Genomic DNA, 57,671 nt, shown 5'->3' on the forward strand with positions numbered 1-57,671 from the left:
AGGATGCGGTGCGCCAACTCAACGAGCGCGTCGGCCCACCTGCGTGTAGCGGATCGGTCGTCGTCTTTGCCGGCGGGTTTCGCCAGTGGTGACAGCGCTGCCTTGAGGACTTCGGCGCATTCGGGTGAGAGTCGTCCGCGCACGATGATGGTGCCGTCGATGTCTTCGATCATGGAGAATTCCATGCGCTTGCGGGCGGCTTGCTCGTCGAGGACGACTTGTTCGGGTTGGAGGTGGGCGCGGGTTCGGGTGGCGAGCTTGCTGAGTTTGACGGGGTCGAAGTGTTCGGCTTCCTCCACGAGGAGTTGCTCCACGTCGGCGTGGTGCTCGGCGGGGAGTGTGTCGATGGTGGTGCGCACGACCTGCACGTGGTCGCGGCTGATCGCCCCAGCGGCGAGTGCTTTCGCCGTGACGGGGAGTTGTGCTTCGATGGGTTGGCCGGTGAGTGTGGTGGAGCTGAACAGGGCGTTGGCGTCGGCTACTCGCCGTCGTGCGTCTGCGGGTGAGATTCGTACGGTGTCCCGTAGGAATGATGCTGTGGAGTAGGCGCCCATTTCTTTGGCGAGGCCTTGCTCATGGATTTTGTGGATGAGTTGAAGTCGTTCGTATTCGAGTTGTCGAATGTGGGTTTCGCGAGCCCGGAGCTCGTCGATTAGTTGTTGTCCCCTCATACTTCGATTCTACCGAATTCGACCGGCCACTATGGGGTGAATCAAAAGCAGAAAGAGTGTGGCGGTGCGGTACGGGCAAAAGGCAGGCGGAGCCTGCCCGTAGCGCCAGCCGTTAGGGCCGATCGAGGCTCACAAGTCCAGGGCGAGGCCCCCTGGGGCCGAGTCGGCGAAGCCGACGCCGAAGGCGCCCTTGACTTGTGAGTATCGGCCCGCACAATTCCGCGCCGCCACACCCCAAGTGCGCCCCAGTCAGAGCGTGTCAGCAAAAGCCAGCCGATAGTCCCGCGACAACGACTCACCTTCAGGAACAACCAGCGGCCGCCGAAAAGCCAGTGCGGCACAAACCCCCGGATACTCCGCCGTACGCACGAACCACGGCTCGTTAGCCTGCGGATCCGGCAAAAAACAGATAGTCGCCTCAGAACCGGCCAACACCAGCCAAGGCGCCCGCACCCCGTTCCGAGCCGGCCCATCCTTCGTCGACGCCGTCCCATCCGCGAACGAAGCACTAGCCCTCAGGAACAACCCGCCATACCCAGCCCCGGCCCGCCCATGCGTCGCAGGACTGCCGATCTCCAGCCGCGTCTTCGCCAGCACTCGAAACGAGAACGCCAACGTCCACGTACTCGTAGCCGTATCCACCTGATCAACCCGCATCGTGCGCCGCTCCGTCGCCAGCGTCGCGCCGTCCGGCCCGAGCCAGCTCAGATCCTCGACGATCTCACCGTCAGTCGGCGGACTCGCCCAGCCGTCGTGCCTGATCAGCCCGTGATCGTTCCGCTCGACGTAGCCTTCACCAGCGACATACGTCGGCCCGCCCCACAGGTTGACACCGGACACATCGGGCACGGCGACGCTGAGCCCGGTGTGCCACGGATGATCGATCGGCTGGAACCCGGTGACCACGTGCCCGCGCAGGGTCCGCACCTCGTGCGCGCACGGCCGCGCCAGCTCCTGGGCGTGCGAGTACCGGAGCAGCTCGAACCCCTGGTGGCGCAAGGAAATCACAGCACGTGCTCCCGGTAGCGGGCAACCATGAGCTCGAGCACCTCCCCGCCTGGCGAGTCCCACAGCTCCTGGTTGAAGATCTCCACTTCGATCGGGCCACGATACCCGGCATGGTCAACGGCCTCGCGAAGCCTGCGCAATTCCACGCATCCGTCGCCAATCATCGCCCGTCCGAGTAGTACTCCTTCGGGCAGCGGGGTGACCCAGTCGGCGACCTGGAACGAGGCGATGCGGCGGCCGGCCCGCTCGATCGCGCGGTACACGCCCGGATCCCACCACACGTGGTAGGTGTCCACGACCACGCCGACCTGTTCCGCCGGGAACTCCGACGCGATGTCCACCGCCTGGTCCAGCGTGCTCACCACGCACCGGTCCGAGCAGTACATCGGGTGCAGCGGCTCGATCGCCAGCCGGACACCGTGCTCGGCCGCCACCGGCGCCAGCGAGCCGAGCGCGTCCACCACCCGCTGCCGTGCACCGTCCACATCGGACTGCCCAGCGGGGAGCCCGCCGGACACGAGTACCAGCACGTCGGTGCCGAGCGTAGCCGCCTCGGCGATCGCCTTCTCGTTGTCCGCCAACGCCTTCGCGCGCTCGGCCGGATCCGACGCGGTGAAGAACCCGCCGCGGCACAGTGACGTGACGGTCAACCCGGCGTCGCGCACCAGCTTCGCCGACTCGGCCAGCCCCTGCGCGGCGACGTGCTCGCGCCACAGCCCGATCCCGGTGATCCCGGCGCGCGCGCAGCCGTCGACCGCCTCCGCAACGCTCCATGAGCGGGTGGTCGCCTGGTTCAAGCTGAGTCGGTTCATCCGTCCACTCCGGACAGTGCGAGGTAGGTGCGCATCCGGTGCTCGGCCGACTCCGGGTCGGGCAGCAGCCCGGCCTGGTCGGCGAGTACGAACACACGCACCAGGTGCTCCAGCGACCTGGCGCTCTCCAGCCCGCCGACCATGCGGAAGTGCGACTGATGCCCGGCGAGCCACGCCAGGAACACGATCCCGGTCTTGTAGTAGTACGTCGGCGCGGCGAACACCTGCCGGGCCAGCGGCACAGTTGGCTCCAGAATCTCCTTGTACCGCACCGAATCCCCGTCGTCGAGCGCGCGCACGGCGGCCGCGGCGGCGGGGGCAAGCGGGTCGAAGACGCCGAGCAGCGCGTCGCTGTGGCCCTGCTCGTCGCCGGCGATCAGCTCGGGGTAGTGGAAGTCGTCGCCGGTGTAGCAACGCACGCCGTCGGGCAGCCGCCGGCGCAACGCCACCTCACGGCCGGCGTCCAGCAGCGAGATCTTCACACCGTCCACAGTGGACGCGTGCGCGGTGATCAGGTCCACGAACACGTCGGTCGCCACGTCCAGGTCGGCCGAGCCCCAGTAACCCTCCAGCGCCGGGTCGAACATCGGCCCCAGCCAGTGCAGGATCACCGGCCCGGACACTTGCGACAACAGTCGGTCGTACACCCGGTGGTAGTCGTCCGGGCCGGTGGTCACCGACGCCAGCGCCCGGCTGGCCATGACGATCACCTGCGCGCCGGCCGCCTCCACGACCTCGATCTGCTCCTCGTAGGCGGCTATCACCGCGTCCAGCGAGTCCGCCGAGGTCAACTGGTCGGTGCCGGCGCCACACGCGAGCCGTCCACCGCACGCCGCCGCCTCACGGCCACTGCGCGCGATCAGCTCGGCGGTCGCCGCCCAGTCAAGACCCATGCCACGTTGCGCGGTGTCCATCGCGTCCGCCACACCCAGGCCGTGCGACCAGAGATGCCGCCGGAACGCAAGAGTCGCCTCCCAGTGCAACGTTGCGGGCGCACCCGGCGTGTTGTTCCGCAACGGATCCGCCACGACATGCGCGGCCGCGAACAGCACCCGGCCGGCCGGCGGGGCGCCCGGCGGATAGCCCGACGCGCCGGTCAGCGAATACTCCCGCAGAGCACCATCCGGCTCCGGCAGCCGGATCACAGCGTCAGCTCCGGTACCTCGAGCCGCACACCGTCCCGCGCCGAGCGCAGGCCCAGCTCGGCGAGCTGCACTCCGCGCGCGCCCGCGAGCAGGTCGTACGGCCACGGCTCGTCGCGCACCACGTGCCGCAGGAACGCCTCCCACTGCACCTTGAACCCGTTGTCGAACTCGTCGTTGTCCGGCACCGTCTGCCATTGCGCGCGGAAGTCCTCGGTCGCCGGCACGTCCGGGTTCCACACCGGCTTCGGGGTCGTCGCGCGATGTTGCACCCGGCAGTTGCGCAGTCCGGCGATCGCACTGCCCTCGGTGCCGTCGACCTGGAACTCGACCAGCTCGTCGCGGTACACGCGCACCGCCCAGGAGGAGTTGATCTGCGCGATCGCACCGCCGTCCAGCTCGAACACGCCGTAGGCGGCGTCGTCCGCGGTGCACTGATACGGCCGGCCGCGCTCGTCGTTGCGTTCCGGGATGTGCGTTGCGACCGTCGCCTGCACGGTTCGCACCGGTGCGATGATCCCGGCGAGCACGTACTGCCAGTGCGCGAACATGTCCAGCGTGATGCCGCCGCCGTCCTCGGCGCGGTAGTTCCACGACGGCCGGTTGGCGACCTGCCAGTCGCCCTCGAACACCCAGTACCCGAACTCGCCGCGCACCGACAGGATGCGGCCGAAGAACCCGCCGTCCACCAACCGCTTCAGCTTGCGCAGGCCGGGAAGGAAAAGCTTGTCCTGCACCACGCCCGATTTCACGCCGGCGTCGCGGGCGAGCCTGGCCAGCTCCAGTGCCGTCGCCGTGTCGGTGGCGGTCGGCTTCTCGCAGTAGACGTGCTTGCCGGCGGCGATCGCCTCGCGCACCGTCTTCTCCCGCTCGTTTGTGACCAGCGCGTCGAAGTACACCCGCACGTCCGGCTCGGCGAGCGCCTCGGTGAGGCTGGTGGTCCAGCGCGAAAGCCCGGTCTCGGCGGCCAGTGCGCGCAGCTTGGATTCGTTGCGCCCGACCAGGATCGGCTCCGGCCAGATGCTGTCGCCGCCGCCGAGGTCCAGGCCGCCCTGCTCCCGGATCGCCATGATCGACCGGAGCAGATGTTGCCGGTGGCCCATCCGCCCGGTCACGCCGTTCATCGCGATCCCGATCTTGGTCACGCTCACTGCACACACTCCCGTTCCTCGCGGGCCGCCCAGCCGACCCCCAGTTCGGTGAACAACTTCAGCTCGTTCGCGGCCCGCTCGACCGCCTCGTCAACGCCGTGCAGGACCCGGTGGCCGTCCACGTCGTGCCAGTCGGAATCGTTGATTCGCAACGGTTGCGGCGCGTCCCGCACCGCCTGCAACACCTCGGTGAACCCGGCGCACGACGCGAGCGGAGCGAGCAACGGATCGCCGTGCGCCCGGTGCGCGAGCAGGTTCTCCAGCAGGCCGACGCGCCCGTACTCGTGCCGCTCGAGGACCCCGTCGCGCACGATGTCCAGCCGGTCGCGCGTGTAGTACAGCTCGGCGCGCGCGTGCTCGCCGTGCACGATGATTCGCGGGTCTCGGTCCTGTGTGGCGCACAGCGTGGCCGCCACCACGACCGGCGGCCCGGACGCGGTGGTGATCCGGGCGCACGCGGTGTCGTCCGCGGCGATGTCGTTGGCGCGCAGCAACTCCAGCTCGATCCGCACCGGTTCGCCGGTCAGCGCCAACGCGGCGATCACGGCGTGCGCGAACGGGTTGGTCAGGCTGCCGTCCACCACCGGCACGCCGTCCAGCTCTCGCCGTCCGGCCCACGGCGCGCGCTGGAAGTAGGCGTGCGGGCGCACCCACGAGCACGCCGCGCCGATGCCGCGCAACGCGCCGAGCTCACCAGAGGCGATCAGCTCCCGCAAGGCCGGGATCGCCCGCGAGCCAAGGGATTGGAACCCGACCTGCACCGCGCGCCCGGTCGCCGCACGGACGTCCTCGACGGCGTGAAACTCGGCGATGCCCGTCACGGGCGGCTTCTCCAGCAACACGTCTGCCCCGGCGCGCAACGTTGCGATCGCCAGCGGTGCGTGCGTGTGTGGGGGAGCGGCGATGACGACGATGTCGGGCGAGTGGTCGCGCAGCAACGAGTCCAGGTCCGGGTACAGCAGCGTGTCACCGATGGCGGCCGGCGGATCGGGATCGCAGGCGGCCACGAGGCGCACCTCGCCGGACGCGCGCAGCCGGTCGATCTCACCCAGATGCCACTCGCCCCAGCCGCCCACGCCGGCCAGTGCGACATCCGGCACGGCCATCACTGCTCTCCAGCGGATAGAAAGCGCTTACTACGTTGCTACGCTATGGCCACCCATCAGGAGTGTCAACCGGGAGGACGGGCACGACGTGACCGCGACACTGGCCGATGTCGCGCGGCGGGCCGGAGTGTCGACCGCGACGGTGTCGCGCGTGCTGAACGGCAACTACCCGGTCGCCGGCGCCACCCGGGAGCGGGTGCTGGACGCGCTCGCCGAGCTGGACTACGTGGTCAACGGCCCGGCGAGGGCGCTGGCCGCGTCCAGTACCGACGTGATCGGCGTGATCGTCAACGACGTGTCCGACCCGTTCTTCGGCATCCAGGCCGGCGGTCTGCAACGCGAGGTCGCCGAGGAGGACCTGCTCGCGGTCATCTGCAACACCGCGGGCTCGCCTTCCGAGGAGCTGAAGTACCTCAGCCTGCTGCTGCGCCAGCGGGTGCGCGGGATCGTGCTGACCGGCGGCGCGCGCGAGGACGCCGAGCACGAGGCGGCCACCGCGAAGCTGATCAGGCAGGCGCAGGCGGTCGGCACCCGGGTCGTGCTGTGCGGGCGGCCGGCGCCGGCCGGCGTGGAGGCGCCGTGCGTCGTGTTCGACAACGAGGCCGGTGCCACCGCGCTGACCAGGCACGTCGTCGAGATGGGTCACGAGCGAATCGGGTACGTGGCCGGCCCGAGGGGCAACACCACGACCACCGCGCGGCTGGCCGGGCACCGGGCCGCGCTGCGCGAGGCGGGCATCCGCAGGGCGGCGAGCCCGATCGTGCACGGCGACTTCTCCCGCGACTCCGGCTTCGACGCCGCCATGCGACTGTCGCGCGCCGACGGTGACGTCACCGCGATCATCGCGGCCAACGACCTGATGGCGCTCGGCGTGATGGCGGCGTTGCGCAGGGCCGGGACCGAGGTGCCTCGGCAGTGTTCGGTGGCCGGCTTCGACGATCTTCCGTCGGCCTCGGACTGCGCGCCGGCGCTGACCACCGTGCGGCTGCCGCTGGAGTCGGGCGCGCGGCGCGCGGGCCGGATCGCGACCGGCCGCGACGGCGCCGAGGACGGTGACGCCTGGCTGGGCGCGGAGTTACTGGTGCGCGACTCCGTGGTGCGCCCGGGCGGTCGCGCACGGCGAGCCCGTTGACGTTTCATTGTGGACAGTTCTAGGGTGGCCGGCACAGTAAGCGCTTACCACCGCGCGACCGACTCATCGAGGAGGTAGGTCGTATGCGACGCGCAGCCGCCGTCGGATTCGCCTTGACAGCGGTCCTGCTCGCCGGATGCTCGCCCGGCAGCAGCGACGACGGGGGCGGAGGTGGTGGCGCGCCCAACAAGCTGGTGTTCGTGACCTTCACCGACGGCCCGGACAAGGCGACGACCGAGGCGCTGGTCAAGCAGTTCGAGCGGGACAACGGTGTCACGGTCGAGCTGCAGTTCCTGCCGTTCTCCGAACTGGAGCAACAACTACAGGGCCGGCTCGCCAGCAACAACGTCCCGGACGTGATTCGCACGCAGAACCTCCAGCCGTTCCGCGACGATCTGCTGGACCTCAAGTCCGCCGGCCAGGACGTGGCGAACCAGTACCTCGACGAGGCCCAGAAGGCGATCAAGAACAAGGACGGCGCCGCCGTCGCCCTGCCGAGCGACCTCACCATGAACGGCCCGATGGTGAACAAGGACGCGTTCGCCAAGGCGGGCATTCCGCTGCCGCCCGTGGACAAGCCGTGGACCTGGGACGAGTTGATCACCAACGCCAAGGCCGCGCAGAAGGCGGTCGGCAGCCCGTTCGCCATCGCCTACGACAAGTCGGGTCACCGGCTGTCCAGCATGCTCAATCAGTACGGCACCGACTTCTACGGCGCGGACGGCAAGGTCGCCCTCGATCAGGGCAAGGCGACCGCCGCGCTCGGCAAGTTCGTCGAGCTGACCCAGCAGAACGCGATCAGCAAGGACTTCTGGATCGAGTCCGGCACGAAGTACAAGGGTGCCAACGACATTTTCATCTCCGGCGACGCTCCGCTGTACATCAGCGGCAACTGGCAGGTCGGCCAGTTCGACAAGGCGATCAAGTTCAACTGGGCCGCGATCCCGAACCCGTGCGCCGCGCGGTGTGGCGGGTACCCCGGCGGAAAGTTCATGGCCGCGTTCAAGCGCAGCGCCAATCCGCCGCTGGCCGCCAAGCTCGTGGCCTTCATGAACTCCCGTGCGGCACAAGAGAAGTTCGCGATCGAGGCGCAGTTCCTGCCGACCCGCAAGGACCTGATCGCCGAGGGTGTGAAGTACGCGGTGCGCCCAGCGGACATGGCGGTCTTCCTCGCCGACGTCAAGCGCACCGACCCGGCGAGTTACGCCAGCAACTACAACCCCGGATTCAGCCCGACGGCCACCGAGCTGGTCAAGCAACTGGCTCGATCGATCGCCGGCCAGCAGTCGATCGGCGACACGGTGAACGCGGTGCGCACGGCGGCGCAGAAGAACCTGGACGCGGCGGGCAAATGACGGTCGCCCCAGCGCCCGCCGGGCGGGACCGGCGAACCCCCGACGGTCGCCGGTCCCGCCGTTCCAGCACGCCGTGGAACCAAAGACTCGCGCCGTACCTGCTGGTGCTGCCGAACATGGCGATCTTCGGCGTGTTCATCCTGTATCCGGCGGTCAACGGCTTCAACATCAGCCGGTTCGACAGCACCAACGCGCGCACGTTCACTCCGGTCGGCACGCAGAACTACGAGCGGCTGTTCAGCGACGCGGAGTTCTTCGACGCCGCCCGCGCCACCGCGATCTTCGTGTTCGCCTTCGTGGTGTTGTCCACGGTGCTGTCGATCGCGCTCGCGCTCCTGCTGACCCAGCCGATCAAGGGGCGCACGTTCTTCCGGGCCGCGTTCTTCCTGCCGGTGCTGCTGTCGCCGGTGGTCGTCGGGCTGATCTGGAGCTGGATCCTGGAGCGGCAGTCCGGCGCGTTGAACTCGCTGCTCGGCGGCATCGGGCTGCCGGAACCCGGCTGGCTCGTGGACGGGCCGCTGGCACTCGGCGTGACGATCTTCGTCGGCACCTGGATGCACGTCGGGTTCTACACCTTGATCATGATGGCCGGGCTGCAGGCGATCGACCAGTCGTACTACGAGGCCGCGCGGATGGACGGCGCGACGAGCTGGCAGCAGTTCCGGCACATCACGCTGCCTCTGTTGCGCCCCACCATGTTCGTGGTGATCATCCTGTCCATGATCGCCGGGTTCCAGGCGTTCGACTTCATCTACACGCTCACCGGCGGCGGGCCGCTCGGCGCCACCACGCTGATGGTGCAGTACATCTACGAGCACGCGTTCCGCACGCCGATCCAGTACGGGCTGGCGGCGGCCGGCTCGGTGATCCTGTTCGTCACGATCTTCGGGCTCACCGTGCTGAACTTCCTGTACGGGCGGCGCAAGGAGTCCGTATGAAGGTGACGCCGTGATCGGGCTCCGCAACAAGAAGGCCGTGGGCAGGCCGACGTGGACCGGCTCGTCCGGTGCGCGCCCGCCGAGTGTCGGGCGGGTGCTGGTGTACGTCGCGCTGATCGCGCTGACGCTGTTGTTCCTCGCGCCGGTGATCTGGGCGGTGCTCTCGTCGTTCAAGTCGCGCAACGAGTTGGCCGAGCGGCCGCCGTCGTTGCTGCCGGACAGCCTCGGGCTGGACAACTACACCGAGGCGTTGTCCCGCTTCGACTTCACGACCTACGTGTCCAACAGCGCGATCGTGACGGTCAGCGCGACGGTGCTGACCTTGGCGATCAACGCGATGGCCGCCTACGCCCTGGCGAAGTACAACTTCCGTGGTCGCAACCTGCTGTTCCTGATCACGCTCGGCACGATCATGATCCCGTTGCAGATTATCCTGATCCCGTTGCAACAGGTGGCCTCCGATCTCGGCATGACCAACTCGCTGCTCGGGATGATCATCCCGCCGGCCGCCACGCCGACCGGGGTTTTCCTGTTGCGCCAGTACATGTTGACGATTCCGGACGAGCTGATCGAGTCCGCGCGCATCGACGGCGCCGGCGAGTTCCGCATCTTCCTGCGGATCATCCTGCCGCTGTGCAAGGCGCCGCTGGCGGTGGTGACGATCTTCTCGGTGATCTGGCGGTGGAACGACTTCCTCTGGCCGCTGGTGATCGCGCAGTCGCAGGACCTCTACACACTGCCGGTGGCGTTGGCCCAGTTCAACAGCGAGGAGGTCGTGCCGTTCAACTACATCCTGGCGATGTCGGTGGTCAGTATGGTGCCGGTGATCCTGATCTTCCTGGTCATGCAGCGGCACATCGTGCGCGGCATCGCACAGACCGGCTTGAAGTAGGTCTAGCTGGTGCGCAGCAACGTCGCGATCGCCGAGGTCGGGAACACCAGCACGGGACCGGTGGGGTTCTTGGAATCACGCACGGCCGCTCGTTCGGGTGCGTGGCCGAGCTCCACGCACTCGGCGTTCGAGCCGCTCAAGCTGGACTTGCGCCAAGTGATCGAGGTCAGGTCCATCTCGTCCTCACTGCCGTTCGTATTCGCGGGCGATCGCCGCCACGAAATCCATCGACATACCGGGGCTGAGCGCGGCCTTGGTGAGCTTATCCGCTTCCCGGCGGAACAGCGCCACGTGATCGGGCTGCTCCAGGAAGAGGCCGGAGATCTTGTGGTCGAGGTAGATCACGGAATTGTGATTGGCGAACTCGATGATGTGGAACGTGCCGTCGAGCGCGGCATGACCGCCCTGTTCGAACGGCAGAACCTGAATAGTGATCTTGCGTTCCTCGGCGGCCTCCTGGATGGTGCGCAACTGGCGGGCCATGATCTTGGGCGAGCCGAGCACGCGGCGCAGCACCGTCTCGTCCATGATCGCGTGCAGCAGCGGCGGCTCCTCCTTGGACAGGATCACCTGCCGGGCCATGCGCGCGGCCACTCGCGTGTCGACGTCGTCGAACGCGACGTTGCACGAGTACATCAGCGCGCGGGCGTAGTCGGCGTTCTGCAGCAGGCCGGGGATGACCAGCGGCTGAGCGGTGAAGATCGCGGTGGCGTCGCGCTCGATGCGCAGCAGCGTCTTGGACTCGTTGGACAGCGCGGTCTGGTTCTCCCAGTAGCCGAGGTCGTCGGTGCGCTCGGCCATCTTCAGCAGCCGGTCACGGTCCTTGCCGATCACGCGGTACACGACGAGCAGCGAGGCGACGTCGGCCGGCTTGATCGCCTGCTTGCCGGTCTCCATCCTGGAGATCTTCGACGCCTGCCAACCGAGTTCCTTCGCTACTTTGGCGCAGCTGAATCCGGCGGCCTCGCGCAACGCGCGCAGTTCACCGCCGAGGCCGCGACCGGTCATGGTCGCCTGCTTGGATGCGGTCACGATTCCTCCCAGTTTTCGCAGGGAGTCCCATCCTCCTCGCTACATAGCGATTACGCATTCACTCGATCGCGTAGTTGTGCCTCGAATCGCAACGTTGCGATTCTGGTGAACTGCGAACGCAACGGAGAAGAGAGGCGCCGAGGTGACCGACCGGACCGTACATTCCTTGGACCGCAACGGTTTTGTGCGCGACTGGCTGATCGTCGGCGCGTGGTCGGAACCGGTGGCCGAGCTACCCCGGCTCCTCGACGAGGGCGGAACGCCGTGGGGTGAGGGTGGACGCTGGGTACTCACCAATGGTCCGGACGTGACACCGCTGAAGCGCCGGCTTCACGATCTGCGACCGCTTCGGGCGGATCAGCCGGTGCCCGAGGTGGTCGAGGGCGGCGAGGTCGCCTACACCGGGCCGACCGGGGTGTCCCACGTCGACTACTGGCGGCGGGCGCACACGGCGGCCGACGGTCTGGTCGACTGGAGCGAGTTCTGCTTCACGCCGTCCTACCGCACCGCGATCGCGGCCACCTGCCTCGAGGTCGACCAGGCCGAGTGGCGCACGCTGCGGGTCGCCTCGACCGGGCCGGTATTGGTGCACGTGAACGGGAAGCTGGTCGCGTCCCTGGTCGCGGTGAGCTACATGGAGCCGATCGAGCACGACGTCCGGGTGTGGCTGCCGTCCGGGACGAGCGCGGTCGCGGTGTGCTCGTGGCAGGTCGGGTTCCGCGAGTGCCGGCAGGTGCTGCGGATGGCCGTGGCCGGCCTGCCGGTGCGGGTCGTGCTGCCCAGCCCGGGCGCGGACGAGCGGATCAGCGCGGTGGCCGAGCAGCTGCTGGACGCGGTCGGCACGCCGCGGTGGGGGCTGACCGAGCCGGAGGTGGAGCTGACCGGCCCGGACGGTCTGGCCCTGCGGGTGCGGCGCGGGCCCACCGAGGACCGGGTGCTGCTGAACGGCGGTCGCGCCACGGTGAAGCTGGCCACGGCGGAGGACGACGGCGGCGCGTCGGCGTCCATGCTGAGTACCGGCGAGCTGACCGTGCGGGTCGCGATCGACCACGACGCCGCGCCGGTCTTCCGTGAGCTTCCGGTCGCCCGGCTGCCGTCGCGGCGGCGCGGTGAGGCGTCCGGCTCACCAGAACAGTGGCGTGACGAACTGCTGCGGCACGCCGAGTCCGGGCCCAACGGGGCGGCGGCTGAGCTGGCCGCGGCGGCGTTGCGCGAGGACCACGTGCTCCGCGCCGATCGGCTGGACCGTCCACTGTGGATGATCGACAACCGGGCGGACTGCGCCGACTTCGAGATCCTCGGGTTGATGCACCTGTGGCACCGGGTGCCCGCCGAGCGGTGGCCGGACGGGCTGCGCGCGCGGGTGCGGGAGTCGTTGCTCGGCATGAAGTACTGGATCGACCAGCCCGGCCTCGACGCGATGTGCTACTTCACCGAGAACCACCAGTTCGTCTGGCATGTCGCGGAATACCTTGTGGGACAGGCGTTCTCGGGCGAGGAGTTCACCAACGCCGGCCGGTCGGGGCAGCGGCACGCCGAGCACGGCGGCGCGCTCGCCCGGGAGTGGATCACCAGGAAGCTGGCCGGCGGATACAGCGAGTTCGACTCGAACGCCTATCTGGCGATCGACGTGTTCGCGCTGGTGTCGCTGGTGGAGTTCGCGCCGGAGGAGGACCTGGTCGAGCTGGCCGCCGGACTGTTGGACAAGACACTGTTCACCTTGGCGTGCAACTCCTGGCGCGGTTCGCACGTCAGCGCGCACGGCCGGTCCTACGTGCAGACCCAGCGGTCCGCGCGGTTCGAGGAGACCGCGTCGATCATGTGGGTCTGCTGGGGCAACGGTGCGTTGAACAGCGCGACGTTGCCCGCAACGGCGCTGGCCACCGCGCAACGTTACGAACTGCCCGACGCGATTCGCAACGCGGCGCGGCCACCGGAGGGGGAGTGGCTCGGGCGGCAGCACTACCGAGGTGACTACCGGCAGCACCACGACCTGCTGTCCCGGCCGTACGAGTCGGATCTGCTGGTGTACAAGACCAAGCACGTGATGCTGTCGTCGGTGCAGGACTACCGGTTCGGCCTGCCCGGCCTGCAGGAGTACATCTGGGGTGCCGCGCTCGGGCCGGAGACACAGGTCTACGTGACGCACGCGCCGAACGAGGCCACGCACTCCTCGGCTCGCCCGAACGCCTGGGCCGGCAACCGGATCCTGCCGAGAGTCCGCCAGCACCGCGACACCGTGCTGGCGCTCTACCGGATCCCGCAGGACGATCCCATGGGCTACACGCACGCCTGGTTCCCACTGTCCACAGTGGACGATTGGACCGTGAGCGGGTCGTGGATCGCCGCGCGTGTCGACGACGGGTACCTCGCACTGTCCACACAGGACGGTGTGCGGATCGTGGAGCGCGGCCCGAACGCCTACCAGGAGCTGCGCGCGGCCGGATCGGGCACCGCGTGGGTGTGCGTGGTCGGGGACGCCGATCGGGACGGCGACTTCACCGAGTTCGTCGGTGCGCTCGGCGAGCCGCAGTTCGGCGACGGCGCGGTGGGCTACCAGACCCGTGGCGGCGCCACCCTGGAACTGAGCTGGGACGGCCCGTTCACGGTGGACAGCCGGCCGGCCGATCTGGACGAACATGGCGTGCCGGTGCGGCCGCCACACCTGGAGAACCCGTTGTGTCAGGTGCCGTTCGGTGCGACTGAACTGGTACTGGGGGAGCAGCGTGTCGACCTGCGGCGCGGCCGTCCGGTGCGTCGCGGCTGACGGGCACCGGGTTTTCGTCCGGCGTCAGGATCTGCAGGCACACCACGTCCGACCGCCGACCGAACCGCTTGCGCGGGAACCCGGCGAACACCGTCCTGCCGGGCGCGGCCGCGTGCCGACCGTAGCGCATTCGATTGCGGTGGAAGGAAATCGTGCGCCGCAATGCCACCGCGTTCAGCACGGCGACGGCCGCGCCCGCGGTGTTGTTGAACAGGTCCTGCGCCTCGCAGACGCCGACGCCGGTCGCGCCCTGCAGGACCTCGATCAACGCGCTTACCCCCGTGCTGATCAGCAGCACGGGGATCCCTCTTCGGGTGGCCAGCGTGCCGAAGAACCCGAACGGCACGAGCATCGCGAAGTTCAGCAGTTGTTGCGCGCCGCTCAACGAGAAGGTGTTGGCACGGCAGCCGTCGATCATCTGGCGCGGGTGCACCGGGTTCACCCCGAACCTGGCCAGCGTCACCGAGAGGGCCAGCGCCAGGCCGACCGCGGCGATCAGCGACGGTCCGCGCGCCCAGCCGAACCGGTCGGCGGCGAACCACGCGACGGCTCCGAAGCCGACGCCACTGCCGATCAGCGTGGGCAGCACGCCCGGCTGATCGACGAGCGCATCGGTCAGCGCATCGCGAAGCATCAGGATGCCACCTCCCCGATCTCCGGCGCATCCGATGGCCGAACGTAACGGGGAAGGTCAACATCAGGTTGGCTTCTCGGCGAATACCCGGCTACACGCGCAAAGCGCCGAGCGAACTCTTGGCACGGCTGCCAGAAACACCCGATCCAGGTGTGGCGACCGTCTCATCAACCTTGACGCGAAAGGTACGCGATCTGAGGTACCGGAATCTCCGGTGCTCGCCCGATGACCCGTTGCGCGCACGGCGCCACGATGCGTCGCAACAAGGCCACCTCGATCGCAACGGAGCGACCCATTGAGCACGTTCACCACAAGCCGCATCGCAACGGTCGCCGGACTCGTCGCCGGTGCGGCCGGCATCGGCGTTCAGGCGATGGCCGGTGTCGCGATGCCCGCCATCCCGCCCGGTGCGGTGTTCCTCGTCGTCGCCGCGATCCTCGTGGCCACGGACGCGCGGCGGTGGGCGATGGTCGTCGGTGCGCTCGCCGGCCTGACCGAGGTGGGCGGCCACTTCGCCGTCGGATCCTCGGCCGCGCTCGTCGACCTGGACGCGATCGGCGTGTTCGCCGGGACCTGGGTCCGGCTGCTCGGTGTTGACCGCATCTCGGCGTCAGGGTTTGCGGCCGACCACTCCGTAGCCGGGGAAGTCCTCGTGCTCAGGCTTCGGCGGGTCCTCGGGGTGCCACAGCGGCACCTTCACCAGGCCGGGCTCCACCAGTTCGAGCCCGGCCAGCAAGGGTTCGATCGCGGCTCGGTCGCGCAGGCTGACCGGGTTCGCCGCGCCCTTGTACACCGCCTGGAACCGCTCCAGTTCCTCGGCGGGCCGGCCGATCGGGCTCATGTGCGACAGCGCGATGTAGCTTCCCGGCACGAGCGCGTCGCGGTAGCCGGCCACGATCTCCGCCGGCCGGTCGGAGTCGGGCACGAAGTGCAACACCGCGGACATCAGTACCGCGACCGGTTGATCGAGGTCGAGCAACTCGGCGGAGGCGGTCAGCACGCGGTCCACGTCGCGCATGTCGGCGCGCACGGACGACGCGTTGTCGTTGTCCGCCAACAGAAGCCGGGCGTGCTCGTAGGCCACCGGGTCCACGTCGACGTAGACCACCTTGGCCTCGGGTGCGGCCGTCTGCGCGATCTCGTGCACGTTGCCGACCGTCGGCACGCCGGACCCCAGATCGAGGAACTGGCGCATCCCGGCACCGCACAGGTACGTGACCGCCCTGCGCAGCCAGGCCCGGTTGGTGCGCGCGCCGGTGGTCGTGAACGGCATCGCGGCGATCGCCTTCTCGGCGGCCTCCCGGTCGACGGCGAAGTTGTGCCCGCCGCCGAGGTAGTAGTCGTACATGCGAGCCGCGCTCGGCTTGGACAGGTCGACCGACTCTGGCACCCACTCGGAATCCATGCCGCTCCTCCCCGATGAGGCGTCACCTTGATCAAACCGGCTCGGCGGGGGCGTGGCAAGCGTCAGCGCAGGGCTTCCACCCGCGCCGGGACGTACTTGTGCCACGGCGTTCCGGCGATGGGGTCGCGCCGGTGCAACGAGGTCAGCTCGTTGGGCGCGACGCCGACCGTGCCGTGCTCCGGATGGTCAACGCCGAGCCCGTTGGGCAGGGACACGTGGCCCGGTCGCATCATGTCGCTGATCTCCACGACCGCCTGCGCCGCGCCGCGCTCGGTGATCACGCGCGCGGTGTCGCCGTCACCGAGCCCGATGGCGTCCGCGTCGGCCCGGCTGATCCGCAGCGCGCCGTCGGTGTCGCGGCGCCGCCAGCTCGGGTCGCGGTAGATCGTGTTCGCGGTGAACGACCTGCGCTCGCCGGCCGACAGCACCAGCGGGAACTCGTCGCTGACCGGCAGCGGATCGTCGGCCGTGTCGCCGAGCGCGCGCAGTTTCTCCAGCAGCTCCGGGATCTCGACGGTGAACCGCTTGTCCGGCCGGCGCACGTAGTTCCACACGTCCGGCCACTCGTCGGTGGTGAAGGTGACTCCGGACGGTGTCGCCATGATCGTGTCGAACAGCGCGTCGCCGTCCGCGTGACCCGCGCGGCGCACCGCGTCGGGGTAGGTCATCGCGCAGATCTGGGCCAGGCCCCACACCGCGGCGGCGGCCCGCGCGCCGTCCGGCAGCACGGTGCCGAGCGACTCGTAGAGCAGGTACGGGGCGAGCCCGAGCAACGCCGGATCGGCGGTCACCGTGGCGAAGAACTCGGCGGTGAACTCGGTGCGGCCGGTGCCGGCCGCTTCGGTGAGGCGTTCGAGCAGTGTCTGATCGGTGGCGTCGAGCGCGCGCAACAGCCGGGCGTAGATCTCCGGCTCGGGCAGTGTGCCGGGCAGCGCCTCGAGCAACGGCGGGCGCAGTTGGAAGGCGTTGTGCGGGAACTCCGCGTTGAAGAACGTGGCCTCCCATTTCTCGAACTGGCTCGCCGCCGGGAGCACGTAGTCGGCGCGCCGCGCGGTCTCGGTGAACGCCACGTCCACCACGACCACGAGGTCCAGTTCGTCCAGCGCCCGGCGGAAGGTGCGCGAGTCGGCCAGCGAGTGCGCCGGGTTCACGCTGTCGATCCACATCGCGCGGAAGCGATCGGGGTGGTCGGTCAGGATCTCCTCGGCGATCGAGTTGCACGGCACCAGTCCGGAGATGATCCGCGCGCCGGTGACCGGTGTGGTGCGGATCTTGCGGCCGGTTCCGCCGCTGCCGCCCGCCGCCGCGCCGGCGATCGGGGCGAACGCGGAGTGCAGGAACATCGTGCCCGGCTTGCCGAAGTTGCCGGTAGTGATCCACAGCAGCTTGTTCAGGTACGACACGAGCGTGCTGTTCGGCGACTGTTGCACGCCGAGGTCCTCGTACGTTGTGGCACTGTCCGCCGTTGCGATGCGGCGGGCGGCGTTGCGAAGCAATTCCTCGTCCACGCCGCAACGTTGCGCGTAGTCGGCGACCGGCACCTCGGCCAGCGTGGCGAGCACCGGCTCGGCGCCGGTGGTGTGCTCGGCGAGGAACGTGTGGTCGACGAGGTCCTCCTGCACGATCACGCCGAGCATCGCCGCGACGCACCACGCGTCGGTGCCGGGCAGCACCTGGAGGTGGATGTCGGCCATGGCCGCGGTTTCGCTGCGCCGCGGATCGAGAACGATCATCGTGCGCGCCGGGTCCCTGGCGATCTCGCGCAACGTCGGGCGGGCGCGCGGAAAGCTGTGCGATTGCCACGGGTTCTTGCCGAGGAAGACCACGACCTCGGCGTGCTCGAAGTCGCCCTTCGTGTGGCCGCCGTAGAGCTTGCCGTCCACCCACATCTCGCCGGTCTTCTCCTGTGCCAGCGCGTTGGAGAAGTACTTGGCGCCGAGTGCGGACTGCAACGCGCGGTTGTACACACCGCCGAGGTGATTGCCCTGGCCGCCACCGCCGTAGAAGAAGATCTTGTCGCCGCCGTGGGTGTCCCGGACGTTGGCGAGCCGTGCGGCGATCTCGGCGATCGCGGTGTCCCAATCGATCTCCTCGTAGCCGCCGTCCTCGGTGCGCCGCAACGGGGTGGTGATCCGGTGGCCGCCGTTCTGGTAGTGGTCCAGTCGCAGCGCCTTCTCGCAGGTGTAGCCCTGTGACTCGGGGTGCTCGCGGTCGCCCCGGATGCGGGCGAACCGGCGGCCGTCGAGTGCGATCTCGATGCCGCAATTGCACTCGCAGAGGATGCACGCGGACTTGTGCCACTCGTTCTCGGTCACGATCGACCTCCCGTGTGCGGCTACCTGCCGGTAACTATGCTGTCTGACATACTCCAGAGTCAAGGAGGTGGCCGATGGCCCGGGAGCGCGGGGAGAGCAAGCAGCGGATGCTCACAAGCGCGGTGGCGCTGCTGCGGGAGCGCGGTGCCGCGGCGGTCACGGTGGACGCCGTTCTCGCGCACAGCGGAGCGCCGCGCGGCTCGGTGTACCACCACTTTCCCGGCGGCCGGCACGAGTTGATCACGAGCGCGGTGCGGCTGGCCGGTGACCACGTGGCCGCGCTGCTGGACGAGGCGGTCCGGGAGGGTGATCCCGTTCGGGTGCTGCGCGGGTTCGTGAGGTTCTGGAAGCGCACCCTCGTCGAGACCGACTACCTGTCCGGGTGCCCGGTCGTGGCGCTGGCCGTCGACGGGGGACAGGCGCCGCCCGAGACGGTCGAACTGGTGCGGGACATCTTTACCCGCTGGCAGACGAGCCTCACCGCGCTGCTGACCGGTGCCGGCGCGCCGCCGCGACGGGCGCGCCGGCTCGCCACCTTGGTGGTCGCGTCGGTGGAGGGAGCGATCATCCTCAGCCGTGCCCAGCGTGACGCCGGCCCACTCGACGACGTGCTCGCCGAGTTGACCCCGCTGCTGGCGGTTACGGATGGCGGCGGTCGGGAAAATACGTGATCTTACGGATTGTTCGCGGCTGCCAAAGGGTGAATGTTGTTGACATCTGCCAATGCCGGCAGTAGGAGCTCCGCACTCCGACACACGAAGGACGAGTCGTGTCCGATATCCGATTGGCGCCGCGCGTGTGGACGACCTGGCACACCAACGGTGCCGACGGGCGCGACCACGCGGTGACGGACGAGGCGATGGCGGCCGCCGACGACGGGATCTACGAAGGACTGTGCGGCGTCACCGTGGTGCCCGGCTCGATGACACAGCCGCCCGGCCCGCAGTGTCCGGCGTGCCGGGGAATGACACGGCGATCCGTCGAGGGGGCGGGTCAGCCGGTCTCGAGGCCGCGAGCGCGACGGCCGTTCGCACGCCTGTGGAGAAGGTGACTCGCGCGGCGGAGCGCGGAACTCGGGGTGTCTGAGCGCGGGACTCGCCGGTGCAGGGCGCGGGACTCGCCGGTGCAGGGCGCGGGACTCGCGAGGTCAGGTGGACTGGGCTTCCACCAGGGCGTCGCCCAGCTGAGTGCGCCAGTACCGCACTGATCGCCCGTCACGCTCCGAGGTGGCCAGCCGCGCTCCGGTCAACGCCGACAGGTGCGCGCTGACCGTTGCCAGGCTGTACCCCAGCTGCGCGGCGAGTTGGCTCGTCGTCGTGGGATCGCGCAGCGTCCGCAGGATCTTCGCCCGCGTCGCGCCGACCAGCCTGTCCAGCCCGTCGCCACCCGGCGCGTCGGCCACCCGCGTGGGGTACGTGATCGTGTGCGTCCCGCTCGTGTGCACTCCGTACCAGGAGACGCCGAGCCCGCACGGCACGAGCACCAGCTCCGCGTCCCGCACCTCCGCGTGCACCGGCTCGCGCTGCGCCACGTGCAGCCGGTTCTCGCCGAGCCAGCGCACGGCCGGCCCGAGCCCGGCGAGCGCCCGCGTCCAGCCGTGCGCGTCCAGCCGGCCGGCCCGCTGCGCCGTGTCGTGCGTGAACGCCGCCTCGCGCCGCTCCCAGTCGTGCCGGGTCAGCCGGTTCCACACCATGCGCAGCGCGTCCGCGATCCTCGGCACCACGTCGTCGCCCTCCAGAACGGGCGGCAACCCGATGCCGGTGGCCCGCAGCAGGTCGCGGCGGGCCCGCATCAGCGGTGTCGCCTCCACCGCGGCCAGCTCGTCGTCGAACGTGGCACCGGACATCGGCGGCACGGACAGCAGAAAGCCCGGCGGGCGGACACTCGCGGCGAGCACGCAGACCAACGCGTACGTCGTGCGGTCGGCGGTGATCTCGCCGAGCGCGTCGGCGTGCCGTTCGAGCCAGTCGCGGCCGCCGGCGGGCGGCGTGGGGTCACCGACGAGCACCAGCGTGGCCACCGTCTCGGCAAGTGGGGACGGCGCGAACCGGGCCCGTACCTGGGCGCTTGGGCGAATCGTCAGCAGAGTCATGGTGGAGGTGCGCGCCCGGGCGCGGGGGTACGCCCGGGCGCGCGCGGTTCAGCGTGCGGTGCCGAACCACACCGCGGGCAGAGGGAGGCCCGCGGGGCCGGTGGGGGACAAGGCGACGGCCCGGGTGCCGGCCGCGTTGCTGTGTTTCATCGAAGACCTTCCTCGCCGGGACCAGGACACGATCAGGCCGCGCCGGCCTTCTCACCCGCTTTACGCGTTCGCGGGGCCCGTCCGTCGCACGAGTTTCAAATTTCTTCGATCAGCCTGGTTTTCCCTGGCCGGGCTGCTGACCGCCGCCCGGCCCCGGGTGCCGGCCGGCCGGTCCGGGATTCGGCGCCGGCCGTCCCGGTTGGGATCCGGCGTTCGGCTGCCGTGGCGCGGGCGGACCCGGACGGCGCGCACCCGAGTCACCCTGCTTCGGTGCGGCCGAGGGCGGTTTCGGACCCGCGTCGGCGGGAGCGGGTGAGTGCGGCACGGCGGGCCGCACCGGAGCGCCGCCGTGACCCGGCGGCGCGAGTGGCGCGGGTGGCACGGCGGCGGGCGGCCCGTGCACCACGGCGACCGGCGGTGGCGCGGGCGGGACCGGGACGGGCGGCGCCGGCTGGATCGCGACGGCGACGCCCACCGTGCCGATCGCGACCGTGCTCGTCGCGGCCACCGCACCATGGCCGGCCGCGGTGGCCGTGCGCAGCACCTTGGCCAGCAGCACAGCGATGGCGGCGAGTGCGGAGGCGAGGATCGCCCGCGCGGCCGACCGTGCGCGCGCCAGCAGCGACTCGGCCGTGCGGTAGTTGACCTCGAGCGACCTGGCCACGCCGGCGACGTCCAGTCCGGACGCCCGCAGATGCAGCGCGCGGGCCTGGCGCGCCGGCAGGTCGGAGATCCGCTCGGCCACCCAGGCGGCTTCGGCGCGATCGCACACCTTCGGCTCGCACGAGTCGGCGGCGGCCGGCGGCGCGGCCCGGCTCCATCGCCGGTGCTCGCGGTGCCGCTCGCGGCGCAGGTCGGCGCACAGGCGGACGGTCACGGTGCTCAGCCACGCCGGCAGCCGGTCGGCGTCCACGTCGTGTTCGACGGCCCGCAGCAGCGCCTCGGCCACGACGTCCTCGGCGTCCTGCTCGCTCACCGTGCGCCGGCGTGCGATCCGTAGCAAGCGTGACCGATGCTCTTCGGCACGCTCCCAACGACTCGTACCCGAAGCCCGGGCAACCAGGGTCGTCTCGGTCACGGGTGCCTCCCGTCGATCGGGGCCGCTCGGAACCTACCGCTTGGTATCAGTCGATGACCAGTAGCACGAACGCCACGGCGATCGCGGCGCTGACGGCGATGGTGAGCAGCAACGGCATCCGCTGGCGGGGAAGCGGCTGGTCAGCGCGGATCGCCTTGTCCACCTCCGACCATCTGCGATAGCTGGTCGCGGCCAGCAGGAAACCGATCACCACCAGCCCGAGGCCGAGCCCGTAGCGCAGCGCGGGCGGTTCGAGATCGGGCAGCAGGTGGGTGACCGCCGCGCCGCCGGCGACCAGGGCCAGCGCCGTTCTGATCCACGCGAGGAACGTGCGCTCGTTGGCCAGGGTGAACCGGTAGTCGGGCTCGCGGGGCTCGTCGGGCACGGGCCCCAGCCTGCCCGCAGTCGGGCTACCGTGCACCCGTGACCGCCGCGATTCTGCTCGCAGCCGGCGCCGGCCGCCGGTTCGGAATGCCGAAGGCGCTCGCCGAGATCGACGGGGAACCGTTGGTGCGCAACGCTCTTCGCGTCCTGTCCGACGCGGGATGCGCGCCGGTTCGGGTGGTCGTGGGGGCGGCCGCCGATCAGGTGCTGGCGCTGCTGCCGGACGGTGTCGCGGTGGTGGCCGAGGACTGGGAGCGTGGCATGTCGGCGTCGCTGCGCGCCGGGCTGCTGGCGATGCTGGCCCTGGAGCCCGTGCCGGACGCGGCGCTGATCCATCTGGTCGACCTGCCCGGCGTCGGGGTGGAGGCGGTGCGGCGGGTGGCCGCGCTGGCCGGGCCGGATGTGTTGGCGCGGGCGGCGTACGCGGGTGAGCCGGGGCATCCGGTGCTGATCGGCCGGCGATATTGGGACGACGTGCTGTCCGACCTGGCGGGTGATCAGGGCGCGCGCGGCTGGTTGGCCGGGCGCGACGTGCGACTGGTGGAATGCGGTGACGTGGCGAGCGGGCGTGATCTGGACTATCGGAGCTAGCCTCATGATGTGAGCCGGGACACACCAGGTACTCCCGCCGAGCTGGCCCGCGCGCTGGAGTCGACCGGGTATCTGCCTGACGACGGCGTCGCCACGGCGGCGTCTCTCGCCTGCCGCATGGGCCGGCCGTTGCTGTGTGAGGGTGAGCCCGGCACGGGGAAGACCTCGCTGGCGGTCGCGCTGGCGGAGGCGCTCGGGCTGTCGCTGATCAGGTTGCAGTGTCACGAGGGGATCGACGCGGCGCAGGCGCTCTACGAGTGGGACTTCCCGCGTCAGCTGTTGCACCTCCGTGCGCTGGAGTCCGGCGGTTCGATCGACGCCGACGAGGCCGAGAAATCCCTGTACACACAACGGTTTCTGCTCGCGCGGCCGCTGTTGCGCGCGCTCACCGAGGCGCCGTGCGTGCTGCTGGTGGACGAGTTGGACCGTGCCGACGACGAGTTCGAGGCGTTCCTGCTCCAGGTGCTGGACGAGAACGCCGTCACCATCCCCGAGCTGGGCGAGGTGCGCGCCGCGACACCGCCGCTGGTCGTGCTCACCTCCAACCGCACCCGCGAGGTGCACGACGCGCTGAAGCGGCGTTGCCTCTACCGCTGGCTGCGGCATCCCGATCTGGCGCGGGAGATCGCAATATTGCGATCGAGGATCCCGGGTATCGAGCAACGCCTCGCCGAACAGGTCGCCGCCGCCGTGCGACGCCTCCGCACGATGGAGTTGCTCAAGCCGCCGGGTGTCGCCGAGTCGCTGGACTGGGCCGGCGCGTTGCTCGCACTGGATCGCACCGAGCTGGACGCGGAGAGCGGCGCCGCCACGCTCGGCGCCGTGCTGAAGTACCGCGAGGACGCCGACCGGGTCATCGCGGCCGGCTTCGACGCGCTGCTGGCCGGGTGATCGCCGTGGACGTGTTGCCCGCACTGGTCGGCTTCACCCGCGCGCTCGCGGACGCCGGGCTGCCGGCGAGTACGCACCGCACGGCGGCCTACCTGCGCGCGGTGGAGCACGTGGACGTTGCCGATCCTGTCCAGCTGTACTGGGCCGGCAGGTTGACGCTGTGCGCCGATCCGGACGATCTTCCGCGCTACGACGAGGCGTTCGCGAGCTGGTTCACCGCGGGGCCGCCGCCGGCGTCGCGCGGGCCGAGACGGCGGGTGGACCACGTGGCGCGCACCGCGTCCCTGGTGCCCGGCGAGCCGGGTGAGGGTGCCGGCGACACGCCGAGTATCCGCGGTGCCGCGAGTGAGACCGAGATCCTGCGTGCCCGTGATCTCGGTGAGTTGAGTGCCGCCGAGCGGGCGCAATTGCGCGAGTTGATCGCAACGTTGCGAATCGAGCCGCCGCGACGAGCATCGTTGCGACGGCGGCCCGCAACGCGCGGCACGCTCGATCCCGCCCGCACGTTGCGCGCGATGCTGGAGCGCGGCGGTGAGCCGGCCCGGCTGGCGCGCCGCCGCCGCGTGCCACGGCCGAGGCGAACCGTGCTGCTGGTCGACGTGTCCGGATCGATGAGCCCGTACGCCGACCCGCTGGTGCGGTTCGCGCACGCCCTGCTGCGGCGCACGCCCGGCGCGGTCGAGGTGTTCACCCTGGGCACCCGGCTGACCAGGATCACCCGCCAGCTCCGCGCCCGCGATCCGGAGCACGCGCTGACCGCCGCCGCCCGCGCGGTGCCCGACTTCGCCGGTGGCACCAGGCTGGGCGAGACGATGCGCGCGTTCCTGGACCGGTGGGGCCAGCGCGGTGTCGCGCGGCAGGCCGTCGTGGTGATCTTCTCCGACGGCTGGGAGCGCGGCGATCCCGCGCTGCTCGGCGAGTCGATGGCCCGGCTGCGCCGCCTCGCGCACGCCGTGCTGTGGGTGAACCCGCACGCCGGCCGGGGCGGCTACGCGCCGGTACAGTCCGGCATCGCGATCGCCTTGCCGCACATCGACAAGCTGCTCGCCGGGCACAGTCTGTCCACTTTGGAATCGCTGCTCGCGGAGATTCGCCATGCTTGACGTACTCGAGGAACTGCACGCCCGCTGGTCGGCCGGCGAGACCGTCGGTCTGGGGACGGTGGTCGACACGTTCCGCTCGGCGCCCCGCCAGCCTGGTGCCGCCATGGTGGTGGCCGCCGACGGCACGGTGTCCGGCAGCGTGTCCGGCGGGTGCGTCGAGGGCGCGGTGTACGAGCTGGCGCAGCGGGTGATCACCGACGGCGATCCGGTCCTGCAGCGCTACGGCGTGTCCGACGACGACGCGTTCGCGGTCGGGCTCACCTGCGGCGGGATCCTGCACGTGTTCGTGGAACCCGTTGACCGGCAACGGTTTCCGGAGTTCGGCGACCTGGTCACGTCGGTGCACAACCGGCAGCCGGTCACGGTCGCGACGCTGGTCGAGCACCCGGACCCCGAGCGCGTCGGCGCGCGCCTGATGGTGTGGCCGAACGAGACCGCCGGGTCGCTCGGCTCCGCGCGGATGGACGACGCGGTGGCCGACGACGCGCGCGGGCTGCTCGCCTCCGGCCGCAGCGCCAGCCTGCACTACGGGCCGGACGGGCAGCGGCGCGGTGAGGGCGCGTCGGTGTTCGTCAACTCCTTCGAGCCGCCGCCGAGGATGATCGTGTTCGGTGCGATCGACTTCGCGCGGGCGATGGCGCGCCTGGGCGGCTACCTCGGCTACCGGGTCACCGTGTGCGACGCGCGCGCGGTTTTCGCGACGCCGCAACGGTTTCCGGAAGCCGACGAGGTCGTGGTCGACTGGCCGCACCGGTACCTGCGCGCCGAGGTGGACGCCGGGCGGACCGACGAGCGGACCGTGGTCACCGTGCTCACCCACGACCCGAAGTTCGACGTGCCGGTGCTGGAGGTGGCCCTGCGCGCCAAGCTCGGCTACGTCGGCGCGATGGGCTCGCGCCGCACTCACGACGACCGGCTGGCCCGGCTGCGGGAGGTCGGCATGACCGACGCGGAGCTGGCCGCGCTGGCCTCGCCGATCGGCCTCGACCTCGGCGCGCGCACGCCCGAGGAGACCGCGGTGTCGATCGCCGCCGAGATGATCGCCCAGCGCTGGGGCGGCACCGGCGTGCCGCTCGCGGCCGCGGACGGCCCGATCCACGGTTCACCCGACCGGGCGTAATACGGCGTGTTACGCTGGTGACATGCCGAAACGCCGCATGTCGATCTCCATCGAGGAAGAACTCGCCCGACGGATCAAGGCCGCGGCCGAGGAGATAGGGGTGGACGTGTCCACGTTGATGTCCGGTGCCGCGATCGATGTGGTCACCCGGTTCGAGCGGCAGAAGTTGATCTTCGCCGACATCGACAAGCGCATCGCCGAGGTCGAGGCCGAGGCGGACAAGATGACCGACGAGGAGTTCTTCTCCTCGATGCACACGTTGTCCGACGAACAGCGCAACGCCATCGACGCACGGTGGGACGCGTTCTTCAAGTTGACGGCGAGCGCATGACGGGCAGCGCGGTCTACGACGCCGGAATGCTCATCGCGTTGGCCAAGGGAGACAACGCTGCCGAGCGTGAGCATTGGAAGGCGTGCCAGGGCTTGCGGCCGATCGTCCCGGGTCCGGTGCTCGGTCAGGTGTGGCGGGGTGCTCGCCAACACAGCAGGCTGTCGTTCGCGCTGCGACGGTGCGATGTGCGCACCGCATACTCGGAAGCGGACTACAAACGGGTGGGCGAGATGCTCGGCGAGGTGGCGCTCGGGCCGAGGAAGCGACCCGACGTCGTCGACGCGTTGGTCGCCTACACGGCCGTCGCATGTGAGCCGGCGATCGTTCTGACGTCCGATCCGGGCGACATCGAGGCCTACCTGGCGACCTTGCGCAAGGCGCGCACCATGCTTGTCCCGGTTTGATCGTTCTTGGGTCCAACGACCCGTCCTGCGCTGTGGACTTGTACGAGCGCGCCCGGGGAGAGACCCTTGGGTGTGAGCTGGGTCACTGACTGATCCCACCACATCCGCCGGGCGTTGGAGGCCATATGCGCATCACCATGACCGTGGACGGAACCAAGTACACCGACGACGTCGAACCGCGAATGCTGCTGGTGCACTACCTGCGCGAGCGGCTCGGCAAGACCGGGACCGTGGTCGGTTGCGACACCAGCAACTGCGGCGCGTGCACCGTGCACCTCGACGGGCACAGCGTGAAGTCGTGCTCGGTGCTGGCCGTGCAGGCCGACGGATGTGAGGTCACCACGATCGAGGGCCTCGCGCGCGACGGCCGGTTGCACCCGGTGCAGCAGGCCTTCCACGACAACCACGCGTTGCAGTGCGGCTTCTGCACACCAGGGATGATCATGCAGGCGGTGGACCTGCTCGCGGACAACCCGGACCCGGACGAGCAGGCCGTGCGGCAGGGGCTCGAGGGCAACCTGTGCCGGTGCACCGGCTACCAGAACATCGTGCGCGCGGTGCGGGACGCGGCGCAGAAGATGAGCCCCGGCGCGGGCCCCGAGGCCGAGCAGGTGGCCGACGAGACGGCCGAGGCGACGAAGCTCTCGCGCGCGGAGGTCCAGTCATGACCTCCACGGCGGAACCCGAGGTAGGTCGGGCGCGCCTGCGCAAGGAGGACGCGCGACTGATCACCGGGCGCACCAGGTGGACCGACAACATGGTGCTGCCCGGCATGCTGCACATGGCGCTCCTGCGCAGCCCGATGGCGCACGCACGGATCACGAAGATCGACACCACGGCCGCCCGCGAGATGCCCGGCGTGATCGCCGTGGTCACCGGGCAGGACCTGGCCGAGGAGCAGGGCAGCCTGCCGTGCGCCTGGCCGATCACCGAGGACATGAAGGCGCCCGACGCGCCGGCGATGGCCGTCGAGCAGGTCAACTTCGCCGGCGAGGCGGTCGCCGCGGTGATCGCGCGCAGCAAGGCCGAGGCGGACGACGCGCTGGAGTCGATCGACATCGACTACGACGAGCTGCCGGTGGTGCTGGACATGGCCGCCGCGATCGCCGACGGCGCGGACCTCGTGCACGAGAACCTGGGCACGAACCGTTGTGCCACATGGGTTTACGACTCCGCGGAGGCGGGCAGCGGCGGCGCCATCGACGACGCGATCGCGGGCGCCGAGGTGGTCGTGGAGCGCACGTACCGCCAGCAGCGGCTGATCCCCGCGTTCATGGAGCCGCGCTCGATGCTGGTCGACCCGACCGGCGACCAGATCACCATGTGGTCGGCCACCCAGATCCCGCACATCCTGCGCTGGATGACCGCCGCGGTCACCGGTGTGCCGGAGTCCAAGATCAGGGTGATCGCGCCGGACGTCGGCGGCGGGTTCGGCGGCAAGCTGCAGGTCACGCCGGAGGAGATCATCACTTTCCTGATGGCCAAGCGGCTGGGCAAGCCGGTGAAGTACACCGAGTCCCGCTCGGAGTCTCTGGCCAGCGCGCACCACGGCCGCGACCAGATCCAGAAGCTCACCCTGGCCGCCGACCGCGACGGCACGCTGCGCGGCCTCAAGGTGGAACTGCTCGCCGACATGGGCGCGTACCTGCGGCTGGTGTCGCCGGGCGTACCGATCCTGGGCGCGTTCATGTTCAACGCGATCTACAAGATGGACGCCTACAAGTTCGTGTGCACCAACGTGTTCACGAACAAGACGCCGACCGACGCGTACCGGGGAGCCGGCCGTCCGGAGGCCACGTTCGGCATCGAGCGGATGATGGACGAGCTGGCCGCCGAGCTGTCGATGGACCCGATGGAGTTGCGCCGCAAGAACTGGATCACGCACGACGAGTTCCCGTTCACCACGGTGGCCGGGTTGACCTACGACTCGGGCGACTACGAGTCCGCCACCGACAAGGCGATGGAGACGTTCGGCTACGACGCTCTTCGTGCGGAGCAACAGGAGCGCCGCGATCGCAACGATGCGATTCAGCTCGGCATCGGCATCTCCACCTACACCGAGATGTGCGGTCTCGCACCGTCCCGGGTGCTGGGCGCGTTGCGATACGCGGCCGGCGGCTGGGAACACGCGGCGATCAGGATGCTGCCCACCGGCAAGGTGGAGCTGGTCACCGGAACGTCGCCGCACGGCCAGGGCCACGAGACGGCGTGGAGCCAGATCGTGGCCGACCAGCTCGGCGTGCCGTTCGAGGACGTCGAGGTGCTGCACGGCGACACGCAGTCCTCGGTGCGCGGGATGGACTCCTACGGATCGCGCTCGCTCGCGGTCGGCGGGACGGCGATCGTCCTTGCCGCACAACGGGTTCTGGCCAAGGCGCGCAAGGTCGCCGCGCACATGATGGAGTGCGCGGAGGACGACGTGGACTTCACCCCCGGCACCTTCTCGGTGAAGGGCACCGACCGCGGGGTGGCGCTGGCCGACGTGGTGGTGCACGCGCACGTGGCGCACGACCTGCCCGACGGAGTCGAGGCGACGCTCGACTCCGATGCCACCTTCGATCCGGAGAACTTCTCCTTCCCACACGGCACACACCTGTGCGCCGCGGAAGTGGACACCGAGACCGGCAGGGTGCGACTGCGCTCCTACGTCTGCGTGGACGACGTCGGCAAGGCGGTGAACCCGATGATCGTCGAAGGTCAGGTGCACGGCGGCATCGCGCAAGGGGTCGCGCAGGCCCTGTTCGAAGAGGCGGTGCACGACGAGTCCGGCACGTTGACCACCGGCACGCTGGCCGACTACCTGGTGCCGTCCGCGGCCGATCTGCCGTCCTTCGACACCAGCCGCACGGAGACGCCGGCGACCACGAATCCCTTGGGAGTCAAGGGAGTCGGCGAGGCCGGCACGATCGCGTCAACCCCGGCCGTGGTCAACGCGATCGTGGACGCGTTGCGCCACAGGGGTGTCAACGACGTGGAGATGCCGTGCACGCCGATGCGTGTGTGGTCGGCCATCCAGGCAGGAGGTGCGCGATGATCCCGGCGGCGTTCGACTACCAGGCACCGACCACGCTGGACGACGCGGTGCGCATCCTCGCCGACGCCGGCGAGGACGCGAAGGTGATCGCGGGCGGGCAGAGCCTGCTTCCCGTGCTGCGCATGCGATTGGCCGCGCCGACCGTGCTGATCGACCTGTCCCGGTGCGCGGAGTTGCGCGGTGTCCGCGAGGACGGCGGCTCGCTCGTCATCGGTGCCATGACCACGCACTACGACGTGCAGGGCGACCACCTGGTGCGCGAGCACGCCGCGCTCCTGGCGATGGCGACCGACACGGTGGCCGACCCGCAGGTGCGCCACCGCGGCACGTTCGGCGGGTCGCTCGCGCACGCCGATCCGGCCGGCGACCTGCTGGCGCCGGCACTCGCGCTGGACTGCGAGTTCGTGGTGGCCGGCATGGACGGGCGGCGCACCGTCGCGGCGAACGAGTTCTTCGTGGACTACTTCACGACGGCGATGGCGTGGAACGAGATCCTGTGCGAGGTCAGGGTGCCCAAGTACACCGGCTGGCTCGCGCACTACGAGAAGTTCAACCGGGTCGCGCAGGCCTGGTCGATCGTCGGCGTGGCCGCGGCGTTGCGGGTGGACGGCTCGCGGATCGCCGAGGCGCGGGTCGGGTTGACCAACATGGCATCGGTCCCGGTGCGGGCGCGCGGCGTGGAGGACGCGCTGGTCGGCGAGGAGGCGACACCGGAGTCGATCAGGGCGGCCGCCGAGCACGCCGCCGAGGGCACCAGCCCCACCGCGGACGGCGACGGCGACGCGGAGTACCGCACCCAGCTCGCCAAGGTGCTCACCGGCCGCGCGGTCACCGCCGCCATGACGGCCTAGGAGGTCGGCGCGTGCGACTCGAGCACCGGTTCACTGTGCCGGCCCCGGCCGGCGAGGTGTGGCAGGCCGTGACCGATCCGGAGCGGGTGGCGCCGTGCATGCCCGGCGCCACCCTCACCGGAGTGGACGGCTCGACGTTCACCGGAACCGTGAAGGTGAAGCTCGGCCCGGTTTCCTTGCAGTACAAGGGATCCGGCGAGTTCGTCGAGCGAGACGAGCAGGCGCGGCGGCTGGTGATCAAGGCGTCCGGCAAGGACGTGCGAGGTGCCGGCACCGCGTCGGCCACGGTCACCCTCACGCTGTCCGAGCAGGACGGCTCGACCCATGGCGAGGTGATCACCGACCTCGCCGTCACCGGGCGGCCGGCGCGGTTCGGCCGCGGCCTGATCTCCGAGGTGGCCGGCAAGCTGCTCGACCAGTTCGCCGGCTGTCTGGCCGGGAAGCTGGCGCCGGCCGAGCCGAAAACCGTTGTGTCACAAGCGAAACAGGAGTCACAGGAGGACTCTGTCGATCTGCTCGAACTCGCCGGATCGCCGGTGGCCAAGCGCGTCGCGCCGGTGATCGCGGTCGTGCTGGCCCTGGCGATCGTGGTGGCCGTTACTCGTCGCCGCCGGTCATGATTACGTACCGCTACTGAATCCGATCCGGATTGATACTCACCGCTGAACCGAGAAGCCTTGCCGGAGGGATCGGTTTCGCACTGGTTCCGCGACGGTGACGCACCCACGCCGTCGACCGGGGTGCCAACTCGTATGCAGGGACGAGTTGGCACCCTGCTCCTATCGCGCGAGTCCCGCGCTGTGCACCGCCGAGTCCCGCGTTCACGCTGCATGAACGCGGGACTCACCGTGTCTGAGCGCGGGACTCGCGAAATGTGGGGGGCTCAGCCGGTCATGGTGCGTAGGTCGTTGCCGAGGTAGACGCCGATCGTCCACTCGGCCTGCCTGATCAGGCTGACGGCGGGTGGGTAGTTCTCGGCGACGAGTGCGGCGACGCGTCGGCGCAGCGCCGCCATCCGGCCGGCGATCTCGTCGCGCACCCAGTCCTCGGTGACGCCGTCGTACATCAGCAGGTTGTTCTGCCCTGGCTCGGACCGCTCCCGGGCGATGGTGCCGAGGTCGTTCGCCAGCCGGGCAAGCACCGCGGAGTCGTCCACGGCCGGGACCAGGACGTCCAGGTGCTCGGGCAACTCGTCGCCGCCGTAGGCCAGCCACCTCGGCACCTGAACGTGCCACAGGGAGATGCTGTCGACGTGCTCGAGGTACTCCTCGACGTCCAGCTTGACGCCCGCCTCCGGTGCACGGCCGCGCACCCGTGCCCAACCGGCGATCCAGTCGTAGCGGTGACCGCGCAGGCAACTGTCGAACTTCCGCTCCCACAGTGACGCCAGCGCCGGATAGCCGGTGAGCTCGCCGAGATCCCGTTGCAGCGCCGACAATCCGGCCAGCACCGGGTTGCCGTCATCCCGCTTGCCCGTGCGGACCACGGCGTCGCACCGCTCGAGGAACTCGTCGACCCCACGAAGCTCGGTGATCTCGTGCTCCAGGTAGTCGTCGAAGGCGCAGACCCAGGTGGCCACACGCGCGGGAATCCGCAGTTGGTCCGCGGTCGCCCACGGGCCGATCACCGCCTCCCCGAAGGCCACCCCGACCAGCGGCAGGTCCCGGCAGTCGGGCAGGTGCTCGCTGGTCCAGCGCCGCAGATCGGCCAGGGTGGCCGAGGCCAGCTTCACCAGGGGCACGCACTGCGCGGCCGGCGCGAACATGTCGGTCATGCCTGGAACGTACCGGGCGGGCTCCCGGCGGCTCTTGATCTTGGAGCTCAGTCGGTGAGGGAGATCGAGGCGACTTCGGCTCGGGAGCTGACGCCGAGTTTGCGCATCGCCTTAGAGACGTGTTGTTCGACGGTGCGCGGGGACAGGAAGAGCACTTCGGCGATCTGGCGGTTGGTGTGGCCGTTGGCGACCAGGCGGACCACTTCGCGTTCGCGCGGGGAGAGTTGATCGCCGTAGCCGCGGCGGCCGCGTGCCGACGGGATGGCGATACCGGCCTCGCGCAGGACCCGGCGACAGCGGGCGGCGTCCTTGGTGGCGCCCAGTTCGGCGAACCCCTCGGCGGTGCCGGTCAGCTCGCGCGCGGCGTCCGCGTCGCCCGCCGACATGCGGCACCGTGCCGCCGATTCCGCGGCACGCAGGGCCAGGTACGGCTCGGGCAGTGCCACGTAGCCGTCCTGGGCCCGGGTGAACGCCTCGGCCGCCTCGATCGACCGGTTCCGGGCCTGCGCGACGATCCCGATGCACCCGTGCTGGGCAGCGCGGGCCCTCGGCGCGTCGCGACCCGCGATGCCGTCGGCGAACTCGGTGAGGAGCGTCTCGGCCTGCTCGATCCGGCCGTCGCGAACCATCGCGGACACCGCGCGCGGCACCAGGTCGGACGCCCACACCCAGATGCCCTTCTCCCGTATCCGGGTGAGCGCGCGTTCCGCCTCGGCGCACGCCTCGGTGACATCGCCGCGGGACAGCAGGATCCGGATCAGCGTCGCGGACGCCACCGCGGCCACGGTGACCGGCGCCTCGTCCGGCGTGGACGTGCCGGCCGACGCGAGGTGGTCCACCGCGTCGTCCGCCTCGCCGACGGCCACCGCGAGCAGCGCCAGCACCAGGTGCGCGTCGGCCGCGGTGCCACCGACGCCGTGCACGGTCAGCAACACCTCGCGCGCCCGGTCGGCCAGGCCCTGCCAGGTGCCCGCGTGCCAGTCCAGCCGCAGGCCGGTGCCGTCGGTGATCGTCTTGAAGTACGGCGCGCCGCCGTCCGCGGCGAACCGGTTCGCGTCCGCCCGGAAGCGCTGCGACGCCTCGTACCGACCCAGCCACGCCGCCGCGTCGGCCAGGTTGCCGTAGGTGCGCGCGACCTGCAGCAGTTCGGTGCTCGGGTGGTCGCGGTCGAGCAGTTCCTCGGCCTGCCGCCACGCGTCCGGGTCGCCCATGTTCATCGCCAGCGCGACCTGGTTGCCCCGCACGGCCATCCGTTGCGCGGGGGCGGAGTCGCCGTCCAGGGCGCGCAGCGCGCGGTCGATCCACTCCTGGTTGACCGACGCCGAGATGCCGGGCCAGCTCGGCATGGCCAGCGCCGCCATGCCACGGGCCGCCAGCGCCGGCTGATCGCGCAGCTCCTCGATGGCGATCTCGATGTCCACCCGGCCCTGCTGGAACTCGCCGCCCTGGTTCACCAGCAGCAGCCCCAGGTTCATCCTGATCTCGCCGCGGACCGGCTCCGGCAGGTGATTGTCGCGCAGCACCCGGCGCAGGATCCGCACCGCGCGGTGGTGCGCGAGGCCGACCACGGCGACCCGGCTGAGGTTGATCGCCAGGCGTGACTCGTCCGCCCTCGGAATGGCCGAGTCAGCGAGCATGCCCTCCAGGATCTCCACCGCGCTGGCGATGTCGCCCAACTCGGTCGCACTGTCCGCGGCCGCCTCGCCGTGCTCCACCCACTTGTCGATCTGCTCGGCGCGCCGCGCGTGGTAGGCCAGTTGCACGAGCGGACGGGGGCGCGCGGTGTCCAGCGCCTGCCCGGCCCGCCGGTGCAGCTCGCGTCGGTCGGGTCCGGGAATGGAGTCGTACACCGCCTGCTGGGCCAGCGAGTGCCGGAACCCGTAGCGGCCCTCCTCGATCTCGTGCAGCGCGCCGGCGGCCAGCGCCTCGCGGATGCTCGGGCCGATCGCGTCCTCCTGGACCGCGGCGACGTCCGCGATCTGCGTCTCGCCGGACGGCAGCCGGAGTACGGCGGCGGCTCGCACCGCCTGCGTCGCCTCCGCGGTGAGTGCGGCCATCTGGTCGGCCATCATCTCCCGCAGCAGCACCGGCACCTCGATGCGATCCAGCGCGTCCCGGCTGACCGTGGCCTGCAGGCGTGCGCCGGTGGCACCCCGGGTGGACGTGCCGGGCAGCGCGCGCAGCACCTCCTCGAGCACGAACGGGATCCCGGCGGTGCGCGTGCGCAGCTCGTCGGCCAGTTCGCTGGACACGTCGGTACGGCCGAGGATCGTCGCGGTCATGCTGCGTACCGCGGACACGTCCAGCGGGAACAGCGGGATCAGCACGCTGGTCGTGCCCGGCGTGTGCCGGTAGGCCCGGCCCAGCGGCAGGTCGGTGGCCGGCAGTTCCTCGCGCCGGTAGGTCATCACCAGCGCCAGCTCGGCGGGCGGGTCGTCGATAAGGAACCGGATCAGATCGCGCGAGCCGTCGTCGGCCCAGTGCAGGTCCTCGATCACCAGGACGGTCGGGCCGGCCGCGGACAGCAGCTCGCGCACCGCCCGGAAAAGCTGGTGCCGCTCGGTACGGTGGTCCAGCCGGACCTCGGGTGCTGGCGGCAGGTGCTCGGACAGCTCCGGCAGGTACGGGCGCAGCACTCCGCAGACCGGGTTCAGGTTGGTCGGGATGCTGTACTGCTCGAGCTGTCTCAGTACCTCGAGCATCGGCCCGTACGGGAACGGCTCGCGAATGGGATGACAGGTCCCCGCGAGCACGGTCCGGTGCGCGACCGACGGGTGTGCGAGCGCTTCCTGGACGAGCCGGGTCTTGCCGATGCCCGCCTCACCCTCGACGAGGACGACGGCGGGTGGGTGGTTCACCGCGTCCAGCAGGGTGTGCAGCTCACCGGTCCGGCCTACCAGGGCCGGTGCTCCTGGTCGGTGCACCACGACCCCCGACATGCGACCTCCGGTTCGTCGAATGCTCCAGCAGGCCCAATCCAATTGGGACAAACGGCCCGCCTGGGGCAGTTAACCCCGTCACACGTGTGGTTGACGAGCGCTGAGACAAGAATGTGACGTGTAGTCCGATAGGGGACACGCATTGCTACTTTAGACGGTTGTCACCGGTAGATTAGGCGCGTATACGTCCTACGATTAGGTATACGCCCGGATTGTTCTGGCCACGCAGAGTGTCGACAGTCGTGCTATGCGTCGGCGCCTTTCGCGGTACCTCGCCATCGTCCTACTCACCGCTGGCCTCGCGGCTCAGCCGGCTGTCGCGGCGACCGCGCCGCCAGGTCTTGACACTCGGATCGGACCGGCCGAGACCGTCACGGCGTCACGTTTCTCACCCGCCAGTACTCCGACGCCGCCGGCGAGCACCTCTACGTACTGCCGTCCGACGCCGTGCCGCTGATCGGGTCCGACCGGGTGGACGAGCGGCTGTCCGACGTCGCGAACTCGGCGAGCACGTTGCTGCTGCGCTTTCCGCCGGAGGCGGTGAAGGGCTGTTCGGTGACCGTGTAGCCGGCCGCTTCGGCCTTCTGCTTCACGTAGCCGACCGATCCGGTGTAGCCGCCGGAACTCCCTCGCGTTCAGCAGAAGCGTCCGGCGCGCTGGAGCCGTGAACAATCCGTATGGCTACGTATTCATGCGTGTTCAGCCATGCGTAGCTCGCTGCCTGCGGGGCTGTGACCAGCGGGCGCGAAAAGATGAGTACGACTACGGATCGATACGCGGATTGTTTCGCTTCGGACCGGTGCCAATGCTCAGTGTGACGGCGAACACCGTGCCCCCTGCTCGGTGCGCCGGTCACGCGAGGGAGCAGCAATGAGACGAAGACGCGCATGGCTTGGCGCGGCTGCCGGGCTGGCCATCGCCCTCACGGCGATGACACCCGGATTAGCGCAAGCAGGTCCCACGGACACGCCGTACCCGGCCGTGAATCCGACCGACACCGCGCCGGACCCCACCGGCGGCCCGAGCACGAAGATCATCGGCGGCGAGCAGGCGTACGTAAAGGATCACCCGTACATCATCGCGATGCTGCGCGAAGGTGGTGCCCGTCCGCAGGGGCAAACCTGTACCGCGACCGTCGTCGCGAAGCGGGTGATCGTCACGGCCGCGCACTGCAAGGACGGTCAGGGCGCGAAGTCGATGCTCTACGGCTCCGACGACCTCACCAAGCCCGGCGGCACCAGGCTGACCGTCAAGGAATACATCCAGCACCCCAGCTACGTCCCGCCGAACGGATGGCAGCAGGGGCACGACGTCGGCATCGTGGTCACCAACGAGGACATCCCGGTACCGGCCGGCTTCCAGTACCCGAAGGTCGCCAGCTCGCAGGACTCCGCGCTCACCGAGCCGGGCAAGAACTCGCTGCTGCTGGGCTACGGCCGCGTCCGCGACGGCGAGAACGAGTTCGCCCACCTCAAGAAGGTGGAGAACTTCCCGATCGTCAACGCGAACAACACGTGCAGCTCGTTCGGGTCGTTCAACGGCCAGTACATGGTCTGCGGTGGCTACCAGGACGGCCACGACGGCATCTGCCAGGGCGACAGCGGTGGCCCGATGCTGGTCGACGGCGTGGTCGTCGGCGTCGCCTCCTGGGTCAAGACCGGCTGTGGCAGCTACGGCGCCTGGGGCAAGTTGACCGGAACGATGGGCGACTGGGCCAACGAGGAGATCAAGAAGCACAGCACTCCCACCGACCCGGGCACTCCGACCGCGTCGTTCACGAACAACTGCTCCACCATCGAGCCGAAGTGCGATTTCGACGCCTCGGCGTCCAAGGACTCGGACGGCTCGATCAGCTCGTACAAATGGGAATTCGGTGACGGGCAGTCCGGTGACGGTGTGAAGCCGTCGCACACCTACGCCAAAGCCGGCAAGTACGCCGTGAAACTGACGGTGACCGACAACGAGGGAAAGTCGGGCACCACCTCCAAGGAGGTGACCGCCGGCCAGCCGCCGAATACCGGCCAGCCGCCGTCGGCGTCGTTCTCGGTGTTCTGCCAGTGGGCGAACTGCCAGTTCGACGGAAACGGCTCCAGCGACCCGGACAAGGACATCGATTCCTACGCATGGGAATTCGGTGACGGGCAGGCCGGTACGGGCGCCACGACAAGCCACACGTATCCCAACCGGCAGGCCACCTACACCGCCAGGTTGACGGTGAAGGACAGGGGCGGCAACAGCAATTCCGCCACGAAACAGGTTCAGTGCTGGAGCTTCGGCTCACAAGCCTTCTGCTTCAGTCAGTGAATCGAATGAGTAAGTAAGTTGTTCAGTTCCATTTTGCTCCGCCAGCTGGTGTTGCGGCCATCAAGAGTGGTCGCGACACCAGCCGGTCGGCCCTGTTACGACCAATTCAAGGAGCTCGAATAATGTCAACCAATCGGAGACGTGTGCCCGCGCTCATGTTGGGTGCGACCGCGTCGTTGGCACTCGCCTTCGGCAGTGTCGGCACCGCGCAGGCGGCCGAGGGACAGATCCTCGGTGCCGGTACCGCCGACGCCATCCCGGGCAGCTACATCGTCGCCATGAAGGGTGAGACGTCGAAGGACGCCGGTGTGCGGGCCGCCGTCGGTACGCAGGCCAGCAGCCTCGCCGGCAAGTACGGCGGCAAGCTCGGCCTGGTGTACTCGACCGCGTTCCGCGGCTTCGCGGTGAACATGTCCGAGGCGCAGGCCAAGCGCCTGGCCGCGGATCCGGCCGTCGAGTACGTGGAGCAGAACGCCACGGTCCGCGTGGAGGAGACCTGGGGTCTCGACCGCGTCGACCAGCGCGACCTGCCGCTGAGCAACAGTTACACCGCGCCCAACGACGGCGCCGGTGCCACCGCGTACATCGTCGACACCGGCGTCGACATGCGGCACACCGACTTCGGCGGTCGGGTGACCAGCGGCCGTGACTTCATCGACAACGACAACGACGCCAGCGACTGCCAGGGTCACGGCACGCACGTGGCCGGCTCCGTCGGCAGCAAGACGTGGGGCGTGGCCAAGAACGTCAAGCTCGTCGCGGTCCGCGTGCTCAACTGCCAGGGCACCGGCAGTTGGGACCAGGTCATCGGCGGCATCGACTGGGTCACCCAGAACGCTCCCGAGGCCGCTGTCGGCAACATGAGCCTCGGCGGCGCGAAGTCCACCTCGGTGAACAGCGCGGTGCAGCGGTCGCTCGACGCGGGGGTCTCGTGGGCCGTCGCGGCGGGCAACGAGGGCCAGGACGCGTGCAACGTCAGCCCGGCGAGCACGCCTGGCGCGCTCACCGTCGCGGCGTCGGACGCGCAGGACAAGCGCAGCATTTGGACCGGCACCCAGTCGTCGAACTACGGCACCTGTGTGGACCTGTTCGGCCCGGGAAGCAACATCACCTCCACCCTCAACGGCGGCGGTTCCGGCGCCAAGGGGGGAACGTCGATGGCGACTCCGCACGTCGCGGGCGCCCTCGCGTTGGCGATCACGGCCGACCCGTCCGGCTCGGTGTCCGCGTTGAACGACAAGGTCGTGAGCACCACGACGCCGAACAAGATCACCGACATCAAGGGCTCGCCGAACAAGCTGCTGTACGTCAACGACCTCGGTGGCGGCGGTGGCAACACCGACCCGACGGCGTCGTTCACCTCGAACTGCTCGACCGCCGAGCCGTCGTGCGGCTTCGACGCGTCGGGCTCGACCGACCCGAACGGCACGATCAGCTCCTACGCGTGGGAGTTCGGCGACGGGCAGACCGGTGACGGTGTCACGCCGTCGCACACCTACGCCACCGCCGGCAAGTACACGGTGAAGCTGACCGTCACGGACAACGAGGGCAAGACCAACTCGACCACCCGTGAGGTCACCGCCGGCCAGGGCAGCACCGGCCAGCCGCCGTCGGCGTCGTTCCGGGTGAACTGCCAGTGGGCGGCGTGCCAGTTCGACGGCAACGGTTCCACGGATCCGGACCGTGACATCGACTCCTACTCGTGGGAGTTCGGGGACGGCCAGACGGGCAGTGGTGTGACCACGTCGCACTCCTACCCGAACCGGCAGGCCACCTACACCGCCAAGCTGACGGTGAAGGACCGGAGCGGTAACTCGAATTCCGCCACGAAGCAGATCCAGTGCTGGAGCTTCGGCACCCAGTCCTTCTGCTTCAGCCAATAGCGAATCTCTTTACTGGAGGAAATAATGCAACGCAAGGAAAGACGTCGCGGGCGCAGATTCGCGGCCGGACTCGGCGTCATCGCGACCACCGCGCTGGTGTTCGCCGGCGCGCAGTCGGCACAGGCGGCCGAGGGCGTCGTGCTGAACCTCGGCGCGCCCGACACGGTGCCCGGCCTGTTCATCGTCGGATTGAAGGGCAGCCCGTCGATGGCCGCGTCCGCCGAGTCGGCGGCGTCGGCCGAGGCTCGCTCGCTGGCCGGCAAGTACGGCGGCGACGTCGGGTACGTGTACTCGGCCACGCTGCGCGGCTTCTCGGTGAAGATGTCCGACCAGCAGGCCAAGCGACTAGCGGCGGACTCCAGCGTGGACTTCGTCCAGCAGTCGCTGTGGGTCCACTCGGCGTCGATCGAGGTGGCCGGCGAACAGCCCAATCCGCCGTCGTGGGGCCTCGACCAGATCGACGGCGCCAACGACAGCGTCTACAAGTACCCGAACGTCGGCACCGGCGTGAACGTGTACAACACGGACACCGAGCTGAACCTCGACCACACGCAGTTCGAGGGCCGCGCCAAGTCCGGGTACGACTTCGTCGACGAGGACGACAACGTCAACGAATGCAAGGGCCAGTTCGACTCGGGCCACGGCACGCACACCGGCGGCACGTCCAGCAGCGAGGCGTACGGCGTGGCGAAGGACGTCACGATCACCGGCGTCAAGGTGCTCGACTGCACGGGCAACGCGCCCGACGCCGACTCGATCCAGGGCATCGAGTGGGTCACCAAGAACGCTGTGAAGCCGGCCGTGGTCAACGCGAGCTGGGCCTCGGGTGGCGCCAACGCCGACCCCGAGGGCATCAACCGGTCGATGAAGGCGTCGATCGACTCCGGCATCGTGTGGGTCGCCGCCGCGGGCAACGAGAACCAGGACGCCTGCAACGTCAGCCCGGCCAAGGTGCCCGAGGTGATCACGGTCGCGGCCACGCAGGACGAGCAGAACAACGAGGCCGGCTACTCCAACCACGGCAGTTGCGTGGACATCTACGCGCCCGGCTCGAACATCGTCTCGACCAGCAACTCCAACAACACCGGTTCCAAGAGCAACCAGGGCACCTCGATGGCCGCCCCGCACGTGACCGGTGCCGCGGCGCTGTACCTGGCCGCGAACCCGAGCGCCACGCCCGCTCAGGTGTCGCAGGCTCTCGTGGACATCGCACAGAACGGGATCGTGAAGGGCATCGGGCCTGGATCGCCCAACAAGTTCCTGGACGTGTCCAAGATCGGCGGCGGCACGCCGACCCCCGGCAAGCCGGTCGCGGACTTCTCGTTCAACTGCGACAACTCGTTGACCTGCGCGTTCGACGCGTCGGCGTCGAAGCCGGGCGAGGGCGCCGGCTCGGTCTCGTCGTACGCGTGGGAGTTCGGCGACGGGCAGAACGGTGACGGTGCCAAGCCGTCGCACACCTACGGCAAGGACGGCAGCTACTCGGTCAAGCTCACGGTGACCGACGACAAGGGCAACGTGTCCAATCCGGTGACCAAGTCGGTACGCGCCGGCCAAGCGCCGACCGGCCAGCCGCCGGCCGCGTCGTTCTCGGTGTTCTGCCAGTGGGCGGCGTGCCAGTTCGACGGCAACGGATCGTCCGATCCGGACCGCGACATCGACTCCTACGCCTGGGAGTTCGGTGACGGGCAAACGGGTACCGGTGTGACGACCTCGCACAGTTACCCGAACCGGCAGGCCACCTACACCGCGAAACTCACGGTGAAGGACCGGGCCGGTAACTCGAATTCCGCCACCAAGCAGGTGCAGTGTTGGAGCTTCGGCACCCAGGCATTCTGCTTCTCCCAGTGATCGCATGAGCTACCGCTGATAATCCCGCGGCGGTGCCCGGACGGGCGTTCACCGATGACTTGGTGGGCGCCCATCCGGCTGTGTCGGGAGTAGGTTCGACAGATGAAGCAGTTGAACCACACGATCGTCAGCGCACGGGACAATCTCGCGTCGGCGCGATTCCTCGCGGAGTTGCTCGGGCTGTCCGCGCCGCAGCCGTACGGGCCGTTCCAGGTGGTCGAACTGGACAACGGTGTGTCGCTGGACTTCATGACCGCGTCCGGCGAGTTCGATCGCCAGCACTACGCGTTCCTGGTCAGTGAACCCGAATTCGACGAGATATTCGGGCGGATCACCGAGCGCGGGCTGTCGTACTGGGCCGATCCGTTCCACCGCGCCGAGGGCGAGATCAACCACAACGACGGCGGCCGCGGCGTGTATTGGGAGGACCCGGACGGCCACAACCTGGAGATCATCACGAAGCCGTACGGCGGGTGATCTATTTCAGTTCGGCCAGCGGGCCGTTCACTCGTGCCGGGGCGAGGCAGCTGATCAGCGTGTCCACCAGTGAGCAGAGTCCCGGCTGCCGTTCGATCCGGTAACCGTCGGGGACGCCGCCGCGTCCGGTGATCGCGGTGAACGCCGCGACCGCGTCGGTCGGCTTCCTGGTCAGCGTCGGATCGGTGAGCACGTCGACGGTGTACAGCCCGAAGCGCGCCCGGTAGGTGCCCCACTCGTAGTTGTCGGTGAGGCTCCAGTAGTTGTAGCCGATCACGTTCATTCCGTCGGCCTTGGCGCGCTGTATCCAGTAGATCGTGTCGTTCAGATTGTCCGCGCGCGTGTAGTCGGGTTCACGCGTCTTTCCGTTGTCGGTCGGCATGCCGTTCTCCACGATGTAGAGCGGCAGGTGCGGAAAACGGCGGTGGTACGCGCGCAGGGCGTGATAGATGCCTTCGGGTTGGAGCTTGATCTTCCAGAATTCACTGTTTCCGGCCGATATCGCGGTCCAGTTGTCCAGGCTCAGTCCGTAGTAGTAATCGATGCCGATGTAGTCCAGCTTGTCCTTGAACTGGTCGAGGAACAGCAGGTCGGTCACGTCGTTGAACCCGCTGATGTAGGCCTGGTTGCTGGTGACCTTCGCGTTCCGGTCAACGCGGTGGATCACGTCGTAGGCCTCGCGGTGCGCGCGCACGATGTTGGACTGCGCGCTCAACGCCTGCAACGGTTGCACGGCACCGGTTTTGAACAGGGTGAGCATCAGTGCGAACGGCTCGTTGAACGTGACCCAGAGTGCGCCCGTGTCGTGGTAGCGCCGGGCGATCCGGTCGGTGAACGCGACGAAGTCGGACACCGTCTCCGCCGAGGCCCAGCTGCCCTGATCGGTCACCCAGCCGGGCTCGACGAAATGGTGCAGCGTGATCATCGGTGTCATTCCGGCGTCGAGTACGTGCTTCACGACGTCGTCGTAGTACGCCAGTTCGGCGGTATCCCACATGTCCGGATTCGGCTGCACTCTCGCCCATTCGATGCCGAACCGGAACGTGTTGACGCCCATTCTCTTCGCGAGCTGGATGTCTTCTTTGTAGCGATGCCGGAAATCGACGGAGTCGTGGTACGGATCGACGCCGTCGGTGCCCGCGTTCTTGTCGACGTACCGTTTCCAGTTGCTGTCCGGCGCGCTTCCCTCGGATTGGTAGCCCGAACTCGCGACGCCCCAGTAGAACGTTCTGGACCATTCGTCGCCGTTCTCGGCGGCGGTGGGGGTGGTGGCCAGCGCGGCCACCGCGGTCAGGACGATCATCAGCACGGTTCGGCGCACGCGTCCTCCTCGGCTACATCGGTGTATCTGAGTATTCGCAGAGGGTGAACGTGAAGTCAATACACGTTTTGGGTGTCACCGGGTGACGAACGGGCAGCCGACCATCTGGCGCAGCCGCGCGGCCAGTTCGGCGGGCGTGTCGACGGGCTGGCTGAACGACAGCCGCACGTCGTGGTCGACGTTTCCGATCTCGACGCGCAGGCGCATGCCGAGCCGGTCGAGGCCGAGCGGCCGGATTCGCCCGTCGCGCAGCTCCGGCGGCAGGTGGCGCGCCAGTCGGGTGACCACGTCGCCGTGATGGTGCGCCAGATGCATCAACCACTCGGACTCGTAGTACACGAACGGGTCAGGCTCGGCGTGCCCGAACTCGTCCGGCGCGACCGAGTGCGTGCCAGCCGAGTCGGCGACCACCAGTGACACCGGCACCAGCCGCAGCATCGCCGCGCCGTGGCCGAGGTCGAGCAGGCGTGGGTCGGGCGTGGACTCGGCGATCATGGACGCCTCGTCCCGCGCCTGCTCCGCGCCGAGTGCGCACAGCCAGCCGGTGATCCACATCAGCCCGCGGATCGGCTCGCGCAGTGGCACCGGGGCGAAGTCGACCAGCTCCAGCATGGCCGCGACCTCGCCGCGCGGGGCGAACTCGGCCTCGGTGATCAGCTCGTGGTCGTCCGGCAGCAGCAGGCTCACCGAGCCGTCGGTGTGCACGTGGTGCAGCAGCGGCACGAGCCGGGCGCCGTCGACCGGGTCCTCGCCGGCGGGAAGGAGCGTCGCCGGACAGTCGAGCGCCACGATGGTGCGGGCCCGCTGTGCGGGAGTCGGGACCGGTGGAGCCTGGACGTGCTGCTGAACCACGATCACCTCCAAGTTAGGTAAGCCTAACTTAGTGCGATTCGCTCAAGAAAGCCACAGCCGTGCGACGAGCGGTGGACCCGGAGTGTCGCGGCCGCTACGTTTCGCGTGATCGAAGGGGGACGGCCATGACCGTGCGGCGACGTCGTTGGCTTCCGGTATTGAGTGCGCTGGTCCTCGCGGGTGTCGTCGGCCCGCCCGCCCCGGCCCTCGCCGAGTCCACTGTGGACTGTCCGGCCGCGGTCGACGAGCAGGCCTTCGCGAGCACCGCACGGCTGCGCCAGCTGAACGCCACTGTGGCCGGATTCGGTTTGCGCACAACGGGAAGCGCCGCGCACGAGCGGGTGATCGACTGGATCGAGCACGAGGTCGACCGGCTGCCGGAGATCACCACGCGCTCGGTGCCGGCGTCTCTGCTGAAGTGGCAGCCGCACGGCGGCGACCTCGAATCGGCCGGGCAGTTGAAGGTCGGCCCGTGGCAGGTGCCGGTCGCGGGTGCGGTGCCGTACAGCCTGCCGACGGCGGGTTCGCGCGGCGGGCTGATCTACCTGCCGCCCGGCGAGCGGATCACCCCGGCCAACGCGCGCGGCAGGATCGTGGTGCGCGACTTCCCGTGGCTGCCGATTCCGTACGACCCGATTCTGAACGCCGCGCACCACGCCACGCCGGACCTGCAGGCGCTGCGCGGCACGGTGTACGACCGCGGTCACCCCGCGGAGAGCCTGCTCAACCGCGATCTGGTGGACGCCGGGCTGGCCGAGGCGGCGGGCGTCGTGATCGCGTTCGACCTGCCGCGCGAGCAGGTGCGCGGGTACTACGAGCCGCACACCGGGACGCACTACCGCGTGCCGGCCGTGTTCGTCGGCTCCGAAGAGGCCAGGTTGCTGCGCTGGGCGAGTGGTCTGCCCGCCGACGTCGCCGTGCACGCGCGCCGGGAGCCGGGGACCACGCGATCGCTGATCGCCACGCTGCCCGGTCGTAGTGCCGAGCGGATCGTGCTCGACGCCAACACCGACGGGAACACGTGGGTGCAGGAGAACGGGAACGCGGCGCTGCTCGCGATCGCCGACTACCTGTCGCGGCTGCCGGTGCGCTGCCGCCCGCGCACGGTCGAGTTCGTGTTCGCCACGGGTCATCTGCACCGGCCGATCGAAGGCAGCGAGTTCCGCGCGCGCGAGCTGGACCGCGACTACGACGCCGGCACCGTGGCGTTCGCGCTCGCCGTCGAACACCTGGGAACGCGCGAGCTGCTGCCCGTGCCACGCTGGGGTGGACGCGAGCTGCGCTTCTCCGGCAAATCCGAGTTCACCGGCTGGTACGCCGGCAGCCCTGTGCTGGTTTCCGCCGCCATCAACGCCATTCGTGCCCGCGGTCTCGACCGCACCGCCGTCCTGCCCGGCTACGATCCGCCGGTGCCGGGTCGGGTCCCGCCGCAGTGCTCGTTCGGCGGAATCGGCAGCCACTTCCACGGTCATCTGATTCCGACGATGGCCACGATCTCCGGCCCGTGGTCCCTCTGGGCGCCGTCATTCGGCGCATCGGCGATTGACTTCTCCCGCATGCGGCTCCAGTCACTCGCCCTCGCCGACACGGTCCTCGCGCTCGGCGACGTCCCACGCGAGCAGATCGCCGGTCCATACCTCGCCCAACGTCAAGCCCGTGCTCATGGTGCACCCACCTGCGCCGGCGAACTCCCACCCGAACACGCCCCCGCGCCGTGATCCGAACCGGCCGCCGCACCACCACCTGAGCACCTGGCTCGTAGCCGGCGAATTGCGGTCGCCGGTGACAAAGGGATCGACCGGAATTGTGCGAATTGTTCCGGTCGGCCGACGTTCTTCGAAGACGTGCTGGTCAATCCCTCTTACGCCGATTTCACTTGAGTTCCCTGCTGAGTGGAGGAGGCATCCCTTGTCCCGTTCATTGCTGTGCGGTGTGGTCGCCGCGCTGTTCGCCAGTGTTGTCGGGGTGGTGACCGTGTCGTCGGCCACCGCGGCCGAAGGGCAGATCCTGGGCGTGGAATCACAGGATGCGATCCCGGGTCGATACCTGGTGGTGCTCAAGAGCTCGTCGGACAAGCAGAGTGTGGCCGACCGCCACAGAGCGCGCGTGACCCACGAGTACGGTCGCGCGCTCACCGGCTTCGCCGCGACGATGTCCGCGGCCGACGCGCGCAGGGCCGCGGCCGACCCGAGGGTTGCCTACGTCGAGCAGGACCGGATCGTGCGGACCACCGGCACGCAGCCGACGCCACCGTCTTGGGGCCTCGACCGCATCGACCAGCGAGCCCTGCCGTTGGACAAGAGCTACACCTACCCCAACGAGGGCGCGGGGGTGACGGCGTACATCATCGACACCGGCATCCGCACCACGCACTCGGATCTCGGTGGACGGGCCACGTGGGGCACCAACACGGCCGACAGCGACAACTCGGACTGCAACGGTCACGGAACGCACGTCGCCGGCACCGTCGGCGGTTCGTCGCACGGTGTGGCCAAGAAGGTCGACCTTGTCGCGGTGAAGGTGCTCGACTGCGGGGGATCGGGCACCCTGTCCGGCGTCGCGAAGGGCGTGGACTGGGTGACGGCCAATGCCCGCAAGCCCGCGGTGGCCAACATGAGCCTCGGCGGCTCCGGTAGCAACACCACACTGGAGAACGCGGTGCGCAAGTCGATCGCCTCCGGCGTGGTGTACGCGGTCGCGTCCGGCAACTCCAACACCAACGCGTGCAACTTCACCCCGGCGCGCACCCCCGAGGCGATCACGGTCAACGCCACCACGAACACCGACGGCCGGGCGTCGTTCTCCAACTACGGCACCTGCACCGACATCTTCGCGCCGGGCGAGGACATCACCGCGCCGTGGAACACCAGCGACACCGCGACGAGGACCATCAGCGGCACCTCGATGGCGACCCCGCACGTGGCCGGCGCGGCGGCGCTGTACCTCGGGGCGAACCCGTCGGCCACGGCCGGGCAGGTGCAGACCGCGTTGAAGGACCGGTCCACGAAGAACGCGGTCGGCAACCCGGGCAGCGGCTCACCGAACAACCTGCTGTACGTCGGTGAGGGCACGGATCCGGGTCCCGGCCCGGGTCCTGGCCCAGGTCCCGGCCCGCAGCCGCAGCCGTGCACCGCGCCGGCGTGGAGCGCGAGCCAGTTCTACGGATGGGGCGCGCAGGTGAGCCACGAGGGCCACAACTGGCGACTGCAGGTCTGGTTCTCGTTCAGTCAGCTCCCGGGCATCGGGAGCGCTTGGACGGACCTCGGCCCCTGCTGAGCTGACGACCGCGTGGCGGGCCGGGGCGCAACCCCGGCCCGCCAGCCGGTCTACGAGATGGGGCGGTCGGTGGGGGCGATGGGGGCGGGGAGCATCGAGCGGCCGGTGAGGTAGGCGTCCGCTCCGGCCGCGGCGGCGCGGCCTTCGGCGATGGCCCAGACGATCAGCGACTGGCCGCGGCCCATGTCACCGGCGGAGAACACGCCTTCCACGTTGGTCTGGAAGTCGGACCCGCGGGCGACGTTGCCGCGCGGATCCAACTCGACGCCGAGCCCGTCGAGCAGTTCGCTCTTGTCCGGCCCGACGAAGCCCATCGCCAGCAGCACCAGCTCGCACGGCAGCTCCTGCTGCGAGTTGGGCACCGGCACGAACTTGCCGTCCTCCTGCTTGACCTCTGCCAGCCGCAGGCCGCGCAACTGACCGTCCTCGTCGCCGAGGAATTCGGTGGTACTGACGGAGAACAGCCGCTCGCCGCCTTCCTCGTGCGCCGAGGTGGTCCGGTAGACCATCGGGTACGTCGGCCACGGGTGCGCGTCCGACCGAGTGTCCGGCGGCGTCGGCATGATCTCCAGTTGGGTCACCGACGCGGCGCCCTGCCGGTGCGCGGTGCCGAGGCAGTCCGCCCCGGTGTCACCGCCGCCGATGATCACCACGTCCTTGCCGCGCGCGTCGATCGGCGGGTGCTCCAGCTCGCCGGCCGCCACTCGGTTGGCGTGCGGCAAATATTCCATCGCCTGGTACACGCCCTCGAAGTCGCGCCCGGGAATCGGCAGATCGCGCCACGCGGTCGCACCGCCGGCCAGCACCACCGCGTCGAACTTCGACCGCAGCTCCTGCACCGTGATGTCCACCCCGACGTTCACGCCGGCCCGGAACTCCGTGCCCTCGGCCACCATCTGCTCGAGCCGGCGGTCCAGGCGGTGCTTCTCCATCTTGAACTCGGGGATGCCGTACCGCAGCAGGCCGCCGATCCGGTCGGCACGTTCGAACACCACCACGTCGTGCCCGGCGCGGGTCAACTGCTGCGCGGCGGCGAGGCCGGCCGGGCCAGACCCGACGACGGCCACCCTCTTGTCGGTGCGCATGTCCGGCGGCAGCGGGCGCACCCAGCCCTCGTCCCACGCGCGGTCCACGATCGAGATCTCCACGCGCTTGATCGTCACCGGGTCGTCGTTGATCCCGAGCACACACGAGGTCTCACACGGCGCCGGGCACAGCGTGCCGGTGAACTCCGGGAAGTTGTTCGTCGCGTGCAGCCGCTCGCTCGCGCGCTCCCAATCTTCCCGGTACACCAACGTGTTCCACTCCGGGATGAGGTTCCCGAGCGGGCAACCCTCGTGGCAGAACGGAATCCCGCAGTCCATGCACCGGCTGGCCTGCTTCCGCACGCGCTCGTCGCCGAACTCGTCGTACACCTCGCGCCAGTCCTGCAGTCGCAGGAACACCGGCCGGTGGCTGGCGTTCTCCCGCTGAACGGTCAGAAAACCCTTGGGGTCAGCCATGAGCCGCCTCCATGATCGCCTGGTGCACGTCCCGGCCGTCCCGCTCGGCGGCGGCCTTCGCGGCGAGCACACGCTTGTAGTCCTTCGGCATGACCTTCACGAACCGCTCCACCGCGACGTCCCAGTCGGCCAGCAGCGCGCGGGCCACGGCGGAATCGGTTTCGGCGTAATGCTTTTCCACGATTCCGCGCAGGAATTCGCGGTCGTCGTCGGCCAGCGGATCCAGGTCGACCATCTCGCCGTTCACCCGTCGCTCCGGCAGGTCCAGCACGTAGGCGACGCCACCGGACATGCCGGCCGCGAAGTTGCGCCCGGTCGGCCCGAGCACGACCACCCGCCCGCCGGTCATGTACTCGCAGCCGTGGTCGCCCACGCCCTCGACGACGGCGGTGGCACCGGAGTTGCGCACGCAGAACCGCTCGCCGACCTTGCCGCGCAGGAAGATCTCGCCGCTGGTCGCGCCGTAGCCGATCACGTTGCCGGCGAGGATGTGCTCCTCGGCGGCGTACTGCGCCACGGCCGGCGGGCGCACGATGATCCGCCCACCGGACAGGCCCTTGGCCACGTAGTCGTTGCCGTCGCCGATCAGCCGCAGCGTGATCCCCTTCGGCACGAACGCGCCGAACGACTGGCCGGCGGTACCGGTGAACGTCACGTCGATCGTGTCGTCCGGCAGGCCCTCGCCGCCCCAGTTCCTGGTCAGCTCCGAGCCGAGCATGGTGCCGACCGTGCGGTTGACGTTCCGCACCGGCAGTTCCAGCCGCACCTTGTCACCGGACCGCAGCGCGCCCTCGGCGAGCTGGATCAGCGTGTTGTCCAGCGCCTTGTCCAGGCCGTGGTCCTGGGTCACGACCTGGTGCCGCACCGCGTTCGGCTCGATGTCGGGCACGTGGAAGATCGGCGTCAGGTCGAGGCCGGACGCCTTCCAGTGATCGACAGCGTCCTGGGTGTTCAGCAGCTCGGCGTGCCCGACCGCCTCGGCCAGCGTGCGGAACCCCAGTGCCGCAAGGTGTTCGCGCACTTCCTGGGCGATGAACTCGAAGAAGTTCACCACGTACTCGGCCTTGCCGTTGAACTTGGCGCGCAGCGTCGGGTTCTGCGTGGCGACGCCGACCGGGCAGGTGTCCAGGTGGCAGACGCGCATCATGATGCAGCCGGACACGACCAGGGGAGCGGTGGCGAAACCGAACTCCTCCGCGCCGAGCAGCGCCGCGATGATCACGTCCCGGCCGGTCTTGAGCTGACCGTCGGTCTGCACCACGATCCGGTCGCGCAGCCGGTTGGCCAGCAGCGTCTGCTGCGTCTCGGCCAGGCCCAGCTCCCACGGCCCGCCCGCGTGCTTGATCGAGGACAGCGGAGAGGCGCCGGTGCCGCCGTCGTGCCCGGAGATCAACACCACGTCCGCGTGCGCCTTGGACACACCCGCGGCGACCGTCCCCACCCCGACCTCGGACACCAGCTTCACGTGCACGCGGGCGCGCGGGTTGGCGTTCTTCAGGTCGTGGATGAGCTGCGCCAGGTCCTCGATCGAGTAGATGTCGTGGTGCGGCGGCGGGGAGATGAGCCCGACGCCCGGCGTGGAGTGCCGGGTCTTCGCGATCCACGGGTACACCTTCGGCCCGGGGAGCTGGCCGCCCTCACCGGGCTTGGCGCCCTGGGCCATCTTGATCTGGATGTCGTCCGCGTTCACCAGGTATTCGCTGGTCACGCCGAACCGCCCGCTGGCGACCTGCTTGATCGCGGAGCGCCGTTCGGGGTCGTAGAGCCGATCGGGGTCCTCGCCGCCCTCACCGGTGTTCGACTTGCCGCCGAGCCGGTTCATCGCGATCGCCAGCGTCTCGTGCATCTCCTGGGAGATCGACCCGTAGGAGATCGCGCCGGTGGAGAACCGCTTGACGATCTCCGAGACCGGCTCCACCTCGTCGATCGGCACCGGCTGTCGCTCGCTCGTGAAGTCGAACAGCCCGCGCAGCGTCATCAGCGCGCGCGACTGGTCGTCGACCGCCTTCGTGTACTCCTTGAAGACCTCGTAGCGCCCGGACCGCGTGGAGTGCTGCAGCTTGAACACGGTCTGCGGGTTGAACAGGTGCGGCTCACCCTCGCGCCGCCACTGGTAGTCGCCGCCGGTCTCCAGCTCGCGGTGGCTGGCGTGCACGCCGTCGACCGGGAACGCGGTCCGGTGCCGGCGCGCGACCTCGTCGGCCAGCACGTCGAACCCGACCCCGCCGAGGCGCGACGTGGTGCCGGCGAAGCAGCGCTCGATCACCTCGGTGCCCAGGCCGATCGCCTCGAAGATCTGCGCACCGGTGTAGGAGGCCACCGTGGACACGCCCATCTTCGACATGGTCTTGCGCACGCCCTTGCCCAGCGCCTTGATCAGGTTGCCGGTGGCGTGCTTGGCGTCGGTGTCCTGGATCGCGCCCTGCCCGGCCAGCTCCTCCACGGTGGCCATGGCCAGGTACGGGTTCACCGCCGCGGCGCCGTAGCCGAGCAGCAGCGCGATGTGGTGCACCTCGCGCGCGTCACCCGCCTCGACCACCAGACCCACCTGGGTGCGGGTCTTCTCGCGCACCAGGTGGTGGTGCACCGCGCCGGTGAGCAGCAGCGACGGGATCGGCGCGTGCTTGGCGGTGACACCCCGGTCGGACAGCACGATGATCCGCGCGCCGTCCTCGATCGCCTCGCTGACCTCGGTGCAGATCCGCTCCAGCCGGGCCAGCATGGCCTCGCCGCCGCCGTCCACGTCGTACACGCCGCGCACGGTCACCGCCTGGTAGCCGGGCAGGTCGCCGTCGTCGTTGATGTGCACGATCTTGGCCAGCTCGTCGTTGTCCAGCACCGGGAACGGCAGTACGATCTTGCGTGCGTGTGCCGGGGTCGCCTCCAGCAGGTTCGGATGCGAGCCGAGCTGCGTCTCCAGCGAGGTGACCAGCTCCTCGCGGATCGCGTCCAGCGGCGGGTTGGTCACCTGCGCGAACAGCTGCGAGAAGTAGTCGAAGATCTGGCGTGGCCGCGAGGACAGTGGTGCCAGCGGCGCGTCGTTGCCCATCGAGCCGATCGGCTCGGCGCCGGCGCGCGCCATCGGCACCAGCAGCACCGACAGCTCCTCCTCGGTGTAGCCGAACGCCTGCTGCCGGCGCACCAGTGACGCGTGCGTGGGCACCTCGCGCTCCCGCTCGGGGAGGAACTCCAGCCGCAGGAGGCCGGCGTGCAGCCAGTCCTCGTACGGGTGCTCGGCGGCCAGCTCGCCCTTGATCTCCTCGTCGTCGACGATCCGCTCGGCGGCGGTGTCCACCAGGAACATCCGGCCCGGCTCGAGGCGCCCCTTGCGCACGATCGTGCTCTGGTCGATGTCCAGCACGCCGACCTCGGAGGACAGCACGACAAGGCCGTCCTCGGTGACCCAGTACCGGGCCGGGCGCAGGCCGTTGCGGTCCAGCACCGCGCCGATCTGGGTGCCGTCGGTGAACGACACCAGCGCCGGCCCGTCCCACGGCTCCATCTGCGTGGAGTGGAACTCGTAGAACGCGCGGCGCGCCGGGTCCATCTCGGTGTGGTTCTCCCACGCCTCCGGGATCATCATCAGCACCGCGTGCGGCAGTGACCGCCCGCCGAGGTGCAGCAGCTCCAGCACCTCGTCGAAGATCTGCGAGTCGCTGCCGCCCCCGGAGGCGATCGGGAACAGCCGGCGAAGGTCGCCCGGGATCAGGTCGGAGTCGAGCAGCGCCTCGCGCGCGTTCATCCAGTTCTGGTTGCCGCGCAACGTGTTGATCTCACCGTTGTGCGCGACGAACCGGTACGGGTGCGCGCGCTGCCAGGACGGGAACGTGTTGGTGGAGAAGCGGGAGTGCACCAGCCCGATCGCGCTGGTCACGCGCTCGTCGCGGAGGTCGGTGAAGAACGCCGGCACCTGCGCCTCGGTGAGCATTCCCTTGTAGACGATGGTGCGGCTGGACAGGCTCGGGAAGTACACGTCGGCGTCGGAGCGCTCGGCCCGCTTGCGCACGCAGAACGCGAGCCGTTCCAGGTCGAGCCCGGTGACACCGTCGTCGGCCGGGGCCAGGAACAGCTGCGCGAAGTGCGGCATCGCCTTCGCCGCGGTCGGCCCGGCCTGCTCCACGTGCACCGGCAGCTCACGCCAGCCCAGCACGCGGGTGTTCTCCTCGCGCGCGATCCGCTCCACCGTGGCGATCGCCGTGGCGCGCTCGGCGGCGTCGGTCGGCAGGAACGCGTTGCCCACGGCGTAGCCGCCGGGTGCGGGCAGTTCGAAATCCACCACCTCGCGGAGGAAGGCGTCCGGCACCTGGATCAGCAGGCCGGCGCCGTCACCGGTGTCGGGCTCCGCGCCGCGCGCGCCTCTGTGCTCGAGGTTGCGCAGGGCGGTCAGGGCCTTGGCCACGATGCCGTGATCGCGGCGACCGGCGAGGTCCGCGACGAACGCGACACCGCAGGCGTCGTGCTCGTAGCGGCTGTCGTAGAGCCCGCCGACCGGTGAGTCGTGGTGGGTCACGGGAACGCCTCCATGCTTGGTGCGCGCGGCGTCGATGACGCGCTGGTGTGCCTGTTTGACGCAGGGTTCAGCCTGGGCACTGGATGGTTGGTGCACGTCATCGTGCGAGTGGTGCACACCTCGTCGTGTGCTTGGCAGCGCACGTCATCGTGCGGCCACTGCGGGCGCTCCGACCGGCTATGGCCAGTGGGCGTCCCGCGCTGTGCGTCGACGGCCCGAAATTACCGGGTCTCATGACTCTAGTGTTAACAACGGGTTAGCGCAGCCCCTGAAAAGCCGCTCGTGGGAAATCCCACGCCGTCTTGACCAACATCATGACAGGGCTTTACAGCCGCGCGAGGCGCGGTGGCCCGAGTCACAAACCTCGAGGGTAGCCGGCAAATACACGCCCTGAATACGATGGACCACTCAGAGTCGCCGGGCGCGAGAGGGGCCTCATGGGCGTGTCGGACACCAGGGTGATCGATCTGCTCGTCGACACCGATCGGTACCCGCTCACGAGTCCGGACAGCTCCGCCGCACGCGAGGTGGTCGAGCGCGTCCACGGTGAACTGCGCGACGGCGGGTGCAGCGTGCTGACCGGATTCATCCGCCCCGAGCTGCACGAGTCCCTGCGGCTGGAGGGCGAGCGCGTCGAGGCCGAGGCCTACGACGACGTGGAGATCGTCAACGCCTACAACATCGACACCGGCACTCCGCTGCCGCCGGGTCATCCCGGCCGGATGACCATGGAGCGCGGCAACGCGTTCGTGGCCAGGGATCGGCTACCTGCCAATTTCCTGATCCACCAGCTGTACACCAGTGCGCTGTTCCAGCGATTCGTGGCGCGCTGCTTCGAATTGCCCGAGGTGCACGAGCTCGCCGATCCGCTGTCCGGGTTGGTGCTCAATGTCGTGCGGCCCGGCATGTCACACCCGTGGCATTTCGACATCAACGAGTTCACCGTGAGCATGCTGACCAGGGCGCCGGAGGACGGCGGCGGCTTCGAGTACTGCCCGAACATCAGATCGGCCGAGGCGGAGCGGTTCGACGACGTGCGCGGGGTGCTCACCGGGCGGCGCGACGACCTGGTGCGCGAGCTGACCCTGCGTCCCGGAGATCTTCAGCTGTTCAAGGGTCGCTATTCGCTGCACCGAGTCACTACGGTTCGGGGCGCGATACCGCGACACACCGCGATCTTCGCCTACAGCGAACGACCGGGAGTCCTTGGCAGCGTGGCCAGGACGAAACAGCTCTTCGGTCGGGTGCTGGAGCAACACCTCGACGCGCAACGGCGCGCGGTGCGGGTTGACCAACTATTGGATTGACCGACCCAGAATGAGGCATTTGTGCACTTTGACGCCAGTGGGAAAGTAGCACTGAGTCACATCTATGCCCAGCCCGATCCGCGTACCTATTTCGGGACACTCAGGACACTGGAGTACTGCATTCCGCAGTTGGCGAAGCCGTACTTCGAGAAGCTGGTCGGCGAATACGTCGAAGAGCACGATGTGCCTGTTGTCAACGTACTGGACATCGGCTGTTCGTACGGTATCAACGCCGCGCTGCTGAAATGCGATCTGACCATGGACGCGCTGTACGAGCGGTACGCCGGAGCCGGCGCGGAGTCGCTCCGCCCCGAGGAACTGCGCGCGCGCGACCGCGACCTGCTCTCCTCGCACGACGCCGCCACCCTGCGGTTCACCGGGCTGGACGTCTCGCTGCCCGCGCTGAACTATGCCCACGAAGTGGGGTTTCTCGACGCCGCGATTCACGCCGACCTGGAGGAACGCGATCCGACGCCGGAGGAGCGGGAGCAGCTCGCCGGTACGGACGTGGTGTTCTCCACCGGGTGCGTCGGCTACGTCACGCACAAGACCCTGGCCAGGGTGGTGCGGGCCAATGGCGGACGCAAGCCGTGGATGGCGCACTTCGTATTGCGCATGTTCCCGTTCACCCAGGTGGCGGAGTGTTTGGCCGAGCTGGGTTACGAAACAATCCGCGTCGACGACGAGGTATTCAAGCAGCGGCGATTCGCGTCGGCCGAGGAGCAGGCGCAGGTGCTGGACACGCTTGTGAAAATCCATGTCGACCCGGACGGCCTCGAGTCGGAGGGCTGGATGTACGCCGGGCTGTACATCTCGCGGCCGACTCGTGCAGACGACGAGTAGAAGGAACACAGTGAACAGTAGTCAGGAATGGTCGACCCGGACGTTCGGCAACGAGGACCACCTGCCACGGGTCCCGCTGCCCTCGGTCGCCGACAGTTGCGCGCGATTCCTGGAATGGTGCGCGCCGCTGCTGTCCGCCGAGCAACTCGCCGAGACCGAGCGTGCGGTCGAGCGGTTCCTCGCCGAGGACAGCCCCGCCCACGAGTTGCAGGCCGAACTGGCGCGCTACGACGGCAGCGGGGTGCGCAGTTGGCTGGACACGTTCTGGCCGGCGCGCTACCTGGGCCGCCGTGACCGCATCGCGCTCAACGCCAACTTCTTCTTCCTGTTCAAGGATTCCGAGCTGGGACAGGTGCCGCGCGCCGCGCTGCTGACCGCTGCCGCCGCGCGCTACAAGGTCCAGCTCGACGGGGAGAACGTTCCGCCGATCCTCCAGCGCGGCCAGGCGCAGACCATGGAGCAGAACAAGTTCCTGTTCTCCACCACGCGCATTCCGGGTGCCGACCAGGACACCGTGCGCGCGCCGTACGGCGACGAGTGGCCCGGCCCGTCACCCGCGCGGCACATCGTGGTCTTCTTGCGCGGCAACATGTTCCGCATGGACGTGCTCGGCGAGGACGGCACGCCGTACACGCTCGACGACCTGGAAGCCGGCCTGCACGCCATCATGAAGACCGGTGCCGCCAGGGCGGATACCCCGGTCGGTCACCTCACGACCAAGGCGCGTGCCGAGTGGGCGGCCAGCCGGCAGGCGCTGATCGACTCCGGCCCGCGCAACGCCGAGGCGCTGGACACCATCGAGAGCGCGCTGTTCTGCGTGTGCCTCGAGGACTTCGCGCCCACCGATGATCTGCACATGTGCGACCAACTGCTGCACGGTGACAGCGGCAACCGGTGGTTCGACAAGGCGGTGTCGTTCGTCGTGTTCGCCGACGGCCGGGCCGGCATCAACATCGAGCACTGCGAGTTGGACGGCACCACGATCCTCAGCTTCACCGACGCGGTGCTCGGCACCACGGCCGAGCAGTACGCCGAACTCGCCGAGCCGCACGGGTTGCCCGCCATCGAGCCGATCGAGTTCGCGCTGGACGACCAGCAGCGGGCCGACATCGGCTCGGCCGCCGCGGCGTTCGCCGAGTTCGCGGAGAACACGGTGAGCCGGGTGCTGTCGTTCACCGAGTTCGGCGCGAACCGGGCCAAGCAGCTCGGCATGTCGCCGGACGGCTTCGTGCAGATGGCGTACCAGTTGGCGCACAAGCGGGCCAAGGGGACCGTTGGCGCCACCTACGAGTCGATCGCCACCCGGCAGTACCAGGGCGGGCGCACCGAGGCGATGCGTGTGGTCACCCCGGAGTCGGTCCGGTTCGTCGAAACCATGGACGACCCGGCCGCCGACGCGGCGACCCGCAAGGCCGCTTTCGTGGCTGCCGCGGCGAAGCACGTGTCACGCGCCAAGGAATGCCAGCGCGGCGACGCGCCCGAGCAGCACCTGTGGGAGCTGCAGCTGATCGCCAAGCGCCGAGGCGAGGACCCGGGCCTGGCGCTGTACGAGTCGCCCGGCTGGACGGTCATGCGCGACGACTACCTGAGCACCAGCTCGGCCCCGTCGGTCAACATCCAGTACTTCGGCTTCGGCTCGACCAGCAGCCAGTGCATCGGCATCGCCTACGTGCTGCTGCCGGACCGCTTCACCATCTACCTCAGCACCCCGCGCCCGGTCGCCGACGGCATGCACCGCTTCGCCGACGAACTCACCGCCGCCATCACCGAACTGGAGGCGCTCCTCGCGTGAACCTGTTCGTGGACGAGGCCCTGCGCGCGGAGGAGCATCCGGGTGTGGTGTTCCGCGCCGGTCCGACCGGCCGTCGCGCGGGGCTGGCCGGCGGTCCGGACGTGTGGCGGGATTGAGCCCGCTGAATCACCAATTGGGGTTTGTCAAGTGGAGTGCGGAGATCTGTGGATAACACGGAGCTGTGGATGGCGTCGTGCGATCAGCGCAACGCCATCCTGACCGCCGGTGATCAACCGATGAAGCCGGCGGACTTCATCCACTCTGTCGCGACCGTGATCGGCTTCTGACCGTCGACGCTCACCTTCTTGTTCAGCTCGGTGAGCTGATCGGTGGTCAGCTTCTTCGCGATCTCGCCGAAGATCTGCTCCAGCCCGGGGTGCTGGCCGGCGATCGGCGCGCGGATCGTGATCGCCGGGTTGTAGATCGGGAAGAACTTCTTGTCGTCGACCAGCGGGGTCAACTTCTGCGCGGGGATGCGGCCGTCGGTCGCGGCGACCGAGCCGAACGCACAGGTGTCGCCCTTGCCCGCGGTCGGGTAGACGACCGCGTCGTTCAGCTCGTGGATCGAGGTGCCGGGCAGCGCGAAGCCGTAGGCCTTCTGCAGTCCCGCGAAGCCGTCCTCGCGGCCGGTGAACTCCGGTCCCATGCAGG

The 57,671-nt window shown here is 69.4% G+C and carries 48 protein-coding genes and 1 pseudogene (1 of these 49 running past the window's edge); 26 read left to right on the forward strand and 23 right to left on the reverse strand.

Going from position 1 to position 57,671, the window contains the following annotated elements:
* The 6 genes from EV193_RS31115 to EV193_RS31140 form a co-directional block, all read right to left on the reverse strand.
* Positions 1-671, reverse strand: a 671-nt coding sequence (locus tag EV193_RS31115; protein ID WP_130348542.1) for a DUF222 domain-containing protein, incomplete at its 3' end; no start/stop codon positions are given.
* A 249-nt stretch (positions 672-920) separates the two neighbouring features.
* Positions 921-1,742 carry a DUF6807 family protein gene (locus EV193_RS31120; RefSeq protein WP_130348543.1) on the reverse strand — a complete coding sequence of 274 codons (822 nt, stop codon included), beginning with the start codon at positions 1,740-1,742 and terminating at the stop codon, positions 921-923.
* The gene (locus EV193_RS31125; protein ID WP_130348544.1) at positions 1,676-2,491 is read right to left on the reverse strand and encodes a sugar phosphate isomerase/epimerase family protein; all 816 of its coding nucleotides are present in this window, start codon (positions 2,489-2,491) and stop codon (positions 1,676-1,678) included. Before EV193_RS31125 ends, EV193_RS31120 begins: the two co-directional genes overlap by 67 nt.
* Entirely contained in the window at positions 2,488-3,636 is a 1,149-nt protein-coding gene (locus EV193_RS31130) for a dihydrodipicolinate synthase family protein (protein WP_207222881.1), read from the reverse strand. Before EV193_RS31130 ends, EV193_RS31125 begins: the two co-directional genes overlap by 4 nt.
* On the reverse strand, positions 3,633-4,784 hold the full coding sequence (locus EV193_RS31135; RefSeq protein ID WP_242613796.1) for a Gfo/Idh/MocA family protein: 1,152 nt from the start codon (positions 4,782-4,784) through the stop codon (positions 3,633-3,635). The genes EV193_RS31130 and EV193_RS31135 overlap by 4 nt, the downstream gene beginning before the upstream one ends.
* Positions 4,781-5,890, reverse strand: a complete 1,110-nt coding sequence (locus EV193_RS31140) for a Gfo/Idh/MocA family protein (protein ID WP_130348547.1) — start codon at positions 5,888-5,890, stop codon at positions 4,781-4,783. The genes EV193_RS31135 and EV193_RS31140 overlap by 4 nt, the downstream gene beginning before the upstream one ends.
* A gap of 88 nt (positions 5,891-5,978) precedes the next feature.
* On the opposite strand from EV193_RS31140, the gene EV193_RS31145 reads away from it, so the two are divergent.
* The 4 genes from EV193_RS31145 to EV193_RS31160 all read left to right on the forward strand — a co-directional run bounded on the left by EV193_RS31145 (position 5,979) and on the right by EV193_RS31160 (position 10,207).
* Positions 5,979-7,022, forward strand: coding sequence for a LacI family DNA-binding transcriptional regulator (locus EV193_RS31145; protein ID WP_130348548.1), 1,044 nt, complete (start codon positions 5,979-5,981; stop codon positions 7,020-7,022).
* An 83-nt stretch (positions 7,023-7,105) separates the two neighbouring features.
* Positions 7,106-8,377 carry an ABC transporter substrate-binding protein gene (locus EV193_RS31150; RefSeq protein ID WP_130348549.1) on the forward strand — a complete coding sequence of 424 codons (1,272 nt, stop codon included), beginning with the start codon at positions 7,106-7,108 and terminating at the stop codon, positions 8,375-8,377.
* The gene (locus tag EV193_RS31155; RefSeq protein ID WP_130348550.1) at positions 8,374-9,315 is read left to right on the forward strand and encodes a carbohydrate ABC transporter permease; all 942 of its coding nucleotides are present in this window, start codon (positions 8,374-8,376) and stop codon (positions 9,313-9,315) included. Before EV193_RS31150 ends, EV193_RS31155 begins: the two co-directional genes overlap by 4 nt.
* Before the next feature lie 10 nt (positions 9,316-9,325).
* Positions 9,326-10,207, forward strand: coding sequence for a carbohydrate ABC transporter permease (locus EV193_RS31160; RefSeq protein WP_242613797.1), 882 nt, complete (start codon positions 9,326-9,328; stop codon positions 10,205-10,207).
* A 2-nt stretch (positions 10,208-10,209) separates the two neighbouring features.
* Here EV193_RS31160 and EV193_RS31165 read toward each other — a convergent pair whose 3' ends face one another.
* Positions 10,210-10,383 (reverse strand): DUF397 domain-containing protein, encoded by a 174-nt coding sequence (locus EV193_RS31165; protein WP_130348551.1) that lies wholly within the window; start codon positions 10,381-10,383, stop codon positions 10,210-10,212.
* Between the two features lie 7 nt (positions 10,384-10,390).
* On the reverse strand, positions 10,391-11,239 hold the full coding sequence (locus EV193_RS31170) for a helix-turn-helix domain-containing protein (RefSeq protein WP_130348552.1): 849 nt from the start codon (positions 11,237-11,239) through the stop codon (positions 10,391-10,393).
* Positions 11,240-11,381: 142 nt separating this feature from the next.
* On the opposite strand from EV193_RS31170, the gene EV193_RS31175 reads away from it, so the two are divergent.
* A complete protein-coding gene (locus tag EV193_RS31175) occupies positions 11,382-14,006 on the forward strand; it encodes a hypothetical protein (RefSeq protein WP_130348553.1) in 2,625 nt (874 codons plus the stop codon).
* Positions 14,007-14,187: 181 nt separating this feature from the next.
* Here EV193_RS31175 and EV193_RS34645 read toward each other — a convergent pair.
* The 4 genes and pseudogenes from EV193_RS34645 to EV193_RS31195 form a co-directional block, all read right to left on the reverse strand.
* Positions 14,188-14,640: pseudogene (locus tag EV193_RS34645) on the reverse strand (VanZ family protein); the annotation flags it as partial.
* A 366-nt stretch (positions 14,641-15,006) separates the two neighbouring features.
* Positions 15,007-15,243 carry a hypothetical protein gene (locus tag EV193_RS31185; protein WP_130348555.1) on the reverse strand — a complete coding sequence of 79 codons (237 nt, stop codon included), beginning with the start codon at positions 15,241-15,243 and terminating at the stop codon, positions 15,007-15,009.
* A gap of 7 nt (positions 15,244-15,250) precedes the next feature.
* The gene (locus EV193_RS31190) at positions 15,251-16,045 is read right to left on the reverse strand and encodes an SAM-dependent methyltransferase (protein WP_130348556.1); all 795 of its coding nucleotides are present in this window, start codon (positions 16,043-16,045) and stop codon (positions 15,251-15,253) included.
* A 62-nt stretch (positions 16,046-16,107) separates the two neighbouring features.
* The gene (locus tag EV193_RS31195; RefSeq protein ID WP_130348557.1) at positions 16,108-18,360 is read right to left on the reverse strand and encodes a molybdopterin-dependent oxidoreductase; all 2,253 of its coding nucleotides are present in this window, start codon (positions 18,358-18,360) and stop codon (positions 16,108-16,110) included.
* Positions 18,361-18,434: 74 nt separating this feature from the next.
* On the opposite strand from EV193_RS31195, the gene EV193_RS31200 reads away from it, so the two are divergent.
* The gene (locus tag EV193_RS31200; protein ID WP_207222882.1) at positions 18,435-19,031 is read left to right on the forward strand and encodes a TetR/AcrR family transcriptional regulator; all 597 of its coding nucleotides are present in this window, start codon (positions 18,435-18,437) and stop codon (positions 19,029-19,031) included.
* A 98-nt stretch (positions 19,032-19,129) separates the two neighbouring features.
* Positions 19,130-19,411 (forward strand): hypothetical protein, encoded by a 282-nt coding sequence (locus EV193_RS31205; protein ID WP_130348558.1) that lies wholly within the window; start codon positions 19,130-19,132, stop codon positions 19,409-19,411.
* Between the two features lie 96 nt (positions 19,412-19,507).
* On the opposite strand, the gene EV193_RS31210 is transcribed toward EV193_RS31205, so the two are convergent.
* From EV193_RS31210 to EV193_RS31220, 3 genes are all read right to left on the reverse strand, one after another.
* On the reverse strand, positions 19,508-20,452 hold the full coding sequence (locus tag EV193_RS31210; RefSeq protein ID WP_130348559.1) for an ArsR/SmtB family transcription factor: 945 nt from the start codon (positions 20,450-20,452) through the stop codon (positions 19,508-19,510).
* 259 nt (positions 20,453-20,711) lie between these two features.
* Complete coding sequence (locus tag EV193_RS31215) at positions 20,712-21,680, reverse strand: RNA polymerase sigma factor (RefSeq protein ID WP_130348560.1); 969 nt, start codon at positions 21,678-21,680, stop codon at positions 20,712-20,714.
* A 46-nt stretch (positions 21,681-21,726) separates the two neighbouring features.
* Positions 21,727-22,065 carry a YidH family protein gene (locus EV193_RS31220; RefSeq protein WP_130348561.1) on the reverse strand — a complete coding sequence of 113 codons (339 nt, stop codon included), beginning with the start codon at positions 22,063-22,065 and terminating at the stop codon, positions 21,727-21,729.
* A 38-nt stretch (positions 22,066-22,103) separates the two neighbouring features.
* Here EV193_RS31220 and EV193_RS31225 point away from each other — a divergent pair, with 38 nt between their 5' ends.
* The 10 genes from EV193_RS31225 to EV193_RS31270 all read left to right on the forward strand — a co-directional run bounded on the left by EV193_RS31225 (position 22,104) and on the right by EV193_RS31270 (position 31,009).
* Positions 22,104-22,655 carry a nucleotidyltransferase family protein gene (locus EV193_RS31225; protein ID WP_278044238.1) on the forward strand — a complete coding sequence of 184 codons (552 nt, stop codon included), beginning with the start codon at positions 22,104-22,106 and terminating at the stop codon, positions 22,653-22,655.
* 9 nt (positions 22,656-22,664) lie between these two features.
* Complete coding sequence (locus EV193_RS31230; protein ID WP_130348562.1) at positions 22,665-23,546, forward strand: AAA family ATPase; 882 nt, start codon at positions 22,665-22,667, stop codon at positions 23,544-23,546.
* A 5-nt stretch (positions 23,547-23,551) separates the two neighbouring features.
* Positions 23,552-24,649, forward strand: coding sequence for a VWA domain-containing protein (locus EV193_RS31235; RefSeq protein ID WP_130348563.1), 1,098 nt, complete (start codon positions 23,552-23,554; stop codon positions 24,647-24,649).
* The gene (locus EV193_RS31240; RefSeq protein WP_130348564.1) at positions 24,642-25,769 is read left to right on the forward strand and encodes an XdhC family protein; all 1,128 of its coding nucleotides are present in this window, start codon (positions 24,642-24,644) and stop codon (positions 25,767-25,769) included. Before EV193_RS31235 ends, EV193_RS31240 begins: the two co-directional genes overlap by 8 nt.
* Positions 25,770-25,791: 22 nt before the next feature.
* Positions 25,792-26,100 carry a ribbon-helix-helix domain-containing protein gene (locus EV193_RS31245; RefSeq protein WP_130348565.1) on the forward strand — a complete coding sequence of 103 codons (309 nt, stop codon included), beginning with the start codon at positions 25,792-25,794 and terminating at the stop codon, positions 26,098-26,100.
* Positions 26,097-26,504, forward strand: a complete 408-nt coding sequence (locus tag EV193_RS31250) for a hypothetical protein (RefSeq protein WP_130348566.1) — start codon at positions 26,097-26,099, stop codon at positions 26,502-26,504. The genes EV193_RS31245 and EV193_RS31250 overlap by 4 nt, the downstream gene beginning before the upstream one ends.
* A gap of 125 nt (positions 26,505-26,629) precedes the next feature.
* Entirely contained in the window at positions 26,630-27,172 is a 543-nt protein-coding gene (locus EV193_RS31255) for a (2Fe-2S)-binding protein (RefSeq protein ID WP_130348567.1), read from the forward strand.
* Positions 27,169-29,538 (forward strand): xanthine dehydrogenase family protein molybdopterin-binding subunit, encoded by a 2,370-nt coding sequence (locus EV193_RS31260; protein ID WP_130348568.1) that lies wholly within the window; start codon positions 27,169-27,171, stop codon positions 29,536-29,538. The genes EV193_RS31255 and EV193_RS31260 overlap by 4 nt, the downstream gene beginning before the upstream one ends.
* On the forward strand, positions 29,535-30,389 hold the full coding sequence (locus tag EV193_RS31265; protein WP_130348569.1) for an FAD binding domain-containing protein: 855 nt from the start codon (positions 29,535-29,537) through the stop codon (positions 30,387-30,389). Before EV193_RS31260 ends, EV193_RS31265 begins: the two co-directional genes overlap by 4 nt.
* 11 nt (positions 30,390-30,400) lie before the next feature.
* Positions 30,401-31,009 (forward strand): SRPBCC family protein, encoded by a 609-nt coding sequence (locus tag EV193_RS31270; protein ID WP_130348570.1) that lies wholly within the window; start codon positions 30,401-30,403, stop codon positions 31,007-31,009.
* 263 nt (positions 31,010-31,272) lie between these two features.
* Here EV193_RS31270 and EV193_RS31275 read toward each other — a convergent pair whose 3' ends face one another.
* The 3 genes from EV193_RS31275 to EV193_RS33565 form a co-directional block, all read right to left on the reverse strand.
* Positions 31,273-32,163 carry a terpene synthase family protein gene (locus EV193_RS31275; protein WP_130348571.1) on the reverse strand — a complete coding sequence of 297 codons (891 nt, stop codon included), beginning with the start codon at positions 32,161-32,163 and terminating at the stop codon, positions 31,273-31,275.
* A 47-nt stretch (positions 32,164-32,210) separates the two neighbouring features.
* Positions 32,211-35,102: a helix-turn-helix transcriptional regulator gene (locus tag EV193_RS31280; RefSeq protein WP_130348572.1), complete on the reverse strand. Its 2,892-nt coding sequence runs from the start codon at positions 35,100-35,102 to the stop codon at positions 32,211-32,213.
* A gap of 425 nt (positions 35,103-35,527) precedes the next feature.
* On the reverse strand, positions 35,528-35,695 hold the full coding sequence (locus EV193_RS33565) for a hypothetical protein (protein ID WP_165401571.1): 168 nt from the start codon (positions 35,693-35,695) through the stop codon (positions 35,528-35,530).
* Positions 35,696-35,972: 277 nt separating this feature from the next.
* Here EV193_RS33565 and EV193_RS31285 point away from each other — a divergent pair, with 277 nt between their 5' ends.
* The 4 genes from EV193_RS31285 to EV193_RS31300 all read left to right on the forward strand — a co-directional run bounded on the left by EV193_RS31285 (position 35,973) and on the right by EV193_RS31300 (position 41,617).
* Positions 35,973-37,406 (forward strand): PKD domain-containing protein, encoded by a 1,434-nt coding sequence (locus EV193_RS31285; RefSeq protein ID WP_130348573.1) that lies wholly within the window; start codon positions 35,973-35,975, stop codon positions 37,404-37,406.
* Between the two features lie 122 nt (positions 37,407-37,528).
* A complete protein-coding gene (locus EV193_RS31290; protein ID WP_130348574.1) occupies positions 37,529-39,289 on the forward strand; it encodes a PKD domain-containing protein in 1,761 nt (586 codons plus the stop codon).
* 24 nt (positions 39,290-39,313) lie between these two features.
* Entirely contained in the window at positions 39,314-41,140 is a 1,827-nt protein-coding gene (locus EV193_RS34520) for a S8 family serine peptidase (protein WP_130348575.1), read from the forward strand.
* Positions 41,141-41,242: 102 nt separating this feature from the next.
* A complete protein-coding gene (locus EV193_RS31300; RefSeq protein WP_130348576.1) occupies positions 41,243-41,617 on the forward strand; it encodes a VOC family protein in 375 nt (124 codons plus the stop codon).
* A gap of 1 nt (position 41,618) precedes the next feature.
* On the opposite strand, the gene EV193_RS31305 is transcribed toward EV193_RS31300, so the two are convergent.
* Both EV193_RS31305 and EV193_RS31310 read right to left on the reverse strand, forming a co-directional pair.
* Entirely contained in the window at positions 41,619-42,920 is a 1,302-nt protein-coding gene (locus EV193_RS31305) for a glycoside hydrolase family 1 protein (protein WP_130348633.1), read from the reverse strand.
* Between the two features lie 93 nt (positions 42,921-43,013).
* On the reverse strand, positions 43,014-43,793 hold the full coding sequence (locus tag EV193_RS31310) for a DUF2470 domain-containing protein (RefSeq protein WP_165401575.1): 780 nt from the start codon (positions 43,791-43,793) through the stop codon (positions 43,014-43,016).
* 122 nt (positions 43,794-43,915) lie between these two features.
* On the opposite strand from EV193_RS31310, the gene EV193_RS31315 reads away from it, so the two are divergent.
* Together EV193_RS31315 and EV193_RS31320 are read left to right on the forward strand one after the other, a co-directional pair.
* Complete coding sequence (locus EV193_RS31315) at positions 43,916-45,508, forward strand: hypothetical protein (RefSeq protein ID WP_130348578.1); 1,593 nt, start codon at positions 43,916-43,918, stop codon at positions 45,506-45,508.
* 190 nt (positions 45,509-45,698) lie between these two features.
* Complete coding sequence (locus tag EV193_RS31320; RefSeq protein ID WP_341273216.1) at positions 45,699-47,066, forward strand: S8 family peptidase; 1,368 nt, start codon at positions 45,699-45,701, stop codon at positions 47,064-47,066.
* 50 nt (positions 47,067-47,116) lie between these two features.
* Here EV193_RS31320 and EV193_RS31325 read toward each other — a convergent pair whose 3' ends face one another.
* Together EV193_RS31325 and gltB are read right to left on the reverse strand one after the other, a co-directional pair.
* A complete protein-coding gene (locus EV193_RS31325; protein WP_130348579.1) occupies positions 47,117-48,568 on the reverse strand; it encodes a glutamate synthase subunit beta in 1,452 nt (483 codons plus the stop codon).
* Complete coding sequence (gene gltB, locus EV193_RS31330) at positions 48,561-53,078, reverse strand: glutamate synthase large subunit (protein WP_165401572.1); 4,518 nt, start codon at positions 53,076-53,078, stop codon at positions 48,561-48,563. Before gltB ends, EV193_RS31325 begins: the two co-directional genes overlap by 8 nt.
* A gap of 437 nt (positions 53,079-53,515) precedes the next feature.
* Between gltB and EV193_RS31335 the strand changes: the two genes are divergently transcribed.
* The 3 genes from EV193_RS31335 to EV193_RS31345 all read left to right on the forward strand — a co-directional run bounded on the left by EV193_RS31335 (position 53,516) and on the right by EV193_RS31345 (position 57,020).
* Positions 53,516-54,385 (forward strand): HalD/BesD family halogenase, encoded by an 870-nt coding sequence (locus EV193_RS31335; RefSeq protein WP_130348580.1) that lies wholly within the window; start codon positions 53,516-53,518, stop codon positions 54,383-54,385.
* Between the two features lie 129 nt (positions 54,386-54,514).
* Positions 54,515-55,228 (forward strand): class I SAM-dependent methyltransferase, encoded by a 714-nt coding sequence (locus EV193_RS31340; RefSeq protein ID WP_242613800.1) that lies wholly within the window; start codon positions 54,515-54,517, stop codon positions 55,226-55,228.
* 10 nt (positions 55,229-55,238) lie between these two features.
* Positions 55,239-57,020 (forward strand): choline/carnitine O-acyltransferase, encoded by a 1,782-nt coding sequence (locus EV193_RS31345; protein ID WP_242613801.1) that lies wholly within the window; start codon positions 55,239-55,241, stop codon positions 57,018-57,020.
* 229 nt (positions 57,021-57,249) lie between these two features.
* Here EV193_RS31345 and EV193_RS31350 read toward each other — a convergent pair whose 3' ends face one another.
* Positions 57,250-57,671 carry the 3' portion of a glycine betaine ABC transporter substrate-binding protein gene (locus tag EV193_RS31350; protein ID WP_130348583.1) on the reverse strand. It continues 556 nt past the right edge of the window, so only the last 422 of its 978 coding nucleotides appear in the window; its start codon lies beyond the right edge, outside the window — the gene reads right to left on this strand; it ends in the stop codon at positions 57,250-57,252.

Source organism: Herbihabitans rhizosphaerae, from assembly GCF_004216555.1.
GTDB lineage: Bacteria > Actinomycetota > Actinomycetes > Mycobacteriales > Pseudonocardiaceae > Herbihabitans > Herbihabitans rhizosphaerae.

Excerpts from the sequence above, each read along its gene's own strand:
- EV193_RS31125 (WP_130348544.1), bottom strand. The coding sequence starts at position 2,491 with ATGAACCGACTCAGCTTGAACCAGGCGACCACCCGCTCATGGAGCGTT.
- EV193_RS31140 (WP_130348547.1), bottom strand. The coding sequence starts at position 5,890 with ATGGCCGTGCCGGATGTCGCACTGGCCGGCGTGGGCGGCTGGGGCGAG.
- EV193_RS31150 (WP_130348549.1), top strand. The coding sequence starts at position 7,106 with ATGCGACGCGCAGCCGCCGTCGGATTCGCCTTGACAGCGGTCCTGCTC.
- EV193_RS31155 (WP_130348550.1), top strand. The coding sequence starts at position 8,374 with ATGACGGTCGCCCCAGCGCCCGCCGGGCGGGACCGGCGAACCCCCGAC.
- EV193_RS31165 (WP_130348551.1), bottom strand. The coding sequence starts at position 10,383 with ATGGACCTGACCTCGATCACTTGGCGCAAGTCCAGCTTGAGCGGCTCG.
- EV193_RS31185 (WP_130348555.1), bottom strand. The coding sequence starts at position 15,243 with ATGCGGTCAACACCGAGCAGCCGGACCCAGGTCCCGGCGAACACGCCG.
- EV193_RS31190 (WP_130348556.1), bottom strand. The coding sequence starts at position 16,045 with ATGGATTCCGAGTGGGTGCCAGAGTCGGTCGACCTGTCCAAGCCGAGC.
- EV193_RS31200 (WP_207222882.1), top strand. The coding sequence starts at position 18,435 with ATGGCCCGGGAGCGCGGGGAGAGCAAGCAGCGGATGCTCACAAGCGCG.
- EV193_RS31210 (WP_130348559.1), bottom strand. The coding sequence starts at position 20,452 with ATGACTCTGCTGACGATTCGCCCAAGCGCCCAGGTACGGGCCCGGTTC.
- EV193_RS31240 (WP_130348564.1), top strand. The coding sequence starts at position 24,642 with ATGCTTGACGTACTCGAGGAACTGCACGCCCGCTGGTCGGCCGGCGAG.
- EV193_RS31245 (WP_130348565.1), top strand. The coding sequence starts at position 25,792 with ATGCCGAAACGCCGCATGTCGATCTCCATCGAGGAAGAACTCGCCCGA.
- EV193_RS31250 (WP_130348566.1), top strand. The coding sequence starts at position 26,097 with ATGACGGGCAGCGCGGTCTACGACGCCGGAATGCTCATCGCGTTGGCC.
- EV193_RS31255 (WP_130348567.1), top strand. The coding sequence starts at position 26,630 with ATGCGCATCACCATGACCGTGGACGGAACCAAGTACACCGACGACGTC.
- EV193_RS31260 (WP_130348568.1), top strand. The coding sequence starts at position 27,169 with ATGACCTCCACGGCGGAACCCGAGGTAGGTCGGGCGCGCCTGCGCAAG.
- EV193_RS31265 (WP_130348569.1), top strand. The coding sequence starts at position 29,535 with ATGATCCCGGCGGCGTTCGACTACCAGGCACCGACCACGCTGGACGAC.
- EV193_RS31275 (WP_130348571.1), bottom strand. The coding sequence starts at position 32,163 with ATGACCGACATGTTCGCGCCGGCCGCGCAGTGCGTGCCCCTGGTGAAG.
- EV193_RS31280 (WP_130348572.1), bottom strand. The coding sequence starts at position 35,102 with ATGTCGGGGGTCGTGGTGCACCGACCAGGAGCACCGGCCCTGGTAGGC.
- EV193_RS31285 (WP_130348573.1), top strand. The coding sequence starts at position 35,973 with ATGAGACGAAGACGCGCATGGCTTGGCGCGGCTGCCGGGCTGGCCATC.
- EV193_RS31290 (WP_130348574.1), top strand. The coding sequence starts at position 37,529 with ATGTCAACCAATCGGAGACGTGTGCCCGCGCTCATGTTGGGTGCGACC.
- EV193_RS34520 (WP_130348575.1), top strand. The coding sequence starts at position 39,314 with ATGCAACGCAAGGAAAGACGTCGCGGGCGCAGATTCGCGGCCGGACTC.
- EV193_RS31300 (WP_130348576.1), top strand. The coding sequence starts at position 41,243 with ATGAAGCAGTTGAACCACACGATCGTCAGCGCACGGGACAATCTCGCG.
- EV193_RS31305 (WP_130348633.1), bottom strand. The coding sequence starts at position 42,920 with ATGATCGTCCTGACCGCGGTGGCCGCGCTGGCCACCACCCCCACCGCC.
- EV193_RS31315 (WP_130348578.1), top strand. The coding sequence starts at position 43,916 with ATGACCGTGCGGCGACGTCGTTGGCTTCCGGTATTGAGTGCGCTGGTC.
- EV193_RS31325 (WP_130348579.1), bottom strand. The coding sequence starts at position 48,568 with ATGGCTGACCCCAAGGGTTTTCTGACCGTTCAGCGGGAGAACGCCAGC.
- EV193_RS31335 (WP_130348580.1), top strand. The coding sequence starts at position 53,516 with ATGGGCGTGTCGGACACCAGGGTGATCGATCTGCTCGTCGACACCGAT.